Source organism: Streptomyces sp. NPDC026538, assembly GCF_055567535.1.
Genome location: NZ_JBVHQG010000002.1, coordinates 908,333 through 966,003, shown reverse-complemented (window position 1 = coordinate 966,003; position 57,671 = coordinate 908,333). Strand labels below are relative to the sequence as shown.

At 70.8% G+C, this 57,671-nt stretch carries 41 protein-coding genes and 1 pseudogene (2 of these 42 running past the window's edge); 24 read left to right on the top strand and 18 right to left on the bottom strand.

All coding sequences use genetic code 11. The annotated features are described in order from the left end of the window. A protein-coding gene (locus ACZ4N4_RS11280; RefSeq protein ID WP_467586952.1) for a GH92 family glycosyl hydrolase crosses the window boundary here: on the top strand, nt 1-1,619 show its final stretch. The gene continues 1,669 nt to the left of window position 1, outside the view; 1,619 of the gene's 3,288 nt are visible here — the last part of the coding sequence; its start codon lies beyond the left edge, outside the window; its stop codon occupies nt 1,617-1,619. Between the two features lie 74 nt (nt 1,620-1,693). On the opposite strand, the gene ACZ4N4_RS11275 is transcribed toward ACZ4N4_RS11280, so the two are convergent. Continuing rightward, nucleotides 1,694-5,437 (bottom strand): GH92 family glycosyl hydrolase, encoded by a 3,744-nt coding sequence (locus ACZ4N4_RS11275; RefSeq protein WP_467587693.1) that lies wholly within the window; start codon nt 5,435-5,437, stop codon nt 1,694-1,696. Between the two features lie 424 nt (nt 5,438-5,861). Here ACZ4N4_RS11275 and ngcE point away from each other — a divergent pair, with 424 nt between their 5' ends. The 10 genes from ngcE (at nt 5,862) to ACZ4N4_RS11225 (ending at nt 19,826) form a co-directional block, all read left to right on the top strand. Next, entirely contained in the window at nt 5,862-7,313 is a 1,452-nt protein-coding gene (ngcE, locus tag ACZ4N4_RS11270; protein ID WP_453566176.1) for an N-acetylglucosamine/diacetylchitobiose ABC transporter substrate-binding protein, read from the top strand. A 28-nt stretch (nt 7,314-7,341) separates the two neighbouring features. Next, a complete protein-coding gene (locus ACZ4N4_RS11265; RefSeq protein WP_467586949.1) occupies nt 7,342-8,268 on the top strand; it encodes a carbohydrate ABC transporter permease in 927 nt (308 codons plus the stop codon). 4 nt (nt 8,269-8,272) lie between these two features. Then, entirely contained in the window at nt 8,273-9,196 is a 924-nt protein-coding gene (locus ACZ4N4_RS11260) for a carbohydrate ABC transporter permease (protein WP_453566182.1), read from the top strand. A 294-nt stretch (nt 9,197-9,490) separates the two neighbouring features. Then, nucleotides 9,491-10,690: an ROK family transcriptional regulator gene (locus ACZ4N4_RS11255; RefSeq protein WP_450764885.1), complete on the top strand. Its 1,200-nt coding sequence runs from the start codon at nt 9,491-9,493 to the stop codon at nt 10,688-10,690. A gap of 122 nt (nt 10,691-10,812) precedes the next feature. Continuing rightward, complete coding sequence (locus ACZ4N4_RS11250) at nt 10,813-11,916, top strand: sugar ABC transporter substrate-binding protein (RefSeq protein ID WP_467586945.1); 1,104 nt, start codon at nt 10,813-10,815, stop codon at nt 11,914-11,916. A gap of 326 nt (nt 11,917-12,242) precedes the next feature. After that, a complete protein-coding gene (locus ACZ4N4_RS11245; RefSeq protein WP_450764888.1) occupies nt 12,243-13,034 on the top strand; it encodes an ATP-binding cassette domain-containing protein in 792 nt (263 codons plus the stop codon). Next, the gene (locus ACZ4N4_RS11240) at nt 13,031-14,380 is read left to right on the top strand and encodes a sugar ABC transporter permease (protein WP_467586941.1); all 1,350 of its coding nucleotides are present in this window, start codon (nt 13,031-13,033) and stop codon (nt 14,378-14,380) included. The genes ACZ4N4_RS11245 and ACZ4N4_RS11240 overlap by 4 nt, the downstream gene beginning before the upstream one ends. A 286-nt stretch (nt 14,381-14,666) precedes the next feature. Then, nucleotides 14,667-16,583 carry a 1-deoxy-D-xylulose-5-phosphate synthase gene (gene dxs / locus ACZ4N4_RS11235; RefSeq protein WP_453566187.1) on the top strand — a complete coding sequence of 639 codons (1,917 nt, stop codon included), beginning with the start codon at nt 14,667-14,669 and terminating at the stop codon, nt 16,581-16,583. 225 nt (nt 16,584-16,808) lie between these two features. After that, entirely contained in the window at nt 16,809-18,305 is a 1,497-nt protein-coding gene (locus ACZ4N4_RS11230) for an amino acid permease (protein ID WP_453566190.1), read from the top strand. Between the two features lie 72 nt (nt 18,306-18,377). After that, nucleotides 18,378-19,826: an ArnT family glycosyltransferase gene (locus ACZ4N4_RS11225; RefSeq protein ID WP_467586937.1), complete on the top strand. Its 1,449-nt coding sequence runs from the start codon at nt 18,378-18,380 to the stop codon at nt 19,824-19,826. A gap of 166 nt (nt 19,827-19,992) precedes the next feature. On the opposite strand, the gene ACZ4N4_RS11220 is transcribed toward ACZ4N4_RS11225, so the two are convergent. Further along, nucleotides 19,993-20,364: a PIN domain-containing protein gene (locus ACZ4N4_RS11220; RefSeq protein WP_453566196.1), complete on the bottom strand. Its 372-nt coding sequence runs from the start codon at nt 20,362-20,364 to the stop codon at nt 19,993-19,995. Nucleotides 20,365-20,428: 64 nt separating this feature from the next. On the opposite strand from ACZ4N4_RS11220, the gene ACZ4N4_RS11215 reads away from it, so the two are divergent. After that, nucleotides 20,429-21,445 (top strand): DUF8189 domain-containing protein, encoded by a 1,017-nt coding sequence (locus ACZ4N4_RS11215; RefSeq protein ID WP_467586934.1) that lies wholly within the window; start codon nt 20,429-20,431, stop codon nt 21,443-21,445. Between the two features lie 7 nt (nt 21,446-21,452). On the opposite strand, the gene ACZ4N4_RS11210 is transcribed toward ACZ4N4_RS11215, so the two are convergent. After that, on the bottom strand, nt 21,453-22,550 hold the full coding sequence (locus ACZ4N4_RS11210) for an LCP family protein (RefSeq protein ID WP_467586931.1): 1,098 nt from the start codon (nt 22,548-22,550) through the stop codon (nt 21,453-21,455). Between the two features lie 184 nt (nt 22,551-22,734). On the opposite strand from ACZ4N4_RS11210, the gene galE reads away from it, so the two are divergent. The 5 genes from galE (at nt 22,735) to ACZ4N4_RS11185 (ending at nt 32,493) form a co-directional block, all read left to right on the top strand. Then, complete coding sequence (galE, locus tag ACZ4N4_RS11205) at nt 22,735-23,721, top strand: UDP-glucose 4-epimerase GalE (RefSeq protein ID WP_467586928.1); 987 nt, start codon at nt 22,735-22,737, stop codon at nt 23,719-23,721. Further along, nucleotides 23,721-24,821 (top strand): hypothetical protein, encoded by a 1,101-nt coding sequence (locus ACZ4N4_RS11200; RefSeq protein ID WP_467586926.1) that lies wholly within the window; start codon nt 23,721-23,723, stop codon nt 24,819-24,821. Before galE ends, ACZ4N4_RS11200 begins: the two co-directional genes overlap by 1 nt. Nucleotides 24,822-24,858: 37 nt before the next feature. Then, on the top strand, nt 24,859-26,430 hold the full coding sequence (locus ACZ4N4_RS11195) for a PLL family lectin (RefSeq protein WP_467586923.1): 1,572 nt from the start codon (nt 24,859-24,861) through the stop codon (nt 26,428-26,430). Between the two features lie 334 nt (nt 26,431-26,764). After that, nucleotides 26,765-27,994, top strand: coding sequence for a CDP-alcohol phosphatidyltransferase family protein (locus ACZ4N4_RS11190; RefSeq protein WP_467586921.1), 1,230 nt, complete (start codon nt 26,765-26,767; stop codon nt 27,992-27,994). Further along, entirely contained in the window at nt 27,991-32,493 is a 4,503-nt protein-coding gene (locus ACZ4N4_RS11185; RefSeq protein ID WP_467586919.1) for a bifunctional glycosyltransferase/CDP-glycerol:glycerophosphate glycerophosphotransferase, read from the top strand. Before ACZ4N4_RS11190 ends, ACZ4N4_RS11185 begins: the two co-directional genes overlap by 4 nt. Nucleotides 32,494-32,558: 65 nt before the next feature. On the opposite strand, the gene ACZ4N4_RS11180 is transcribed toward ACZ4N4_RS11185, so the two are convergent. Both ACZ4N4_RS11180 and ACZ4N4_RS11175 read right to left on the bottom strand, forming a co-directional pair. Beyond that, nucleotides 32,559-34,688 (bottom strand): 3-hydroxyacyl-CoA dehydrogenase NAD-binding domain-containing protein, encoded by a 2,130-nt coding sequence (locus ACZ4N4_RS11180; protein WP_467586917.1) that lies wholly within the window; start codon nt 34,686-34,688, stop codon nt 32,559-32,561. Then, entirely contained in the window at nt 34,685-35,902 is a 1,218-nt protein-coding gene (locus ACZ4N4_RS11175) for a thiolase family protein (RefSeq protein ID WP_453566221.1), read from the bottom strand. Before ACZ4N4_RS11175 ends, ACZ4N4_RS11180 begins: the two co-directional genes overlap by 4 nt. Before the next feature lie 120 nt (nt 35,903-36,022). Here ACZ4N4_RS11175 and ACZ4N4_RS11170 point away from each other — a divergent pair. Next, nucleotides 36,023-36,205 (top strand): annotated as a pseudogene (locus ACZ4N4_RS11170) (carbohydrate ABC transporter permease); the annotation flags it as partial. A gap of 223 nt (nt 36,206-36,428) precedes the next feature. On the opposite strand, the gene ACZ4N4_RS11165 reads toward ACZ4N4_RS11170, so the two are convergent. Continuing rightward, nucleotides 36,429-37,664 carry a hypothetical protein gene (locus ACZ4N4_RS11165; protein WP_467586914.1) on the bottom strand — a complete coding sequence of 412 codons (1,236 nt, stop codon included), beginning with the start codon at nt 37,662-37,664 and terminating at the stop codon, nt 36,429-36,431. Between the two features lie 914 nt (nt 37,665-38,578). Between ACZ4N4_RS11165 and ACZ4N4_RS11160 the strand changes: the two genes are divergently transcribed. Beyond that, entirely contained in the window at nt 38,579-39,424 is an 846-nt protein-coding gene (locus ACZ4N4_RS11160; RefSeq protein ID WP_467586912.1) for a TetR family transcriptional regulator, read from the top strand. A 121-nt stretch (nt 39,425-39,545) separates the two neighbouring features. On the opposite strand, the gene ACZ4N4_RS11155 is transcribed toward ACZ4N4_RS11160, so the two are convergent. The 3 genes from ACZ4N4_RS11155 to ACZ4N4_RS11145 form a co-directional block, all read right to left on the bottom strand. Then, on the bottom strand, nt 39,546-40,826 hold the full coding sequence (locus ACZ4N4_RS11155; protein WP_453566227.1) for an HRDC domain-containing protein: 1,281 nt from the start codon (nt 40,824-40,826) through the stop codon (nt 39,546-39,548). 195 nt (nt 40,827-41,021) lie between these two features. Next, nucleotides 41,022-41,684 (bottom strand): response regulator transcription factor, encoded by a 663-nt coding sequence (locus ACZ4N4_RS11150; protein WP_123973178.1) that lies wholly within the window; start codon nt 41,682-41,684, stop codon nt 41,022-41,024. A gap of 298 nt (nt 41,685-41,982) precedes the next feature. Further along, nucleotides 41,983-42,660 (bottom strand): DUF3000 domain-containing protein, encoded by a 678-nt coding sequence (locus ACZ4N4_RS11145; RefSeq protein WP_450764917.1) that lies wholly within the window; start codon nt 42,658-42,660, stop codon nt 41,983-41,985. A gap of 120 nt (nt 42,661-42,780) precedes the next feature. Between ACZ4N4_RS11145 and hemE the strand changes: the two genes are divergently transcribed. Next, nucleotides 42,781-43,848, top strand: a complete 1,068-nt coding sequence (gene hemE, locus ACZ4N4_RS11140) for a uroporphyrinogen decarboxylase (protein ID WP_467586908.1) — start codon at nt 42,781-42,783, stop codon at nt 43,846-43,848. Nucleotides 43,849-43,857: 9 nt separating this feature from the next. Here hemE and ACZ4N4_RS11135 read toward each other — a convergent pair whose 3' ends face one another. Further along, nucleotides 43,858-44,682: a rhomboid family intramembrane serine protease gene (locus ACZ4N4_RS11135; RefSeq protein ID WP_453566231.1), complete on the bottom strand. Its 825-nt coding sequence runs from the start codon at nt 44,680-44,682 to the stop codon at nt 43,858-43,860. A gap of 131 nt (nt 44,683-44,813) precedes the next feature. Here ACZ4N4_RS11135 and ACZ4N4_RS11130 point away from each other — a divergent pair, with 131 nt between their 5' ends. Beyond that, nucleotides 44,814-45,116, top strand: coding sequence for a hypothetical protein (locus ACZ4N4_RS11130; protein ID WP_467586904.1), 303 nt, complete (start codon nt 44,814-44,816; stop codon nt 45,114-45,116). A gap of 91 nt (nt 45,117-45,207) precedes the next feature. On the opposite strand, the gene ACZ4N4_RS11125 is transcribed toward ACZ4N4_RS11130, so the two are convergent. Together ACZ4N4_RS11125 and ACZ4N4_RS11120 are read right to left on the bottom strand one after the other, a co-directional pair. Further along, a complete protein-coding gene (locus tag ACZ4N4_RS11125) occupies nt 45,208-46,596 on the bottom strand; it encodes an FAD-dependent oxidoreductase (RefSeq protein ID WP_467586902.1) in 1,389 nt (462 codons plus the stop codon). A gap of 37 nt (nt 46,597-46,633) precedes the next feature. Then, nucleotides 46,634-47,512: a DUF4349 domain-containing protein gene (locus ACZ4N4_RS11120; RefSeq protein ID WP_467586901.1), complete on the bottom strand. Its 879-nt coding sequence runs from the start codon at nt 47,510-47,512 to the stop codon at nt 46,634-46,636. 153 nt (nt 47,513-47,665) lie between these two features. Here ACZ4N4_RS11120 and hemG point away from each other — a divergent pair, with 153 nt between their 5' ends. Continuing rightward, nucleotides 47,666-49,234 (top strand): protoporphyrinogen oxidase, encoded by a 1,569-nt coding sequence (gene hemG, locus ACZ4N4_RS11115; protein ID WP_467586898.1) that lies wholly within the window; start codon nt 47,666-47,668, stop codon nt 49,232-49,234. A 5-nt stretch (nt 49,235-49,239) separates the two neighbouring features. Next, nucleotides 49,240-49,971, top strand: a complete 732-nt coding sequence (gene hemQ, locus ACZ4N4_RS11110; RefSeq protein WP_450764931.1) for a hydrogen peroxide-dependent heme synthase — start codon at nt 49,240-49,242, stop codon at nt 49,969-49,971. A 6-nt stretch (nt 49,972-49,977) separates the two neighbouring features. Here the strand turns inward: hemQ and ACZ4N4_RS11105 are convergent, their stop codons facing one another. The 6 genes from ACZ4N4_RS11105 to ACZ4N4_RS11080 all read right to left on the bottom strand — a co-directional run bounded on the left by ACZ4N4_RS11105 (nt 49,978) and on the right by ACZ4N4_RS11080 (nt 56,727). Beyond that, entirely contained in the window at nt 49,978-51,615 is a 1,638-nt protein-coding gene (locus tag ACZ4N4_RS11105) for an alpha/beta hydrolase (RefSeq protein ID WP_467586895.1), read from the bottom strand. 153 nt (nt 51,616-51,768) lie between these two features. Then, nucleotides 51,769-52,548: a TIGR04222 domain-containing membrane protein gene (locus ACZ4N4_RS11100; RefSeq protein ID WP_467586891.1), complete on the bottom strand. Its 780-nt coding sequence runs from the start codon at nt 52,546-52,548 to the stop codon at nt 51,769-51,771. A 96-nt stretch (nt 52,549-52,644) separates the two neighbouring features. Next, nucleotides 52,645-53,439 carry a DUF4142 domain-containing protein gene (locus ACZ4N4_RS11095; protein WP_467586888.1) on the bottom strand — a complete coding sequence of 265 codons (795 nt, stop codon included), beginning with the start codon at nt 53,437-53,439 and terminating at the stop codon, nt 52,645-52,647. A gap of 291 nt (nt 53,440-53,730) precedes the next feature. Then, nucleotides 53,731-55,008 carry an MbnB/TglH/ChrH family RiPP precursor modification enzyme gene (locus ACZ4N4_RS11090; protein ID WP_467587690.1) on the bottom strand — a complete coding sequence of 426 codons (1,278 nt, stop codon included), beginning with the start codon at nt 55,006-55,008 and terminating at the stop codon, nt 53,731-53,733. A gap of 128 nt (nt 55,009-55,136) precedes the next feature. Beyond that, entirely contained in the window at nt 55,137-55,904 is a 768-nt protein-coding gene (locus ACZ4N4_RS11085; protein WP_467586886.1) for a DUF4142 domain-containing protein, read from the bottom strand. Between the two features lie 130 nt (nt 55,905-56,034). After that, nucleotides 56,035-56,727, bottom strand: a complete 693-nt coding sequence (locus ACZ4N4_RS11080; protein ID WP_467586883.1) for a peptidyl-tRNA hydrolase — start codon at nt 56,725-56,727, stop codon at nt 56,035-56,037. A gap of 105 nt (nt 56,728-56,832) precedes the next feature. On the opposite strand from ACZ4N4_RS11080, the gene ACZ4N4_RS11075 reads away from it, so the two are divergent. Beyond that, nucleotides 56,833-57,671, top strand: the 5' portion of a protein-coding gene (locus tag ACZ4N4_RS11075; protein ID WP_467586881.1) for an ABC transporter ATP-binding protein. It continues 34 nt past the right edge of the window; only the first 839 of its 873 coding nucleotides appear in the window; its start codon is at nt 56,833-56,835; its stop codon lies off the right edge, out of view.

Sequence of the window (57,671 nt, the reverse complement as noted above, 5' to 3'; positions counted from 1 at the left end):
CCCAGTGGTGGCAGAACAACTTCAACATCGCCGCCGACCCCACCGGCGGTTACATCGCCAACCGCAAGGCGGACGGCAGCTGGGTCACCGGCTTCACCCCGGGCACCGGCAACGGCTTCGTCGAGGGCACGGCCGCCCAGTACACGTGGATGGTCCAGCACAACCCGGCGGGCCTCTTCGCGGCGATGGGCGGCACGAACAAGGCACTGGCCCGCCTGGACTCCTTCTTCCACGAGGCGGACGGGAGCTGGGCCTTCACGGGCAGCGGCGGCGACAAGTCGGAGCTCGACAACGAGCCGTCCGTCAACGTCCCCTACCTGTACGACTACGTGGGCGCGCCCTACCAGACGCAGGAGACGGTCAGGGCGGCCATGAAACAGCTCTGGACGACCGATCCCGCCGGCATCCCCGGCAACGACGACCTCGGCGAGATGTCGTCCTGGTACGTCTTCTCCGCGCTCGGCATGTACCCCCAGGTCCCCTCCCGCGCCGAACTCACCCTCGCCTCACCCCTGTTCGAGCGCATCGAGATCAAGCGCCCGCACGGCAACGACATCTCCATCCGCGCGAAGGGCGCGGCGACCGACGCCCCGTACATCCAGTTCCTGAAGGTCAACGGCCGCACCAGCGACCGCCCTTGGCTCTCCTCCTCGATCGTCAGGAACGGCGGCACCCTCGACTACACCCTCGCCACCACCCCGAACCGAACCTGGGGCAGTGACCCCGCCGACGCCCCGCCGTCCTTCCGCGTCGGCGAACAGCCGTACCAGATCGGCGTCGGCCCGACCACGGCGACCCTCGCCCCCGGCGCCACCACCAAGGTCGACATCCGGGCCCTGTCGCTGAGCGGCGGCACCGGACCCGAGGTCCGCTACAGCGTCGAGGCCCCCACCGGAGTCACGGCGACCCCCGCCCAGGGCACGGTCGTCGACGGCTCGCAGGACATCACCCTCACGGCCGCCGACGACGTCACACAGGGCTTCTACGACGTGAAGGTCACCGTCACCTCGGGCGACACGTCGTACGAGCAGCCGGTGTCCCTCACGGTCGCCGCCCCCGGCACCCTGCTCGCCGCCTACGACAACACCGGCGTCTCGGACGACGTCGGTGACCACGACGAGGGCGACTTCGACGGCGGCGGCTGGAGCTACTCCCGCCAGGCCCTCGCGGCGGCCGGCCTCACCGCGGGTGCCCAGGGCACGGTCGACGGCCTGGCCTACACCTGGCCGAGCGCCCCCGCCGGCCGCCCCGACAACGCGACGGCCGCGGGGCAGACCGTCGAACTCGGCACACCCGCGGACAAGTTGTCCTTCCTGGGCAGCGCCACCAACGGCAACCAGTCCGCCCCGGCGACCGTCACGTACACCGACGGCAGCACCGGCACGGTCGACCTCGCCTTCACCGACTGGACGGTCGGCGGCGGAGGCGGCACCGTCCAGTACGGGAACGAGACCGTGGCGAGGACCGCGTACCGCAATGTCGCGGGCGCCGACAAGGACCCCGTGGCCACCTACGTCTTCGCGACCAGGCCTTTCGAGGCGCCGGCGGGTAAGAGCATCAAGAGCGTCCGGCTCCCCAAGAACACCGACCTGCACGTGTTCACCCTCGCCACCGGCTGAGACGGCGCAACCCAAAAAGAAGGGGGGCGGACCCGACGGGCCCGCCCCCCTTCTTCTGGCCTCCGTGCCGTGCCTCAGGCCAGCAACTCCACCTCCGCCAGCGTCGAAGCGCCGTCCAGGACGAGCCGGTAGTGCGCGTACGTCCCGGGCGTGCGGACCGTGAACGCCCGGGTCTGCAGGTTCCAGGCGAAGGTCTCGTCCGACCGCCGGTCCACGGTGCGCCAGTGGGTGCCGTCCGTCGAGGCCTGGAGGGTCCAGCCCGTCGGGGCCCTGGTGTGGTCCGCCGGTGAGGTGAGCGTGTACTGGATCCCCTTGACCGACCGGGTCACCGGCAGGTCCACCGAGGCCACCGTCTGCTCCGTCGCCGAGGTGTCGTCGAACAGGGAGCCGTCACCCTTCAGGACGTCCGCGCGCGGAACCGGGATCTTGTCGTCCTTGGTGATCGAGACCGGGCCGGCGTCCTTGCCGGTACCCCACGTCGACGGCTTCGGGCCCATCGTGAAGTCGATGATCCCGCCCTTGGAGATGAGCGAGTGGGGGAGCGAGGTCGACGTCCAGATACGGCCGTTGACCCGCACGCCCTGCACGTAGACGTTGGTCGCGCTGTTGCGCGGCGCCCGGATCACCAGGTCCCGGCCGTTCTCCAGGTGGACCGTGGCCTTCTTGAACAGGGGCGAGCCGATCGAGTAGTCGCCGCTGCCCATCACCAGCGGGTAGAAGCCGAGGGCCGAGAAGAGGTACCAGGCCGACTGCTCGCCGTTGTCCTCGTCGCCGTGGTAGCCCTGGCCGATCTCGCTGCCCAGGTAGAGCCGGGAGACCGCCTCGCGGACGTAGGCCTGGGCCTTCCAGGGCTCGCCGGCCGCGTCGTACATGTAGATGACGTGGTGGGCGACCTGGTTGGAGTGGCCGTACATGCCCATCCGGACGTCCCGGGCCTCGGTCATCTCGTGGATGACCCCGCCGTAGGAGCCGACGAAGTCGGCGGAGGCCGTCTCGGGCGTCGCGAAGTACTCGTCCAGCTTGTCCGCGAGTCCGGACCGGCCGCCGTACACGTTGGCCAGGCCCCGGCTGTCCTGCGGAGCCGTGAAGGCGTAGCCCCAGCCGTTGGTCTCGGTGTAGTCGTAACCCCACACCCGCGGGTCGTACGACGAGGAGTCCACCCGCCACCTGCCCTGGGCGTCCTTGCCCTGGAAGAAGCCGGCCTTGGAGTCGAAGAGGTCCACGTAGTCCTGGGCGCGGTTGAGGAAGTAGTCCGACTCCTCCTTGTAGCGCTTCTCGCCGGTTTTCCTGTACAGGGCCAGGCCCATCTCGGCGATGCCGTAGTCGTTGACGTACCCCTCCATCGCCCAGGACAGGCCCTCGCGGGTGTCGTCGCTGGTGTAGCCGAGGAAGGGAGAGGTCGACATGCCCTTGCGGCCCACGCCGGAGGAGGGCGGGACGACCGTCGCGTTCTTCACGGCCGCCTCGTAGGCCGCCTTCGCGTCGAAGTTGACACCCTTGACGTAGGCGTCCGCGAACGCCACGTCCGAGGAGGTGCCGGTCATCAGGTCGGCATAGCCGGGGGAGGACCAGCGCGAGGTCCAGCCGCCGTCCTTGTACTGCTGCACGAACCCGTCGACCATCTCACCCGCCTGACCTGGTGTCAGGAGTGAGTAGGCCGGCCAGGTCGTGCGATACGTGTCCCAGAAGCCGTTGTTGACGTACACCTTGCCGTCCACGATCTTCGCGCCGGTGTGCGTCGGGGTGTCCTGGCTGGTCATCGGCGAGAAGGGGGAGGCGTACTGGTCCTTCGAACCGACCTTTTCGAAGCCCGAGTTGGGGTACAGGTACAGCCGGTACATGCTGGAGTAGAGCGTGGTCAGCTGGTCGGCCGTGGCGCCCTCCACCTCGACCTTGCCGAGCAGCTTGTCCCAGGTCTTCCGGGCGTGCGCCTTGACCGTGTCGAAGGTGGCGCCGTCCGGGATCTCCTGGCGCAGGTTGTCCTGGGCCTGGTCGACGCTGATGAGGGAGGTGGCCAGGCGGAGCGTGACGGTGTGGTCGGCGCCCGCGTCGAAGCGCAGATAGCCCTTGACCCCGCTGGAGTCGCCGCCCGTCACCGGCTTGTCGAAGACGCCGTAGACGAACAGGCGGGTGGCGCCGGTCGACAGGCCGGACTTGACGTCCGAGTAGCCGGTGACGATCCCGTGCTCCTTGTCCAGGGTCAGGCCCGCCTGCTCGGTCACGTTGTCGAAGATCACGCTCGCGTCGTCGCCCGGATAGGTGAAGCGCAGCGCGGCCGCGTGGTCGGTGGGCGCTATCTCGGCCTTGAGTCCGTTCTCGAACCGCACCCCGTAGTAGTACGGCCGCGCGGTCTCGTTCTCGTGCCGGAAGGCCAGCTCCCGTGCCTCCCGGCCGGTGTCCGGGTTGCCGGCGGCGACGGACGGCATCAGCTGGAAGGTCTGCCGGTCGCCCATCCAGGGGCTGGGCTCATGGCTGGCGCTGAACGCCTGGATCGTCGGCAGGTTGTCGTCGTTGTTCGCCCGTGCGTACTCGTACAGCCAGCTCTCCGAGGACGCGTTGGTCACCGGCGTCCAGAAGTTGAAGCCGTGCGGCAGGGCCGTCGCCGGGAAGTTGTTGCCGCGCGAGAAGCTGCCGCTGGAGTTGGTGCCGCGGGTGGTCAGCGCGTAGTCGGACAGATGCGCCTTGGGTTTCTCGGGGGCGACGCGCTCGATGTTCACGTCGTCGATCCAGCCCCGGAACTTGGCCGGGCCCGCGGGCGAGTCGTAGCCCACCAGGATCCGGTCGACGGTCTTGCCGGCCGCGACCGAGCCGATCACCGAGGAGACGTCGTTCCACTGGTTGACGTACAGCCCCTTCGACGCGCCCTGGCCGCGCGGCGACAGCGCGAACCCGTGCTGGTCCACCGCCCCGAGGCCGCTCAGGTAGGTGCCGTCGGTGAAGGCCAGGTCCACGGAGACGTTGGTGGCGTCGTAGTCGAGGTCGCCGTCGGCCATCGAGGGGAAGATCCGGTACGAGAGCCGGGTGTCCCGCCGGACCTTCACGTTCACGTCGAAGACCCTGTTGTACGAGTACGCCCGTCCGCTCGCGGTGTGCCGGCCCGCGTAGCGCAGCGCATGGGTCCCGGTGAAGCCGGCCCGGGCCTTCGCGGTCGGTGAGCCGCTCGGGCCCTTGTCGACCAGCGAGAGCATGTCCTGGGGCACCGGACCGCCGCTGCCGCCCGTGGAGAACTGGACGTCGGCGATCTGCAGGATGTCCGGGGCGCCGTTGTTCTTCGTGACGTCGAGCCGGAAGTGCTGGTACTCGGCGGGTGCCGAGAGGTCGTACGTCCTGGTCTGGAACCGCTCGGTGAAGCCTTCGCCCGTGCGGGTGTCGACGGTCTTCCAGTCCTTGCCGTCCGTCGAGCCCTGGAGGGTCCAGTCGGCGGGGTCGCGCTCGGCGTAGTCGTTCGCCGAGGTGACGGCGTACGTCACCAGTTTGATGGGCTTGTCGAAGTCGAACTCCGCCCAGCCGGTCGGCTCGAAGGTGAGCCACTTGGTGCCCGGTTCGCCGTCGACGAGGTTCTCCTTGACCTCCCCCGCGCCGGTGTTCTCGCCGCTGGCCCGCATGTCGGTCACGTGGTCGGTGACATTGCCGGGGATGCCGGTGCTGTAGCCGCCGTCGACCCCCGAGGCGCGCGGTGCGCCGGTGGGGTCCGTGTCGACCGTGTCGGTCCAGTCCGGTGACGGATCGCCAGACTCGAACGAGGATGCGAACTCTGTCGCGGCGGCCGGTGCCTTGGCCGGCAGGGCGACCGCGGCCCCCTGGGAGCCCAGGGTCATGACTACGGCGGCCGCGATCACGACCGCCGTACCAGATCTGTGTCCTGTTCTTCGCTGCGTTCTCCGCTGCATCACAACGGGTACCCTCCCTGCCACATGAGACAACGTTGTCAGATGCGTGGCGCAGGAACCAGTAGGTGGTCAAGTGGTCCGTGATGTCAAGGGTGTTGGCTGCGGCATTCAGGGGTCTATGTCGGCTCTTTTTCCGGCAAGCCGTACACAGCTCGCTCAGATTTCCGACAGGTCTCAACTAGGAAAAGACCCTTGGCCAACCTTGCATTCGATCTTGCCCCGCTGGCGGGAAGTGGACTATACCTGTCGGCGTTTCCTGAGTGACTTCCTGCACGGCCCAGCACGACCCGACCGCGGTGCCGGGGAGGATCCGGTTCACCGCCTGAGTCCTGGAGAGGGCGAGGACTTGAGCATGGGATCCACATCCGCAGCCAGTCATGGTTCCGAAGGCGTCGGCCGCCGCGATCTGATCAAGCGGTCAGCCGCGCTCGGCCTGATTTCGGTCCCCACCGTCGGATTCCTCTCCGCCTGCGCGAGCAGCGGCGGAGGCGGCCAGTCCAAGGACAAGGCCGGCAAGAAGACGGCCAAGAACCCGCTCGGCGTCAACGACACCGCCAAGATGGAATTCGTCCTCTTCGACGGCGGTTTCGGCAAGGAGTACGCCGAGGACGCGGTGAAGATCTACCAGAAGGACTTCCCGAAGGCCAAGGTCAAGTTCTCGGCCACCCAGAAGATCCAGTCCACCCTGCAGCCCCGCTTCAACCAGGGCACCCCGCCGGACCTCATCGACAACTCCGGCGCCGAGCAGATGGACATGGGCGTGCTGGTCGGCAAGAAGCAGCTGGCCGATCTCACCCCGCTCCTCGACGCGCCGTCGTACGACGACCCCAACAAGAAGGTCCGCGACACGCTGCGCCCCGGCATCGTCGAGATGGGCCAGTTCGACGGCGACCCGGTCTGGATCATGTACTACGCCTACACGGTGTACGGCGTCTGGTACTCGCAGAAGGCGCTGGACTCGCTCGACGCGGAGTACCCGCAGACCTGGGACCAGATGCTCGCCGTCTGCGAGAAGGCCAAGAAGAAGGGCATGGCCGGCTGGACGTACGCGGGCAAGTACCCGTACTACATCCCCTTCTCGCTGTACCCGATGATCGGCAAGGTCGGCGGCGTCGAGGTGCTGAACGCGATCGACAACCTGGAGCCGAACGCCTGGAAGCACCCGGCCGTCAAGGCGTGTTTCGAGGCCTACTACGAGCTCTACAAGAAGGGCTACGTCCTCAAGGGCACCCCCGGCCTGGACCACATCCAGTCACAGACCGCCTGGGCCCAGGGCAAGGCGCTGTTCATCCCGAACGGCTCCTGGGTGGAGAACGAGTCGGCGAACGTCATCCCCTCCGACTTCAACCTCGCCGTCTCCGCGCCCACCGGCATCGACAAGAGCGACAAGATGCCGTTCGGCACCATCTGGGCCTCCGGCGGCGAGCCGTTCATCGTCCCGGCCAAGGCGGCGAACGCCGAGGGCGGCATGGAGCAGTTGCGCATCATGCTCAGCGAGGCGTCCTCCAAGAACTTCACGTCGAAGGTGAAGTCGCTGACCGCGTACAACGGCGGCACCGACGGCATCACCCTCACCCCGGGCCTCACCTCCGGCGTCGCCGCCCTGAAGCTGGCCGGGTCGAACGTGGTCAACCCGCGGCTCCAGGACTGGTATGTGCAGCTTCAGAAGGAGAAGATCGGCGTGGCCGGCCTCGGCGAGATGATGGCCGGCCGACTGACCCCGGCGGAGGCCATCAAGAAGATCCAGGGCTATGCCGACGAGGCGGCCAAGGACACCTCGATCAAGCACTACAAGCACCAGTAATACCCCCCCTCACGGCACCGGAGTGGCGATGCAGCACGGCAAGTACCGGTTCATTGTGGGGTTTCTGGCGTTGCCCCTCGGACTGTACGCGCTCTTCGTGGTCTGGCCGTTCATCCAGTCCATCTACTACTCGTTCACGGACTGGACCGGCCTGAGCCCCGATTTCAAGATGGTCGGCCTGGACAATTACAAGAGGATGTTCCATGACGACATCTTCTGGAAGTCCTTGCAGCACAGCTTGATGTTCGCGGTCGTGCTGCCGCTGGTGACGATCAGCCTGGCGCTGTTCTTCGCCTTCATGATCAATGTGGGTGGTCGCAGAAGGAAGGGCGGCCCGGTCGTCACCGGTGTCCGGGGCTCTTCCTTCTACAAGATCGTCTATTTCTTCCCGCAGGTGCTCTCGATCGCGATCGTCTCGCTGCTGTTCGCCTTCGCGTACAACCCGGACAGCGGCGCGATCAATTCACTGCTCCGCGGAATTGGTCTGGACAATATCCAGCCGCTGTGGCTCGGCGACCCGAGCCTGGCGCTGTGGTGCGTGATGGCCGTACTGGTCTGGTCCACGGTCGGTTTCTTCGTGGTCCTCTTCTCGGCGGGCATGGCGTCCATCCCCACGGATCTCTACGAGGCCGCGCTGCTCGACGGCGCCGGCCGCGCGACGACCTTCTTCCGCCTCACCCTGCCGCTGCTGTGGGACACCGTGCAGTCCGGCTGGGTCTACATGGGCATCCTCGCGCTCGGCGCCGAGTCGTTCGCAGTCGTACAGATCATGACGACCGGACCGGGCGGTCCCGACTACTCGACGACCGTGATGGTCCTGTACGTGTACCAGAAGGCGTTCCGGGACGGTCAGGCCGCCTACGCCACCACCATCGGCGTCGCCCTGCTGGTCGTCACGCTCGCCTTCGCGGCGATCGTGATGCGGCTGGGCCGTCGCGAGCGGCTGGAGTACTGAAGCGATGACGACGACCGAGACCGACGCCCCGATGCCGACCGGCCCGGACGTGCCCGTGGCCAAGACCGAGGTCCCCGCGGCCAGGCCGTCCCGGCGCAGGCGCGAGGGCGGGATCCTCAACGTCTTCTCCCACGGCGTCCTGATCCTCTGGGCGATCATGGTGGTCATGCCGCTGGTCTGGGCGGTGATGACCTCCTTCAAGGACGACAGGTCCATCTTCAGCTCGCCGTGGGCGCTGCCGGACAAGCTGCACTTCGACAACTGGTCGCGGGCCTGGACCCAGGCCAACATGAGCGACTACTTCCTGAACACCATCCTGGTGGTGGGCGGTTCGCTGATCGGCACGCTGGTGCTCGGCTCGATGGCGGCCTACGTCCTGGCCCGCTTCGACTTCCCGGGCAACCGCTTCATCTACTTCCTGTTCATCGGCGGCATGAGCTTCCCGATCATGCTCGCGCTGGTCCCGCTGTTCTACGTCGTGAACAACATGGGCCTGCTGAACACCATCCACGGCCTGATCCTGGTCTACATCGCGTACTCGCTGCCGTTCACGGTCTTCTTCCTCACGGCGTTCTTCCGCACCCTGCCCACCTCGGTGGCCGAAGCCGCCTTCGTCGACGGCGCCTCGCACACCCGCACGTTCTTCCAGATCATGCTGCCGATGGCCAAGCCCGGCCTGATCAGCGTGGGGATCTTCAACTTCCTGGGGCAGTGGAACCAGTACATGCTCCCGACGGTCCTCAACACGGACCCCGACAAGCACGTCCTCACCCAGGGTCTGGTCCAGCTGGCGGTCAGCCAGGGTTACAAGGGCGACTGGTCGGGCCTGTTCGCCGGCCTGGTGATGGCGATGCTCCCGGTCCTGGCGGCGTACATCATCTTCCAGCGCCAGGTGGTGGCGGGCCTGACGGCGGGAGCTTTGAAGTAACGGAACGTTTGCGCCCCGAAAGGGGCGCGGGGAACTCCGCGACCAGCCACGACGGCCCCGCACCCACACTCCGCGCGCGCCCTCCAACCTGCTGACCAGTGGCCTAGACATGTCCACCGCATGTCCCTCAGGCGACCCCCGAACCGCCAACGATTTCTGTCAAGGACTTGACGGCGGTAACCCGTTCAGCAGAGCTTGGAGTTCATAACTTGTAAGTGGCCCGGTCTCAGTGAGGTGACCTGGGTCACGTTGGCGGCACCGTGGCCGCCTCCGATGGCGGGAGTGGATGGGTCGATGGAGACTCCGGGGTCGCAGTCGTCGCTGCACCGAGCCAACCTGGAACGTGTCGTACGGGCCGTACGACTGGCCGGATCGCTCACGCAGGCGGAGATCGCGCGCACGACCGGCCTGTCGGCGGCGACGGTCTCCAACATCGTGCGCGAGCTCAAGGACGGCGGAACCGTCGAGGTCACGCCCACGTCGGCGGGTGGCCGCAGGGCCCGCAGCGTGAGTCTGAGCGGTGACGCAGGCATCGTCATCGGGGTCGACTTCGGCCATACCCACCTGCGCGTCGCGATCGGGAACCTGGCCCACCAGGTGCTGGCCGAGGAGTCCGAACCGCTCGACGTGGACTCGTCGTCCAGCCAGGGCTTCGACCGGGCGGAAGAGCTGGTCAACCGCCTGATCGCGGCGACCGGCGTGGACCGTTCGAAGATCGCCGGCGTGGGCGTCGGCGTCCCCGGACCGATCGACGTCGAGTCCGGCACCCTCGGCTCCAGCGCCATCCTGCCCGGCTGGATCGGCGCGAGACCCGCCGAGGAGCTCAGACTCCGTCTCGGCGTCCCCGTGCACGTGGACAACGACGCCAACCTCGGAGCCCTGGGCGAGCTGGTCTGGGGCAGCGGCAAGGGCGTGCGTGATCTCGCTTACATCAAGGTCGCGAGCGGTGTCGGCGCCGGTCTGGTGATCAACGGGAAGATCTACCGGGGCCCTGGCGGCACGGCAGGCGAAATCGGACATATTACACTCGATGAATCCGGCCCGGTCTGCCGCTGCGGCAATCGTGGCTGCCTGGAGACCTTCGCGGCGGCCCGCTATGTGCTGCCACTGCTCCAGCCCGGTCACGGCACCGACCTGACCATGGAAGGCGTCGTACGGCTGGCCCGGGACGGTGACCCCGGTTGCCGTCGGGTGATCGCCGACGTCGGCCGGCACATCGGCAGCGGTGTGGCCAATCTCTGCAACCTGCTGAACCCGAGCAGAGTGGTCCTCGGCGGCGACCTCGCCGAGGCCGGAGAACTGGTCCTGGCGCCGATCAGGGAGTCCGTGGGGCGCTATGCGATCCCCAGCGCCGCCCGGCAGCTCTCGGTGCTTCCAGGGGCCCTTGGCGGCCGTGCGGAGGTGCTCGGCGCGCTCGCTCTCGCTCTCAGCGAGATGGGCGATTCGACCCTTTTGGACGGCTCGTTGCCTGCCGTTGCACCTGCCTTCACTTAGAGAACGAATGGCGCCGTTGCCATCTCGTTAAGTATTTACTTCTTGACGTCGAAGTCACGGCCGAGTTGACTTCCAGCCACCTCGGCCGCAGCGTTGCGGCCCTGTCAGGGAGGCACCCCCAAATGAACGCAACGATGCGTAGAGTCGTGATCGGCACCGCCGCGGTTTCCATGGCGCTGTCCGTCGCCGCCTGTGGCAAGGCCGGCGACGACAAGAAGAGCGACTCGTCCAGCAGCAGCTCCTCCGGTGGCAAGACCATCGGTCTGCTGCTCCCCGACAGCGTGACCGCGCGCTACGAGAAGTTCGACCACCCGTACTTCGAGGCGCAGGTCAAGTCGCTGTGTGCCGACTGCACCGTCGACTACGCGAACGCTGCGGGTGACGCGGCCAAGCAGGCCCAGCAGGTCAGCACCATGGTCACCAAGGGCGTCAAGGTCATCGTGATCTCCGCTCAGGACTCCGCGGCCATCAAGTCCTCCATCGACGCCGCCGTGGCCAAGGGCGTCAAGGTCGTCGCGTACGACCGCCTCGCCCAGGGCAAGGTCTCGGCCTACGTCTCCTTCGACAACGTCAAGGTCGGCGAGCTGCAGGGCCAGGCCCTCCTCGACGCCCTCGGCTCCAAGGCGACCACCAAGTCCAAGGTCGTCATGATCAACGGTGACGACGCCGACCCGAACGCCGCCCAGTTCAAGGCGGGTGCCCACAAGGCCCTGGACGGCAAGGTCAACATCGCCTACGAGCAGTCCGGCCTGTGGAAGGACACCGTCGCCGCGCAGAAGGTCAAGGCGGCCATCACGCAGCTCGGCGCCAAGAACATCGCGGGCGTCTACTCCGCCAACGACGGCATGGCCGGTGGTATCGCCACCACCCTCAAGGGCGCCGGCATCAGCGGCATCCCGCTGACCGGTCAGGACGCGGAGCTCGCGGGCATCCAGCGCATCGTCGCCGGCACCCAGTCCTCCACCGTCTACAAGGCGTTCAAGCCGGAGGCCGACGCCGCCGCCACGATCGCCGTGGACCTGCTGCAGGGCAAGAGCATCTCCTCGCTCGCCACCACCACGCAGACCAGCGGCTCCGGCGACAAGGTGCCCTCCCAGCTGCTGACCCCCGTGTCGGTCACCAAGGCCAACATCACGGACACCGTGATCAAGGACAAGCTGTACACCGTCGCGGACATCTGCACCGCCGAGTTCGCCAAGGCCTGCAAGGCCGCCGGCCTGCAGTAGTCCGGCCCTGGAGCCGTCCGGCTCCGGCCGTCAGCGCCCGGGTGATCGCAGTACGACACCCGGGCCCCGGCCGCCCGACGCACCACCCGGTCCTTCCGCAAGGGCCCCGTCCGTCCGGCGGTCTCGCGAACCCCTCCGACGCCCGCTCCGGCCTTCATACCCCGCTGCCGGAGCGGGCGTCGGACGGACCCGTTGCCAAGCGCAGCGGATTCGCGCATGTTCATCTTGTAAACCACGTGCGTACACCGACCAACCTGAGGTACCGCACGGCCCTCCGCGCCTGGTCACACAAGCGCGGCATCCCCGCCGGTCAGGCGGCGAAGGAGATGGTTCACGTGTCCGCTACGCCCGTGCTGGCGTTGCGCGGAGTCTCCAAGCGATTCGGTGCGGTCCAGGCCCTCACCGAAGTCGAGTTGGAGGTCCACGCCGGAGAAGTGGTCGCCCTGGTGGGCGACAACGGCGCAGGAAAGTCGACCCTGGTCAAGACGATCGCGGGTGTGCACCCCATCGATGAGGGCGTCATCGAGTGGGAGGGCGGCCCGGTCAGCATCAACAAGCCGCACGACGCCCAGGGACTCGGCGTCGCGACGGTCTACCAGGACCTCGCCCTCTGCGACAACCTCGACGTGGTCGGCAACCTCTTCCTCGGCCGTGAGCTGCTGCACCGCGGCGTCATCGACGAGGTCACGATGGAGAAGCAGGCCCGCGAGCTGCTGAGCACGCTCTCCATCCGCATCCCGAGCGTGCGCATCCCGATCGCCAGCCTCTCCGGCGGTCAGCGTCAGGTCGTGGCCATCGCCCGCGCCCTGATCGGCGACCCCAAGGTCGTCATCCTCGACGAGCCCACCGCGGCCCTCGGTGTCGAGCAGACCGCGCAGGTCCTCGACCTGGTCGAGCGGCTCCGCGAGCGCAACCTCGCCGTCATCCTCATCAGCCACAACATGGCCGACGTGAAGGCGGTCGCGGACACCGTGGCGGTGCTGCGACTCGGCAAGAACAATGGTTTCTTCCCCGTGAAGAGCACCAGCCAGGAAGAGATCATCGCGGCGATCACGGGTGCCACGGACAACGCCGTGACCCGTCGTTCGGAGCGTCGCACCCCGGAGGCGGCAAAGTGAGTGAGACGTCGAACAAGACCGTAGAGGGCGGCGAGTCGCCCAAGATCGAGAAGGCCGAGGCCGCCGAGGCCCCGACCACGGTGGCGCCCGCCGACGACCCCACGGCCGCGCCGGTCACGGTCGTCGACCCGCGCCTGCTGGTCCGTGAGGAGGGCTTCAAGGGCTACCTCACCGAGTTCAAGCGCCGGGTGAAGGGCGGCGAGCTGGGCTCGCTGCCGGTGGTCGTCGGCCTGATCATCATCTGGACCATCTTCCAGCTGAAGAACAGCCTGTTCCTCAGCGCGGACAACCTCTCCAACATCAGCTACTTCCTCGCGGCCACCGGCATGCTCGCCATCGGCCTGGTGTTCGTGCTGCTGCTCGGTGAGATCGACCTGTCCGTCGGCTCGGTGAGCGGACTCGCCTCCACGGTGTTCGCCGTCTTCGTGGTCAACCACGGAATGAACCAGTGGCTGGCGCTCGTCCTCACGATCATCACCGGCATCGGCATCGGCGCGCTGCACGGCTGGTTCTTCGCGAAGATCGGCGTCCCCGCGTTCGTGGTCACCCTGGCCGGCTTCCTCGGCTGGAACGGTCTGATGCTGTGGCTGCTGGGCTCCAGCGGCACGATCAACATCCCGGCCGACAGCGGTCCGGTGCACGTCCTCGGCCAGAGCTCCTTCTTCATGGACCAGGCCATCATCGGCGCCTACCTGCTGGCCGGCCTCGGTGTCGTGCTCTCGGCCCTGGGCCAGTTCAACGAGCAGCGCCGGCGCCGCGCGGCGGGTGTGCCGTTCCGGCCCACCAGCGAGATCGTGGTCCGGGTCGCGCTGCTCGCGATCGCGTCCTTCGTCGCGGCGGCGGTGCTGAACAACGCGTCCGGTGTCTCCAACGCGCTGGTGATCTTCCTCGCGTCGCTGGTGATCGTCGACTTCGTGCTCCGTCGTACGACCTACGGCCGCAAGGTCTTCGCGGTCGGCGGTGGCATCGAGGCGGCCCGCCGTGCCGGTATCAGCGTGCCGATGGTCCGGATCACCGTGTTCGCGATCTCCGGTGGCTTCGCGGCCATCGGCGGTATGTTCTTCGCCGGTCAGACGGCGAGCGCGACGCTCAACGCCGGTGGCGGCAACACCCTGATGCTCGCCATCGCGGCGGCCGTCATCGGTGGTACGTCGCTGTTCGGTGGCCGCGGTACCGTCTGGTCCGCCCTCCTGGGCATGCTGGTCATCCAGTCCATCCAGACCGGCCTCGACCTGCTGAACATGAACACGTCGATCCAGTACATGATCACCGGCGGTGTTCTGCTGGGTGCGGTCGTCATCGACTCCGTCTCCCGTAAGAGCCAGAAGGCGGCGGGGCGCGGATAGCGCCGATCGCCGTCGGGGTGCGGTGCGTGGGCGGCTTCACCGCCGTCGTGGTCGATCGCGCCCACGCGGCGGTGGCCGCAAATGAATACAGCCCCGCGCCCTGAGGTTTCCGACTGTGCCCGGCACTGGACAGTGCCGGGCACAGTCGTGTCATAGGGGAGGCTCATGATGGGTACAGCCGACGCGTGACCTATGACCCATGGGCCGGAGTCCGGCCGCCCGGGCGGAACATTAGACTCGATGAGCCCGGCAACAGCTCGATCAGCTCTACTGCAAGGAGGCACGGGTGCCGCTGCTGACCCGTATCAGGGGACCGCGCGATCTGGACCGGCTCAGCCCCGAGGAGCTGGTCCAGCTGGCAGAGGAGATCCGGAGCTTCCTCGTGGAAGCGGTCTCCAAGACCGGCGGACACCTCGGTCCCAACCTGGGCGTGGTCGAGCTCACCATCGCCCTGCACCGCGTCTTCGACTCGCCGAAGGACAAGGTGCTGTGGGACACCGGCCACCAGTCCTACGTGCACAAGCTGCTCACCGGCCGGCAGGACTTCTCGAAGCTGAAGCAGAAGGGCGGCCTGTCCGGCTACCCCTCGCAGGCCGAGTCCGAGCATGACGTCATCGAGAACAGCCACGCCTCCACCGTCCTCGGCTGGGCCGACGGCATCGCCAAGGGCAACCAGTTGCTCGAACGCGACAGCCACGTCGTCGCCGTGATCGGTGACGGCGCCCTCACCGGCGGCATGGCCTGGGAGGCGCTCAACAACATCGCCGACGCCAAGGACCGCCCGCTGGTCATCGTCGTCAACGACAACGAGCGGTCGTACGCCCCGACCATCGGCGGCCTCGCCAACCATCTGGCGACCCTGCGCACGACGGACGGGTACGAGCGGTTCCTGGCCCGGGGCAAGGACCTGCTGGAGCGCACGCCGGTCGTCGGCAGGCCGCTCTACGACACCCTGCACGGCGCCAAGAAGGGGCTGAAGGACTTCATCGCCCCGCAGGGCATGTTCGAGGATCTGGGCCTCAAGTACGTCGGCCCGATCGACGGCCACGACATGGAGGCCCTGGAGTCGGCCCTCGCCCGGGCCAAACGGTTCGGCGGCCCGGTGATCGTGCACTGCCTCACCGAGAAGGGCCGCGGCTACCAGCCCGCCCTCCAGGACGAGGCGGACCGCTTCCACGGCATCGGCCCCATCCACCCCGACACCGGCCTGCCGGTCAAGGCCTCCGGTGCGGACTGGACCTCCGTCTTCGGCGACGAGATGGTCGAGCTCGGCAAGGAGCGCGAGGACATCGTCGCCATCACGGCGGCCATGCTCCAGCCGGTCGGCCTCAAGAAGTTCGCCGACACCTTCCCGGAGCGGATCTACGACGTCGGCATCGCCGAGCAGCACGGTGCCACCTCCGCGGCGGGCCTGGCCACGACCGGACTGCACCCGGTCTTCGCCTTGTACGCCACCTTCCTCAACCGCGCCTTCGACCAGGTGCTGATGGACGTGGCCCTGCACAGGTGCGGGGTGACCTTCGTCCTGGACCGGGCCGGCGTCACCGGTACCGACGGTGCCTCCCACAACGGCATGTGGGACATGTCGATCCTCCAGGTCGTCCCCGGTCTGCGGCTCGCCGCCCCGCGCGACGCCGACCAGGTCCGCGCCCAGCTCCGCGAGGCCGTCGAGGTCGACGACGCACCGACGGTCGTCCGCTTCTCGAAGGGCGCGGTCGGCCCCGCCGTGGCCGCCGTCGGCAAGGTCGGCGGCATGGACGTGCTGCGCGAGCCCGGCACCGACACCCCGGACGTGCTGCTGGTCTCCGTGGGCGCCCTCGCCCCGATGTGCCTGGAGATCGCCGCCCTCCTCGACAAGCAGGGCATCTCCACCACCGTCGTGGACCCGCGCTGGGTGAAGCCGGTGGACGAGGCGATGGCCCCGCTGGCCGAGCGGCACCGGGTGGTCGTCACGGTCGAGGACAACATCCGCGTCGGCGGCGTGGGCGCGACGATCGCCCAGGCCCTGCGCGACGCGGGCGTGGACGTCCCGCTCCGCGACTTCGGCATCCCGCCCCGCTTCCTCGACCACGCGTCGAGGGCCGAGGTCATGACGGAGATCGGCCTGACGGCCCCGGACATCGCCCGCCAGGTCACCGGTTTGGTCGCGAAGCTGGACGGTCAGCCGACGGATGTCAGCTCGGTGGAACCGGCAAGGGATTGATGTGAAGCGTCCCTAGCCGGGGCGCGCCCCGAAGGGGCGCGGGGAACTGCGCGCTCGGCCCCCACCGTCCCGCCCCCCGACGCACCCCAAACCGCCCCAATGGGTCGGTCTCCCCACTCCTCCAAGTGGCGAGACCGACCCATCTGCGTGAACCTGCCTTTGCCGGGGCATACGCACCCCGGCCCTCTCGATCATGTCGAGGACGACAAACGTGGGAGGTAGGCAGTGGCCAGTACGCTCTTCAGGACCAAGAACGTCGAACAGTCCATCAAGGACACCGAGGAACCGGAGCACGCGCTCAAGAAGTCGCTGTCGGCGCTGGACCTCACGGTCTTCGGCGTGGGTGTCATCATCGGCACCGGCATCTTCGTCCTGACCGGCACGGCCGCCAAGAACAACGCGGGACCCGCCGTAGCCCTGTCCTTCGTCGCGGCCGGCGTCGTCTGCGGCCTCGCCGCACTGTGCTACGCGGAGTTCGCCTCCACCGTCCCGGTCGCCGGTTCGGCGTACACCTTCTCGTACGCCTCCCTCGGCGAGTTCCCCGCCTGGATCATCGGCTGGGACCTGGTGCTGGAGCTGGCGCTGGGCACGGCGGTGGTCGCCGTCGGCTGGTCGGGGTACATCCACTCGCTGCTCGACAACGCCGGCTGGCATCTGCCCGAGTACCTCAGCGGCCGCGACGGCGCCCACGGCTTCGGCTTCGACATCCTCGCCGCCGCCCTGGTCCTCGTCCTCACCGCGATCCTGGTCGTCGGCATGAAGCTCTCCGCGCGGGTCACCTCGGTCGTCGTCGCCATCAAGGTGGCGGTCGTCCTGGTCGTCATCATCGCCGGCGCCTTCTTCATCCACAGCGGCAACTACAGCCCCTTCGTCCCGCCGAAGGAGGCGGTGCCGGCGGGCGGCAACCTCAAGGCCCCGCTGATCCAGCTGATGTTCGGCTGGGCGCCCTCCAACTTCGGCGTGATGGGCATCTTCACCGCCGCCTCCGTCGTCTTCTTCGCCTTCATCGGCTTCGACGTCGTCGCCACCGCCGCCGAGGAGACCCGCAACCCCCAGCGGGACGTGCCGCGCGGCATCATCGGCTCCCTCATCATCTGCACCTTGCTGTACGTGGCCGTGGCCATCGTGGTGACCGGCATGCAGAAGTACACCGAGCTGTCCGTGGACGCCCCGCTCGCCGACGCGTTCAAGGCCACCGGGCACCCCTGGTTCGCGGGTCTGATCAGCTTCGGCGCGGCCGTCGGCCTGACCACCGTGTGCATGATCCTGCTGCTCGGCCAGTCCCGGGTGTTCTTCGCGATGAGCCGGGACGGGCTGCTGCCCCGGTTCTTCTCGCACACCCACCCGAGGTTCCGCACCCCGTACCGGCCGACCATCCTGCTGGGCGTCGTCATCGCGATCGTCGCCGGCTTCACCAGTCTCAGCGAACTCGCCGAACTCGTGAACATCGGCACCCTCTTCGCCTTCATCGTCGTCGCGATCAGCGTCATCATCCTGCGTAACACCCGGCCCGACCTGGATCGGTCCTTCCGCACCCCGTGGGTACCGGCGCTGCCGATCGTCTCCGTGCTGGCCTCGCTCTGGCTGATGCTCAACCTGCCGGCCGAGACCTGGCTGCGGTTCGCCATCTGGATGGTCATCGGCTTCGTCGTCTACTTCCTCTACGGCCGCTCGCACAGCCGCCTCGCCGGACAGCAGCGGACGCCGGCCGACGCTCCGTAATCGTCAGGCTCGCCACTCCGGCCCCGTATGTCCCGTCAAGGTGGGACTGCGGGGCCGGATAGCGTGCTCCCCATGCTTGTCGCCCCTCTCGTCCCGTCACGATCCGTAGTCGTCCGGAAGGGGTACTGGGCGCGGCTGCTGCCGCTGCTCGCCGTGCTGGCCTGCGTCACCCGGATGCCGTCCTTCCGCCGGCCGCTGTGGAACCCGGACGAGGGCTTCCTCGCCGTACAGGCGCGCATGCTGGCGCGCGGCGGCCAGCTGTACGAGACGGTCGTGGACCGCAAACCGCCGCTGCTGCCCTGGCTCTACGAGGGGGCGTTCGCGGTCTTCGGATCCGGGTCGCTCACCCCGCTCCGGGTGCTCGCCGTACTCGCCCAGCTGGCCACCGCCGTACTGCTCGCGTCGATCGCCCGGCGCCGGTGGGGCGACCGGGCGGGATGTACCGCCGGGGCGCTGTATCTGCTGGTCTCGGTGGGGCTCAACCCCGAGGACGCGCAGGCGGCGACCTTCGAGGTGTTCATACTGCCGGCCACGGCCGCCGCGATGTGGTGCGCCGACCGCCGCCGCTGGGGCGCCGCCGGAGCGGCCGTCGCCTGCGCCCTGCTCACCAAGCAGACCGGCGGCGCGGTCCTGCTGCCGGTGGTCTACCTGCTCAACCGGTACGGCGGCCCGCGCGCGGGCCTGCTCCGGCTGGCCGCCGGCCTCACCCTGCCCGTACTGGGCGCGGCCCTGCTCACCGACCCGGCCGGCTTCGCCTTCTGGACGGTCACCGGCTCCGGCGCCTACGCCTCTTTCACCGGCTCCGAACTCCACGTCCTGGCACGGGCGTTGACCAACACCGCGATCCTCGCCGCGGCCTGCGCCGGGCTGCTCCCGCCGGTCGCCCGCGCCCTGCGCATCGCCCGTACCGGCGCCCCCGACCTGTGGCTGTGGCTGGGCGCGTCGGCGGTCGCCGTCACCCTCGGCTTCCACTTCTTCGGCCACTACTTCCTGCAACTCACCCCGCCGCTCGCGCTGCTGGCCACGGCCGCGCTGCAGGTCCTGCCGAGGGAGCGGGCCGCGGCCGCCGTCCGCACCTCGGCCTGCGTCTGCGCCCTCTTCCTGACCTGGGGTCTCCTGGCCCCCCGCCCCGAACTCGCGCACGCCCAGCGGCTCGCGCTCGCCCTCGCCCATCGCACCCAGCCCGGCGACCGGGTGCTGGTCTGGGGCATGCACCCGGAGACGTACTGGCTCGCCGACCGCACCCCCGCCACCCGCTATCTCACCGCCGGCCTGCTCACCAACTTCAGCGGCGGCAGGGACGGTCCGCAGGTCGGCGAGAAGTACGCCGTCGAGGGCACCTGGCCGGTCTTCCGCGCCGAGCTGGCCGACCGGGCGCCGGCCCTGGTGGTCGACGACTCCCGGGGCAAGCCGTACGGCCCGGACCGCGTCCCCAGCCTGCGCCGCCTGCTCACGGCCGACTACGAACAGGTGGCCGAGGTGGACGGAGCGGTGCTGTACGCCCGCGTGCCGGCCGAGTGAGCCCGAGCAACGACCGGCACGGGCGGGCCCGGTTCGGTGGAGCAGGGATACGGGTGGGTTCCCGCGCCCTCCAGGGGGTGGGCGGCGTCCCCCGCTTCCATGGCGGGGGGCGATGGCCCGACCCGGCTCCGTGGAGTGGGGGGTGCGGGCGGGGTGCGGCGCCGGTTCAGTGGAGCAGGGCGTTCGGGCCGATCACCTCGGCACCCAACTCGGTTACTCGGCGCCGGAGTTCGCGGTCGGCGGTGATGACGAGGCGGGGGCGGCCAGGGGCCTTGGCGGTCAGCTCGACGATGCGGTCGTCGCCGCTGCCGGCCGCCGACTCCACCCGTACCCCGGGCACCGACTCCACCCCGCGGGCCGCGCCCTCGACGACGAGCACCAGGTCCACCGGGGTCGGATGGCCGGGCAGGCCCCGCTCGGCCAGCCGGTCGCGCAGCCGCTCGGCGGCCCCCTTGCGGTCCCGCCACCAGCCGTCCGGCCGTGACCCGACGACGTTCGCACCGTCGACGATCACCAGCAGGGGCGCTTCGTCATCCATGCCCCCAGCCTCCCACGCCAGGGGCCGGGCCACTGCTCCGAACGGCCCCGCTTAGAGTGAAGCGGTGAACGGCGACTGGCTCCTCCGCGGCCGTGACGGCCGGCTCAGTGTCTATCTGCCGTCGGGCGACGCCGTGCTGTGCCAGGCGGAACGCGGCCCCGGCAGTCCCTGGGGCTCCCCCCGGAAGATGGGGGGCGACCAGCGGCTGCACCCCGGTTTCTCGGTGGGCCGGGGTGCCGACGGATACGCCCACCTGGTCGCCTGGCGGCCCACGGTGAAGGGCGAGTCGGGCCTGGTCCACTCCACCCACTACCGTCCGCGTCTGGCCGCCCTGGACTGGCGGCCGATCGGCCACCCGAACAAGAAGGGCGAGATCACCGGCGCCCCGGCCGTCGCGGTGGACGCCCAGGGCCGCGCCCATGTCTTCGTCCGCAACCGGGGGCGCGGGGTGAGCATGGTCGCCCAGAAGGAGAAGGGCGGCTGGGAGCCGTGGCGCGATCTGAAGGGCCGGCTGGTCGAGGACGGACTCGCGGCGGTCACCGGTGAGTCGGGGCGGGTGGAGGTGTACGCGGCCGTACCGGGCGGGATCGTGTACTGGCGGCAGGAGGCGGCGGGGAAGCCGCCGGTTCTGCTGGAGGCTCTGGAGGCCCCGGTCCGGCCGGGCACCCTCGCCGCCCTGGCCACCTCCGCCGAGAGCACGACCCTCTACTACAGCGACGAGGCCGGCGACCTGTGCGCCTGGCGTCCCGGCGGCAAGCCGTACACCCTGCTGCCCTCCGCCGGGCCGGGGCCGGTCGCCGCGGTCCGCTGCGAACTCGACGGCCACGACTGCACCCTGCTCGCGCAGCGCTCGGCGAGCGGCCGGGTGGCGTTCGCCGCGTACCCGACGGAGGACGAACGGGCCGGCGCCTGGTGGACCGAGTCGGGGCCGCAGCTCCCGGCCGACGCGACGGTCGCCCTGACCACGGACGGGGACGACCGGGTCACCGCGGCGACCCTCTCCCCGTCCACCGGGCAACTCCGGCTCACCCGGCGCAAGGACGAACCGGGGCTGGCCCTGGAGGCCTGGCGCGAGATCTGACGTACCGTCAGTTTCCGCCGGTGGCGGGGGACTTCTTCGCCGAGTCGGGGATCGTGGCGTCGGCGCGGATCGCCTTCCACAGGGTCGAGGCCTGCGGCTCGGCGGCCACCACGCGGTTCGGGTCGGCCTTGTCGTACGCCACCGGGAGCATGATCGTCTCCATGGTGGACGGGTTGACGCCGTTCAGGCTGCGGCCGAACTCCGCGAGTTCGGTGAGCGAGGCGAGTTCGGAGTCGGTGGTGAGCGCGGCGGTCAGCTTGTCGGCGATCTTGTACGCCTTGACCGGGCTGCCCAGCAGGTCCTGCTTCTGGATCTCCGCGAGCAGGGCGATCATGAACTGCTGCTGGAGACCGATCCGGCCGAGGTCGCTGCCGTCGCCGATGCCGTGCCGGGTGCGGACGAACTCCAGGGACTGGGTGCCGTCCAGCTCGTGGGTGCCCTTGGTGAGGTCGAGGCCGCTGGAGGTGTCGTGGATGTCCTGGTCGACGGTGACGGTCACCCCGCCTATCGCGTCCACCAGGTCCTTGAAGCCGGCGAAGTCGACCTCGACGTAGTGGTCCATGCGGACCCCGGACATCTGCTCCACCGTCTTGACCACGCAGGCCGGACCGACCTGGGAGTAGATGGAGTTGAACATCACACGTTTCGCGGAGGGGGCCTGGGAGCCGCTCGCCGTGGTGCACTCCGGGCGGGTCACCAGGGTGTCGCGCGGGATGCTGACCGCGACGGCCTGCTTGCGGCCCTCGGGTATGTGCATCACCAGCGCGGTGTCCGAACGGGCCCCGGCGACCTTGCCGGTGTTCAGCTTCGCGTTGGCGCCGGCCCGTGAGTCCGAGCCGAGGATCAGTATGTTCTGTCCCGAAGTGGGCAGTTTTTCCGGGCGGTCGTCCCCGATCGCCCGGTCGATGTCGACGCCCTGGATGTTGCCGTCGATGCCGCTGTAGAGCCAGTACGCGGTGCCCGCTCCGGCCGCGACCAGAACGGCCAGTGAGATCAGGATCCAGCGGCCCCTCCGGCGTCCGCCGGTGCGCTTGCGGCCGCGCCCGCCGCCCTGTGCGGGGGGCGCATCGGAGTCGCTGAGCTGGGGCGTCGGGACATGACTCATCCTGCTTCGAATCCTCAAAGATCGTGCCCCGGCGGGGCGGTGCTGTGGCGTGAGGACTCGGGTGGGGGAGGCCGGTCCAGGTGGTGCTGCCCGGTCGAAACCGCACAAGGGGCGAACGACCGCACGATCATGCACAACCCGTGATGTATTTGTAAACAGCAGCCAAAGAAATAGTATGCGCGCCATGACGTGGCTGATAACAGGCGGTGCCGGCTTCATCGGTGCCCATGTCGTGCGCGCGATGCTCACCGCCGGTGAGCGGGTCGCGGTGTACGACGACCTCTCGACGGGCGACCCCGCCCGCGTCCCCGACGGTGTGACCTACGTCAAGGGCTCGGTGCTCGACGGCACCCTCCTGCGGCGCACCCTGTCCGACCTCGGGATCGACGGCGTGGTCCACCTCGCGGCCAAGAAGCAGGTCGGGGAGTCGGTCGAACGGCCGCTGCACTACTACCGCGAGAACGTGCACGGGCTTCAGACCCTGCTGGAGGCGGCCGCCGACACCGGCGTGCGGCACTTCCTGTTCTCGTCCTCCGCCGCCGTGTACGGCATGCCCGACGTGGACCTGGTGACCGAGAACACCCCCTGCGCCCCGCTCAACCCCTACGGCGAGACGAAGCTGGCGGGGGAGTGGCTGGTGCGCGCCGCGGGCCGGGCGCACGGGATGACCACCGCCTGCCTGCGGTACTTCAACGTCGCCGGGGCGGCCGACGCGCGTCTCGCGGACACGGGCGTCTCCAACCTCGTCCCGATGGTCTTCGAGAAGCTCACCGAGGGCAGCGCCCCCGTGATCTTCGGCGACGACTACGACACCCCGGACGGCACCTGCGTACGGGACTTCATCCACGTCGAGGACATCGCCGCCGCCCATCTCGCCGCCGCCCGTGCGCTGCCCGGCCGGGAGCCCGGCAGCGACCTGACGGTCAACATCGGGCGCGGCGAGGGGGTTTCCGTGCGCGAGATGATCACGCTGATCGGCGAGGTCACCGGCTACGGCCCGGCGGCCGCCCCGGTCCACGCGCCGCGTCGCGCCGGAGACCCGGCACGGGTCGTCGCCTCGGCCGACCGCATCCGCGCCGAACTGGGCTGGACGGCCCGCCACGACGCCCGCACCATGGTCGCCTCGGCCTGGGCCGGCTGGTGCCGGCGCCATCCGGAGGCCCGGCGCTGATGGCCGCTCCCGGGCGCGACCGCGCCGACCGGGTGCGGCCGGCCGGTCAAGCCCCGGCCGGCCGCACGGTGCGGTCCGGACCCTGGCTCCTCACCGGGCACGACGGCAGGCTCATCGCCTACGCGCAGGCCGACGGCGCCGTGCTGCGCTGGACGGAGACCCGTCCGGGCGGCCCCGACTGGACCGGCCCGGACGTGCTGCAGGTCAAGAACATGACCGAACTCACCGTCGCCCAGGGCCGCAACCGCTACGTCCACCTCGTCGGCCGCCGGGCCCGTGGCACCGGGGACGCGCCGTCGGCGGTGGACCTGGTCTACGCGATCCAGTACCAGGCGGGACGCCCGCTGAGCGAGTGGCGCTCCGCCGGCAACCCGCACGCCCAGCGGGAACGCACCGCACGGATGGGCACCCCCACGGCGGTCGTCGACGCCTCGGGCGCCCTGCACATCCTGGTGGCCACGGCGGAGGGACGACTGGCCCTGCGGCGCGAGGACGCCCGGGGCCGCTGGGAGCCCTGGCTGGACCTCGAGGTGGCGGCCGTCCTCGACACCCCGGCCGCGGTGGCCACCACCACCGGGCAGGTGCATGTCGTCGCCCCGACCCGCACCGGTGCCCTGACCTGGTGTCAGCCCGGTCCGGGCGCCGCACCGGAGCGGGGCCCCGACCTCGGCGTCGTACCGCTGCCCGGGTCGGCGTGCGGTCTGGAGACCTCGCCGGGCCGGATCACCTACTACCTGACCGACGCGGTGGGCGGCGGTGCCGTCGCCGTACGTCCCGGCTCCTGGCCGGTGCCGCTCGGCGGGAACCCGGGCGACGGACGGCACGCCGCGCTCGCCACCACCCTCGACGGCCACCCCTGCACGGTGCTGGCCCACCGCGACACCGAGGGCCGGCTCGTGCTGGGCGCGTGCGGTGCCGAGGAGGAGCACCACGGCGTCTGGTGGGCCGACACCGGCACCGTCTGCCAGGGCGATCCGGTGCTGGCGCGCGACGGCCTCGGGCGGGTCGTGCTGCTGGCCCTGACCGAGGGCGGCGGGCTCGCGCTGGCCCGCCAAGGCGACGGCCCGGGGCTGAGCCTGGGCGACTGGAGCCTGCTGTGAGCGCGCGAGGCGACGGACACGAGAAGGACGTGTGGGCATGACGCGCAGGTCCGGCCGCACCGGGCCGGGGCCCGCGGGCCGCACCCCGGACGGCCGCGGGCACCTCGTCGCCGTCGTCGTACCCGAACCCCGGGACGCGGTGGCCGTGGTCGAACGGGAGGCGCCCGGCAGCGAGATCGCCGTGGTCTGCCTGCGGGCCGGTGCCAAGGACGGCCGGGCGGCCCTCGACCGGGCGCTGGCCGCCGCCGAGAGCCGGGGCTGCCGGGTACGCGGCGGCCTCCGGGTGCTGGACACCGACCCCCACGACGCGCTGCCCGCCCTGCGGGAGGAACTGAGCGCGCTCGATCCGGAACGGCTGCACACCCTCGACCCGGACCCCGTGCACACCGGCCTGGACGAGGCGAGCGGGGTGCCCTCCTACGGGGTGCCGGACGCGCACGCCGAGACCGCCGCCGTGGCGCTCGCCGCGGCCCGGGCCCATCAGGCCGCGACGGGACGGCCGTTGTACGTCGACTGCCTGCGTGCCGAGCGGGTCCCGGGCGGCGCCGGAGCCCCGCGCCACCCGGCGCCGGTGAACTGGCTCTCGGCCGGCTTCGACGGCCGGCTCACCGCGTTCTGGCCGACCGCCGCCGGTGTGGTGCGCTGGTACGAGGAGCTGCCCGGCGGCCGTTGGCGTGGCCCGGAGCTGCTGGAGGGCCCCGGGCTGCTGCCCGGTCTGCTGGTGGTCCGCGATCCGCACGGGCTGCCCCATCTGCTCGGCCTGCGCAGGAGTGCGCGCGGCGACGGCGGGGTGGACGTCGAGGTGGTGCACGCCGCCCAGTACCGCACCGGACGCCCGCTCACCCCCTGGCACTCGCTCGGCGGCCCGAACGCCGCGGCCTGGCGCAAGGGGCGCGAAGTCGGCTTTCCCGCGGCCGCGTTCGACGCCGCCGGGGATCTTCTGGTCTTCGTCCGCAACTTCGGGCACAGCGTCAGTCACCGCCGCCGGTCGGCCGACGGCGAGTGGACGCCGTGGCGGCACCTGAGCGGGCTGCGGGTCGCCGACGACCTGGTCGCGGTGACCGCCGAGCACGGCGGGGTCGAGCTGTTCGCCCGGGCCAGGGACACCTCGGCGGTGCTCCGTTGGTGCCCGGGGCCGGACGGCACCTGGAGCGAGGACCGTACCCTGCCGTTCGCCGCCCGCCCGGGCACCCTGACCCCGGCGGCCGAGCCGGGCGCGGTCCTCTTCCGCGACGCCGGCACCGGCCGGACCTGCTTCTGGCGGCCGGGTGCCCCCGGCCCCTATCCGCTCGACGACCCGGACAGCGGATCCGGCGCGCCGTCCGTGGCCCGGGGTGCCGAACTCGCGGGCTGGGGCTACTCCGTGCTGGTCGGCCGGGGCGCCGAGGGGACCTGCTCGCTCGGCGCGCATCCCGCGGGGCGGCCCGACACCGGGGTGTGGTGGCAGGACGCCGGCGCGCCCTCGTACGGCGCTCCGGCCGCGGCCGTCAGCCGGGCCGGGCGGCTCGCCGTGGCGACCCGGCTGCCCGGCGGGCGGCTGCTGGTGGCCCGGCGGGACGAGAGCCGGGACGGGCTGGTGCTCGACGGCTGGCGCCAGGTGGGGGACTGAGCCCGGCCTGGCGGCCTGCCGAGCGGATGGCTGGATTCCCGCCCTGTCCCCATGCGGGCGGGTGGCTTGATGCCGCCCAGGAAGCTCTTGCCCGCGCGGCGATCCATGCCGTTTCGCAAGGCCGGAGCCAAGTCCGCCCCAAGAGCGCCCCACGCTTCCCCGTGTGAAGTACGCAAATGGTTGTACAGGCCATCTGTGATCAACGTCGCGGTCAATCGCAGGTCAATGCGCGTCGACACTTAGGTGAAGGATTGTTAAAGTTCGGGTCGCTTATGTGATTGGTCTGTGAAAACAACAGGCCGATGTGTCCTGTTTGAGGGGTGACTGGGGGGTTATGGCCAGGCTTTCGCTGCGGGCTGTCCAAAAACTGACCTGCAAGAAACGAGACGCCTGGTGGACGGTCTTTCTCGTCGACCCTGTCGCCACCCGCCTGCTGCTCGTCGTCGCCCGCTTCCGCTTCATCACCCCGAACCGGGTCACCTGGGCGGCGCTGTTCATCGGCCTGGCCGCGGGCGGCTTCTTCCTGGAGGGTGACCGGCGGTCCCTGACCATCGGGGCGCTGCTCTACCACCTGAGCTTCATCCTCGACTGCATCGACGGCAAGCTGGCCCGCCTCAAGGGCAACGGCACCGTCTTCGGCGGCTGGCTCGACTACGTCTTCGACCGCATCCGGGTGCTGTTCTGCGCCCTCGCCCTGATGGGCGGCCAGTTCCTGCCGCACGACGACGAGCGCTACCTGGTGGCCGCCCTCGTCGTGGTCTTCCTCGACATGCTCCGCTACGTCGACGCGCTCCAGATCTACAAGATGCGCATGTCGATGCGGACCAAGATCGAGAAGGTCACCCGGACCCGCGCCGAGGCCGCGGCCGCGGCAGAGGCCGAGGCCGTCGCGGCGGCCGAGGCTGTGCAGGAACGTTACTTCAGGGGGCGGGAGACTTCCGACGGTTCGCCTGTCGTCTTCATGGAGGACCTGCTCCGCGACAACCCCCACACCCCCGCCGAGACCCTCCGCGCCGAAGCCGGCACCGGCAACGTCGTCGACCTGCACGAGCAGTTCCGCGGCCAGTTCCCCTGGTACACCCGGATCCGCCGGGCCATGCTGCGCACCCGGGTGCGCCCGCACCTCATCAGCGGCATCGAGTTCCAGATGTTCGTCTTCATCATCGGCCCGCTGATCGGCCAGATCCTGTGGACCACCGCCGTCTCGGCCGGTCTTCTGCTGCTCTTCGAACTGGTCATCATGTACAAGTTCTGGCTCTCCACCCGTGACTTCACCAGGGTCATGGAGGAGCTGAGCCCCGCCTCCGGCACCGCCGGCACCATCGCCCCGCAGCTGCACCGGGGCCGGCACCGCCGCGCGGAGGCGGACGCCCTGCTCGCCGACGAGCGCTACCGGGCCCCGGCACCCGAGGACGACCCCTTCTTCCAGCCCTACCCGAAGCCCAACACCGTGCTCGGCGGGCTCCCGCACATCCCCGCACCGCACGGCGACACCATGCCCCTCACCCAGATCGCGAGGGGCGCGGCCCGCAGCATCCCGGCGGGCCGGAAGGACCACCGATGAGACCCGGAGCAGAGACCGCCCACGCCGAGTACGACGGAGGCAACTCCTGGGTCACCGTGGTCATCCCCGCCCACAACGCGGCCACCACGATCGGCAAGGCGCTCCAGTCGGCCCTGAACCAGACCTACGAGCTGGTCGAGGTGATCGTCGTCGACGACGCCTCCACCGACGGCACCATCGAGGTCGTCGCCGGCTTCGCGGGCACCGACCCCCGGGTCCGGGTGCTGCGCCGCAAGGAGAACAGCGGCGGGGTCGGCGCCCCGCGCAACTGGGGCATCGCCCAGGCCGAGGGCCGCTGGGTGACGTTCCTGGACGCGGACGACGAACTCCCGCCCCGCGCCTGCGAACGGCTGGTCGCCGGCGCCCTGGAGACCGGCAGCGACATCACCGCCGGCAAGGCCGTCCGGGTCAACCGGGCCACCGGCGACACCGAGCCCTGGGCGCCCGAGGTCTACGCCATGGGCCGTACCGTCTCCGGTCTTGAGGAGTTCCCGCTCCTGCTCTCCGACCCGATCGCCGCCGCCAAGCTCTACAGCGTGGAGTTCCTGCGCACGTGCGGCGTCCGGTTCCCCGAGGGCGTGTTCTACGAGGACACCTACTTCTCCACCGTGGCCGGCTGCCTCGCCCGGGGCATCACGGTGATCACCGAGCCCGTCTACCGCTGGATGTGGGAGCCGGACGGCACCTCCATCACCGGGCGCACCGGCGAACTGCGCAGCATCACCGACCGGATCGCGGTGCACCGGGCCACCGACCGGTTCCTGCTGGAACGCGGGCTGTGGCAGCTGAAGCTGCGCAAGGACGCCAAGTTCCTCACCCACGACCTGCGCCTGTACATGCGTGCCCTCGCCGAGGGCGACGCCGCCTTCCAGCAGCGGTTCGCCGACATCGTCAGCTCCTACCTGTTCTCGCTGAGCGGGGAGGCCTTCGAGCTGTGCGGCCCGGTCGACCGGGTGCGCGGCTACTTCCTGATGTACGAGGAGATCGAGGCCGCCCTCACCACCCTGGACTACACCCAGCGCAAGAGCGTCTTCTCCTCCCACCTGGTCGAGGAGGACGGCCGGGTCTACTGGTCCGCCGACCACCTGCACCTGCCCGAAGCCCGCCGCATGCTGGACGTCACCGAACTGGGCCTGGCCGCCGCCCCGGTCACCCAGCTCCCGCTGTTCGGCCGGCTCACCAGCTGGCGGGTGGCGCGCACCGAGCTGTCGTACACCGGCGAACTGGTCAACCGCTTCGGCCGGATCGCCCCCGGCGACCCGGTCTCCCTCTCCCTGGCGGTCCGCAACCGACACACCAAGAAGGACGTGGTCGTCCCGGTCCGCGAGGTCTCGGTCGACGAGCGGCTGCTGACCTTCGAGGGCAGCGCCGACCTGGCGAAGCTGCTCGGCGACGACCTCGCCGACAGCACCGTGTGGAACGTCTCGGTGATCGTGGAGTGGAAGCGCAGCCGCTCCCGCTCCGCGCTCAACGTCCGCGACATCACCCTGGAGGGTCTCGGCTTCGACCGGGACGGCGAGGGGTACGAGGGCTACCGCACCGTCAGCGGGAACCTCGCCCTGCGCTCCGCCACCGCGGGCCGGCGCACCTTCGAGTCCGAGCAGAGCGACCCCGACGCCCCCTGGATGTGGTGGCGCGACCGCGTCCATCCGCCGATCCGGCAGCTCACCGGTGCCTTCGAGCTCGCCGTCGTCGTCCCCTGCTACAACGTGGCCAAGTACCTGGACGACTGCCTCGGCTCCCTCGCCGCCCAGCGCGGCTTCGCCGAGACCCAGGTGATCCTGGTCGACGACGGCGCCACCGACGAGACGCCCCACATGCTGGAGCGGTTCGCCGCCCACTACGCCAACGTCACCGTCGTCCACCAGCGCAACGGCGGCCTCGGCAACGCCCGCAACACCGGTCTGGACCGGGTCGTCGCGCCGTACGTCACCTTCCTGGACTCCGACGACATCCTCGGCGAGGACGCCCTCGCCGCGATGCTCGAAGCCGCCCACCGCGACGGCTCCGAGGTCGTCATCGGTGACCTCGTCAACTTCCCCGACCGGCCCTACGGCCCGTGGAAGGAGTACTTCGGGCAGGGCGACCGGCTGGTCACCGACTTCGCCGAGATTCCCGACATGATCTTCAGCGGCTCGGCCTGCAACAAGCTCTTCGGGACGGCCCTGCTGCGCCGGCTCGGCCTGCGCTTCGGCGAGGGCGTGCACTTCGAGGACGCGTGGCTGACCCTGCCCGCCATGCTGCGGGCCGGCTCGCTGAGCATCGTGGACCGGCCCGTCTACTGGTACCGGGGCCGCCCCGACGGCTCGTCCATCATGGACTCGCTGTGGAGCAAGCCCGCCAACTACCGCGACCACCTGCGGCTCAACCACTTCCTGCTGCACCACAGCGCCGAGGAACCCCCGGAGATCCGCCGGATGTTCCAGCGCTACGCCACCCGCACCTACAAGGGCTTCCTGTGCAACGCCCGGAACGTGATGGGCCGTACGCAGCTCGCCGAGATGTTCCCGGACATCCACCGGCACTACGCGCAGATCCCCGACGACGTCATCACCGAGTTCGTCACCAGCCCCGCCCAGCAACTCGACCACTACGCGGCCAGAACCGGGAATTTCGAGCTGTTCGCCGACCCGGAACCGGCCCTCGCCGCGGCCCCGCCGGTCGTGGAGATCGACGACGACGGCTTCCACCGCACCTTCCCCGGCGGCCGGCTGCACAGCGGCGCGGCCCGGGTCAAGGATCCCAACGTGGTGGTGGAGAGCGTCCGCACCCGGGACGACGTGCTGGTCCTGGAGGGCTGCATGGCCTTCCCCGGCATGGACCTCGACGGCCCGATGGGCAACCGCCTCGAACTCGTCTACCAGGTCCGCGGCACCAAGGTCACCGTCCCGCTGACCCAGGTCTACCGCCGCGACCTGAGCAACGCGCGAGGCGGCCGGGACCTGTACGCCGGCTGGTACGCCGAGATCCCCGCCGCCCGGCTCGCCGAGACCGGCTTCGGCGTCGGCGACTTCCGGCTGCGGGTGCACCGTCCGGACGGCACCCGGCACCGCAACGTCGTCATGAAGGCCCGCCTCGCCCTGCACCGGCTCAAGGGCCCCGGCAAGGTCGGCCGGTACCCCTACATGCTGACCATCGGCGCCCAGGACGCGCTGCATCTGCGGCTGGTCGCCCCCGGCCGCACCGCCCGCCTCCGGCACGCGATGTGGCGGACCGGCCGCGAACTGCGCATCCTGCGCACCCGCAACCCCGGCTGGCGGATGCGCGTCGCCTACTGGCTGACCTATCCCTTCCTCAACGGCAAGGAGATCTGGCTGGTCGGTGAGCGTTCCGACACCGCGCAGGACAACTCGTACCACTTCTTCAAATGGGCCCGGATCCACCGCAAGCGCCGCAACGTGTACTACGTCATCGACGCGGCCTCGCCCGACCACGCCAAGGTCGCCCCGTACGGGAACGTCCTGAGGCTGGGCTCCTTCAGGCACCGCGTGTACCTGCTCCACGCGACCAAGCTCATCGGCTCCTACGACTCCGAGTCCTACCTCGTCCCCGAGGGCTACAAGAAGGCGCTCTTCCTGCACCGCTTCGGCGAACTGGTCAAGTACCAGCGGGTGTTCCTCCAGCACGGCGTCACCTACAACGACGTGACCTCCGGCGCCGACCAGCGCATCGCGAGCTACGACCTGCTGGTCACCGCCGGCCGTCAGGAACGCGACTTCATGGCCCGGGAGGCCGGCTACGGCGACCGCGCCCAGCCGGTCGGCTTCCCGCGCTTCGACGCCCTCCAGCGCGAACGCCGCGACAAGCCGCGCATCCTGCTGATGCCCACCTGGCGGCAGTGGATCGTCACCGCGTCCTACAAGAAGTCCGCCGGACCGGCGCGGACCAGCTTCACCCAGTCCGAGTACTACCGCTTCTACAAGACGCTGCTCTCCGACCCCCGCCTCGGCCGCGCCCTGGACCACTTCGGCGTGGACCTCGAATTCTTCCCGCACTACGAGATCCGCCCCTACCTGCACACCTTCCAGTTCTCCTCGCCGTCCATCCAGGTCGCCGACCCGCGCACCCGCAATGTGCAGCAGGCGATGAAGGAGTGCTCGCTGATGGTCACCGACTACTCGTCGGTGTTCTTCGACGTGGCCTACATGGGCATCCCGCTGGTCTACGTCCCCTTCGACGAGGAGGACTTCTACGGCCGGCACTACAAGCGCGGCTACTTCGACCTGGCCGAGGACGGCTTCGGCCCGGTCTGCCGGACCGTCGACCAGGCCGTCGACGAGATCATCGCCGCCATCGCCCGCGACTTCACGGTCCAGCCCGAACACCGGGCCCGGGTCGAGGAGTTCTTCGTGCACCGCGGCGGCGGCAACTGCGAGCGCGTCTTCGACGCCATCGACGCCCTGGGCACCGCCTCCGCGGCCGCACTGGCCCCCCGACGCCCGATCGGCGCCCTCCCGGCCCCGCTGCCCGCCCTCACCGAGTGGATCGACGCGGCCTGACCCCTTCCACCCCATGCGAAAGGGGGCCTCCGCGGATCGCGGAGGCCCCCTTCAGCCGTCGGCGGTTACGCCGGGACCGACGCCACGCCCGGCGCCAGGAACTTCTTGCCGTTCACGCGCTCGGAGACACCCTCGCGGTCCAGGTACGGCGTGATGCCGCCCAGGTGGAAGGGCCAGCCGGCACCCGTGATCAGGCAGAGGTCGATGTCCTGCGCCTCGGCGACGACACCCTCGTCGAGCATCAGCCCGATCTCCTGGGCGACGGCGTCCAGGACGCGGTCGCGGACCTGCTCCTCGCTGAGGACGACGTCACCCTGCTTCAGCAGCGCGGCGACCTCGGGGTCCAGCTCCGGCTTGCCGCTGTCGTACACGTAGAAGCCGCGCTTGCCCGCCTTGACGACGGCCGCGAGGTTCGGGGAGACCGTGAAGCGGTCCGGGAAGGCCCGGTTGAGGGTCTCCGAGACGTGCAGGCCGATCGCCGGACCGACCAGCTCCAGGAGCACCAGCGGGGACATCGGCAGGCCCAGCGGCTCGACCGCCTTCTCCGCGACCTCGACCGGGGTGCCCTCGTCGATGACGTTCTGGATCTCGCCCATGAAGCGGGTGAGGATGCGGTTGACGACGAACGCCGGGGCGTCCTTCACCAGCACCGCGGTCTTCTTCAGCTTCTTGGCGACGGCGAAGGCCGTGGCCAGCGACGCGTCGTCGGTCTGCTCGCCGCGCACGATCTCCAGGAGCGGGAGGATGGCGACCGGGTTGAAGAAGTGGAAGCCCACGACCCGCTCGGGGTTCTTGAGCTTCGACGCCATCTCCGTCACCGACAGCGAGGAGGTGTTGGTGGCGAGGATCGCGTGCGCCGGGGCGACCGCCTCGACCTCCGCGAACACCTGCTGCTTGACGCCGATCTCCTCGAACACCGCCTCGATGATGAAGTCGGCGTCCGCGAAGCCCTCGGCCTTGTCCAGCACACCGGTGACCAGGGCCTTGAGGCGGTTGGCCTTGTCCTGGTTGATACGGCCCTTGCCGAGCAGCTTCTCGATCTCGGCGTGGACATAGCCCACACCCTTGTCGACGCGCTCCTGGTCGATGTCGGTCAGCACGACCGGCACCTCCAGGCGGCGCAGGAAGAGCAGGGCGAGCTGCGAGGCCATGAGGCCCGCGCCCACGACGCCCACCTTGGTGACCGGGCGCGCCAGGTTCTTGTCGGGCGCACCCGCCGGGCGCTTGCCGCGCTTCTGCACCAGGTTGAACGCGTAGATGCCGGCGCGGAGTTCGCCGCCCATGATCAGGTCGGCGAGAGCCAGGTCCTCGGCGTCGTAACCCTGCTGGAGGTCGCCGTTCTTGGCGGCGGCGATGATGTCCAGGGCGCGGTAGGCGGCCGGGGCGGCGCCGTGCACCTTGGAGTCCGCGATGAAGCGGCCCTTGGCGACGGCCTGGTCCCAGGCCTCGCCGCGGTCGATCACCGGGCGCTCGACCTCGATGTCGCCCTTGAGTACCTGGGCGGTCCAGATCAGCGACTGCTCCAGGAAGTCGGCGCCCTCGAAGAGAGCGTCGGCGATGCCCAGGTCGAAGACCTGCTGCCCCTTGAGCTGCTTGTTCTGGTTGAGGCTGTTCTCGATGATCACCGAGACGGCCTTGTCGGCGCCGATCAGGTTCGGCAGCAGCGCGCAGCCGCCCCAGCCCGGGACCAGGCCGAGGAAGACCTCGGGGAGCGAGAACGCCGGGATGGCCTTCGACACCGTGCGGTAGGTGCAGTGCAGACCGACCTCGACGCCACCGCCCATGGCGGCACCGTTGTAGTAGGTGAAGGTCGGCACGGCCAGGCCCGCGAGGCGCTTGAAGACCTCGTGGCCGCCCTTGCCGATGGCGAGCGCGTGCTCGTGCTCCTTGAGGAGCTCGACGCCCTTGAGGTCGGCGCCGACCGCGAAGATGAACGGCTTGCCGGTGATGCCGACACCGACGATCGTGCCCTCGGCCGCCTCCTTCTCGACCTGGTCGATGGCGGTGTTGAGGTTCGCCAGCGAGGCCGGGCCGAAAGTGGTCGGCTTGGTGTGGTCCAGGCCGTTGTCCAGGGTGATCAGCGCGAAGCGGCCGGCCCCGGACGGCAGGTCGAAGTGGCGCACGTGCGCCGACGTCACGACCTCGTCGGGGAACAGGTCCGAGGCCTGCTTCAGAAGCTCGGCGGTGGTGCTCACTTGTCCCCCTCGAAGTGCGGGTTCTCCCAGATGACCGTCGCGCCCATGCCGAAGCCGACGCACATGGTGGTCAGGCCGTAGCGGACGCTGGGCTGCTCCTCGAACTGGCGGGCCAGCTGCGTCATCAGACGCACACCCGAGGAGGCCAGCGGGTGACCGAAGGCGATGGCGCCGCCGTACTGGTTGACGCGCTCGTCGTCGTCCGCGATGCCGTAGTGGTCGAGGAAGGCCAGCACCTGCACGGCGAAGGCCTCGTTGATCTCGAACAGACCGATGTCGGAGATGCTCAGCCCGGCCTGGGCGAGCGCCTTCTCGGTCGCCGGGATCGGGCCGTAGCCCATGACCTCGGGCTCGACACCGGCGAAGGAGTACGACACGAGCCGCATCTTGACCGGCAGGTTGTTCTCGCGGGCGAAGTCCTCGCTGGCGATCAGCGAGGCGGTGGCGCCGTCGTTCAGACCGGCCGCGTTGCCGGCGGTGACCCGGCCGTGCACACGGAACGGCGTCTTCAGACCCGACAGGTTCTCCAGGGTGGTCCCCGGCCGCATCGGCTCGTCGGCGGTGACCAGACCCCAGCCGGTCTCGCCGCCCTCGGGGTTGGTCCGGCGCACCGAGATCGGGACCAGGTCGGCCTGGATCTTGCCGTTGGCGTACGCCTTGGCGGCCTTCTCCTGCGACCGCACCGCGTACTCGTCCGTGCGCAGCTTGGTGATGCCCGGGTAGCGGTCGTGCAGGTTCTCGGCGGTCATGCCCATGAACAGCGCCGACTCGTCGACGAGCTTCTCGCTGACGAACCGCGGGTTCGGGTCGACGCCCTCGCCCATCGGGTGGCGGCCCATGTGCTCGACACCACCGGCGATGGCGATGTCGTACGCGCCGAAGGCGACGGAACCGGCGACCGTGGTGACGGCCGTCAGGGCGCCGGCACACATACGGTCGATGGAGTAGCCGGGCACGGAGGTCGGCAGGCCCGCGAGAATGCCCGCGGTACGGCCGATGGTCAGACCCTGGTCACCGATCTGGGTGGTCGCGGCGATGGCGACTTCGTCGATCTTCTTGGTGTCCAGCCCGGGGTTGCGGCGCAGCAGCTCCCGGATCGCCTTCACGACGAGGTCGTCGGCACGGGTCTCATGGTAGATGCCCTTCGGGCCCGCCTTGCCGAACGGGGTACGGACGCCGTCGACGAAGACGACATCCCTGACGGTACGAGGCACGATTGGCTCTCCTCCAGGGTGCGGGATGGCACTGCTGCATGCGCTGAGCGCGCGCTCAGGCCCATGCTACTTATGAGTAACGTGACTGCCCACCCCTGACGGCGGGAGCGGCGAAGGTCACATGTGCCGTCCCGGAATCTTGGCGTGATCTCGACGTCCCCGCTCCGCTGCCGCGGCCCCTACGGAGCGCACTGCGAGGTCGTCTCGGCGGGAGCGGTCCTGGTCGTCCTGCCGACGCGGGTCGTCTTCCTGTGCCCGCAGCGCTTCGTCCACAACGGCTTCATGCGGGGAGCGACCCGCTGAGCGCCGTGCGACGCCGGGCGTCGACCAGCGCGCGCGGCGGTGTGCCGTACGCCCAGTTCCAGGATGCGAGCGTTCCGTGTCATCAGGAGTGGACCGGGCGGGCGGGACTCGCGGGAGGGGCGGGCGGCGGCCCGGGACCGGGGTGACGTGAGCACGAGGGCTCCTCTCGGGTGGTGGTGTGCGCACAGGCGCGGCCGCGTGGTCGCGGACCGCCCGGTGAACGTCATCCGTGGTGTTCCAGCGCACGGATCACGCTGTAGTCCCGTTCGATGGCGCGCGGCTCGCTGCTGCTGAGCACGGCCTCGGCGCAGACGGGGGCACCGGGCGTGCGGATCTCGCTCGCCGCGACCACGGTGGGCAGCGAGCGCAGGACGGCTCCCAGCCACGGGGCGATCCCGGCGGTCGCGCGCATGTGCACCCGCACGATGTGCTGTCCGCCCGGCGCGGGCGTGGACCGGGCGGCGGCCGGAGGGATCCACGTGCCCAGCGCGTCGGCGGCGCGGTTACGGCCGGTCGCCGTCCGCAGCGCTTCGTCGGCCGGCGTCACGACGGGCGCCGCCAGCGCGCCCACCAGCAGGGGCTCGCCACCGGCACCGTACGCCAGCCGGGTGGTGACCGGACCGCACACCACGCCCAGCGCGTCGAGCACCCGCGTGGCGCCGAGCGCCAGGGTCCGCGCCGGCGGGCTGCCCGGAGCGAGCAGATCGGTGCGGTCCAGCCGGCCGTCCCCGGTGTGGACGTCCGCCCACAGGTCGGTGACGACGTGCTCGGGGCGGCCGTCCGGGCCCGGACGAGTGGCTGTGTTGACCGTGTACTGGCGCCCGGAGGGCCGCTCGCTCAGCACCAGGTGCGCGCTGCCGGAGTGCTGGACGGCCGCCTTCCGCAGGGCCGGCCAGGCAGCGCCGATCTGGAGTTCGTCCAGGCACTCCACCGGGGCGACCGGGGTTCCGTTGGCCGCCGGGGTGAGCAGATAGCCGGGCATGGGGTGGCTCCGCGCCCAGGCCACGGCCTCGGCCGGACTCGCCGTACGGATGCCCCGCAGCGCGGGAATGCCCACCCGCGCCAGGCGGTCCGCCTGCGCCCCCCGGTCGTACCTCAGCGGTGAGGTCGCCGGATCGGCGCCGGGAAGACCGAGCTGCCAGGCGATCCGCTCGGCCGGTTCGATGCCCCCGGTGCTGCCCGCGACGACGGCCGAGACCCCCAGCGCCCGCAGCGCCTTGACGGTCTGCCGGACCCCGCGGTGCACGACAGTGCCGGTGTACCCGGCCGGCACCGGCGAGTTCCGGTACGCCGGCGGCCGCAGGCGGCGCTCCGGGACGACGGCCACCGTCCGCCAGCCGTGCCGGGCGAATGCCCGCGGATACGGGATCCCGCCGTCGTACGGGGCGATCACGGCCGCGGTGTCGACGGCGGGGTCGGTCCGTAAAGCGGCCGCGGCGGGGGCGGAGGGGATGGTCATCGGTGCGAGCTCCCAAGCAGACGGGTGTGAGGCCGAAGCGGGTCAGCTGGTGCGAGCGGTCGTCCGGCCGCCCGGGTCGCTCACGCGCACCCGACGAACGAGGTGATCGCTTCGGGTCCTTGCACCTTCACTCCGCGGCTGCCGCCCATGGGAGCCGGAACGGAATGCGGATCGCGTACATGGCCGGCCGTGCACCGGCGCCGACGGCTCGGCATGCCTCGTCCGAACGTGATCGGAACGCATATGACCCCCCGTGCGGATGGGAGTGATCCGGCGGGGTGCCCGCCCGGACCGCTCGACCCGTCATACGACGCCACCCGGTCTTGTTGGGACCCATCGGTCCCTTCTGCTGCGACTTCTCCATCCCCCAGAAACGGCTTGCATGCGTCCTCGAAGTACGGGACGGCGGCGTTCATCACCCCTGAAGAGATGACATGTCCGAGTTGCCGGAATGCGCGGTCGGTTTCAGAAGGGACTGATCGGTCTGTTCTGTCGGCGTCAAGTCTGGAACTCGGGCGCTGTGACGTCAAGCAACCATGGGTCACACTGCTTTCAGGTGCCCGGCTGCCACTGGGATGCGGCGTGCTTAAAGAGGGAGGTCACGGCCGAAAGCCGCGTTGGGCCCTTACGTGCGGCTGGCGCCGTGCGGCAGTCGTCCGCGAGGTGCGCACACCCCTTCCGGCGCCGGGCATCCGCCTGAACGGGCGGGGTAGTATCGGGAGGCTGATTAACGTGTGCGCGGTATTTTCCGGCTTATTGTGACGCCCTGAAATTCCTTTTCCTGAGAATACGGTTCGGCCTTTCAGGGCTCCGAGAACGCTTGCGGGGGCGGGTGTTCTGGAACGCGTACGCAGTTTTCCCGGACAAAGTCCGTTCAGTCTCAACCGGCGAATGGGACTCGAAGGCGAGATCGAATGAGCAACCTGCGCAGGCCGCGACGGCGGCAACAGCGCGCCATCGACACGAGACAGCGGATCCTCGACGCCGCTGGCGCGCTCTTCGTGGCGGACAGCTATGAAGGGGCTTCGGTAAGTGACCTGATCACGGCCGCACGGACGAGCAAAGGGGCTTTCTATCGGCACTTCCCCGGGGGAAAGCTCGAAGTGGCGTCGGCCATCATGGAGGACACGCTGAGCATGGACGGGCTGCAGAAGCAGCGAATCATGCTCCAGGAAATGGTCGACATAGGCATGATCCTGGCCCATCGAATCTCCAGGGAGAGTGCTGTCCAGGCCGCCTTGATGCTGTCGTTCCGCGGCAATGCACCAGAAACCTACGGAACTCCCTGGCCGGACTGGATCGTCTTCAACACGGGACAGTTGACCGAAGCGCGGCGGAGGGGAGAGCTGAAACCCTTCGTCGACGTGGAGGAGCAGGCCTACCAGGTCGCGGGGAACTGGGCCGGAGTGGTCCTGATCTCGAACACCCTCGACCGGCACATGGGGAATGTCGAAGCGCGGATCGCGCGCATGTACCGCAATGTGGTGACCGCGATCGCCGTGCCGGAGGTCCTGCCGGAGATCGACATCTCGGTGCACCGGGGCAAGAACCTGTACAACGCGTTCCTCGAAGGTGCGGCCGATCCGGAGCTGCCGCGGGACGAGTCCGCGGAGGGATCCCCGGGCCAGGCTGAAGAACTCGACGGGCTCGAAGGGCTGGAAGGGCTCGACGGGCATGCAGGGCTGGAAGGGCTCGAAGAACTCACGGAGCACGCCGAAGAAGCGGCTCCGGGTCACGCCGGAGTGCTCCCGGGGCGGTGAGCGGGACCACTGCGGAACTCGGCTCTTCAGCGGCGCCCTGAGGCACCCTGGAGGGCCGAGTCCCGCGTCCGCGCGCCGACACCCGGTGAGCCGGGACAAGGAAGCTGCCCGGCGGACCGGCCTAGGTGGTCAGCGCGGTCACCAGCGCCGGCGTCACCTGCTCCACCTGCCAGGGTCGCGCGCCGTACCCCACCAGAGCGGTTCCCACCGTCTCGGCGTCCACGGCCTTCGGCGGCTCCCAGCAGAGCCTGCGCACCGTGTCCGGCGTGATCAGGTTCTCCTGGGGCATGTTGAGCTGCTCGGCCAGGGCCGACACCGCGGCCCGTGCCGCGGACAGCCGGGCGGCCGCCGCGGGATCCTTGTCGGCCCACGCCCGTGGCGGCGGCGGCCCCGTCAGCGGCTGCCCCGGCAGCGGCAGCCCGGCGTCCGGCAGCGCCTTGGCCCGGTCCACCGCCGCCTGCCACTGCTCCAGCTGCCGCCGTCCCATCCGGTGCCCGAAGCCGTTCAGTCCCGCGAGGGCGTGCACGTTCGCCGGCAGCGCGAGCGCGGCCTCCACGATCGCCGCGTCACTGAGCACCTTGCCGGGCGACACATCCCGCTTCTGCGCGATCCGGTCCCGTGTCTGCCACAGCTCCCGCACCACACCCAGCTGCCGGCGCCGCCGCACCTTGTGCATCCCCGACGTCCGGCGCCAGGGGTCCTTTCGCGGCTCGGCCGGCGGCGCGGACGCGATCGCGTCGAACTCCTGCCGTGCCCACTCCAGCTTCCCCTGCCGGTCCAGCTCCTTCTCGAGGGCGTCCCGAAGATCGATGAGCAGTTCGACGTCGAGCGCCGCGTACCGCAGCCAGGGCTCGGGCAGCGGCCGGGTCGACCAGTCGACGGCGGAGTGGCCCTTTTCCAGGACGAAGCCGAGGACGCTCTCCACCATCGCGCCGAGCCCGACCCGCGGGAACCCGGCGAGTCGCCCGGCCAGCTCGGTGTCGAACAGGCTGCTGGGCATCATGCCTATCTCGCGCAGACAGGGCAGATCCTGGGTGGCCGCGTGCAGCACCCACTCGACACCGGACAGCGCCTCGCCGAGGCCGGACAGGTCGGGGCAGGCGACGGGGTCGATCAGCGCGGTCCCGGCGCCCTCCCGGCGCAGCTGGACGAGGTAGGCGCGCTGCCCGTAGCGGTAGCCGGACGCGCGCTCGGCGTCGACGGCGACGGGCCCGGAGCCGGCGGCGAACGCGGCGATCACGCGGGCGAGCGCATCCTCGTCCGTGACCACGGGCGGAATGCCCTCACGCGGCTCCAGCAAGGGAATCGGCGCCCCCGTCACAGAAGATCCGGCGTCGTCCGGGGGAGTGCCCCCGGTGGTGCGCAGTGAACTGTCTGCTGCGGTGTCTTGGGCGTCGGTCACATGTCAAGGGTATCCGTGTGTGGACGGCGCCCGTCGACGGAACGTTCCGTCGACGGGCGCCGGGGGGTCGTAAACCAGTCAGGCCGGTGAAAGATCAGGTCCACGAACGGGGGACGTCGCCGTAGGACGTGCCAGCGGATCAGCGGCCGATCCGGTTCACGTCGCTGAACGGTGGAGTGCGGGATGAACGTTCGGTCAGTGGATGATGCCGGTGCGCAGGGCGACGGCGACCATCCCGGCGCGGTCGCCCGTGCCGAGCTTGCGGGCGATTCGGGCCAGGTGGCTCTTGACGGTGAGGGCGGACAGGCCCATCGAGACGCCGATCGCCTTGTTCGACTGGCCCTCCGCGACCAGCCGGAGCACCTCGACCTCACGGCCGGAGAGCTCGCGGTAGCCGCCCGGGTGGCTCGGGGCACCCGGGGGGCGGCGGTGCATACGGGCGGCGGCGGAACCGATGGGGGCGGCGCCCGGTCGGGTGGGGAGCCCGATGTTGGTGCGGGTGCCGGTGACTACGTAGCCCTTGACCCCGCCGGCCAGGGCGTTGCGCACGGCGCCGATGTCGTCGGCGGCGGACAGGGCCAGGCCGTTGGGCCAGCCGGCGGCGCGGGTCTCGGAGAGGAGGGTCAGGCCGGAGCCGTCGGGGAGGTGGACGTCGGCGACGCAGATGTCGCGGGGGTTGCCGATGCGGGGACGAGCCTCCGCGATGGACGAGGCTTCGATGACATCGCGCACGCCGAGCGCCCACAGGTGACGGGTGACGGTGGAGCGCACGCGCGGGTCGGCCACGACCACCATGGCGGTGGGCTTGTTCGGGCGGTAGGCGACCAGGCTTGCGGGCTGCTCGAGGAGAACGGACACCAGGCCTCCTGGGGTGGGGGACGGGGGCCGGCTTGTGGGGAAGAAGCCGGGACGAACCGTGCTTTCAAGGTCACAGTCGTCTTCGGCATCAAACCCGTCCGCCTTTAGAGAATGATCACGATCTGGTGAGTAACAATACGTGCAATTCGGACACGCGATCGATCATCCGAAGATCGAATCGGTTCGGGCTGTTGTCGTACGGGACAGAAAGTGGCCGTATCGACAAAGAGATGGTCAATGAAGGGTGAGTCGACGGGACCCGGGTGGACGGGTCCTCGAACACTGACGGAACGAGCGGCTAGCGCGCCTGCGGGTCGCGGCGCTGCGGCAACGTGACCACCGAGGCGTCGCCCGGAGCGGCCGGCGGCAGTCCCGCCACCTGCGCCAGCAGATCGCACCAGGAGGCGAGATGCGCCGCCGTGTCCGGGACCCCGGTGCGGCCCTCCCGGGGCGTCCAGGAGGCCCGGATCTCGATCTGCGAGGCGGCGGGGCGCTCGGACAGCCCGCCGAAGTAGTGCGAACTCGCCCGCGTGACGGTCCCGCTCGGCTCCCCGTACGACAGTCCGCGCGCCTGGAGGGCACCGGTGAGCCACGACCAGCAGACGTCCGGCAGCAGCGGATCGGCCGCCATCTCCGGCTCCAGCTCCGCGCGCACCAGCGTGACCAGCCGGAACGTGCCACGCCAGGCGTCGTGCCCGGCCGGGTCGTGCAGCAGCACCAGACGGCCGTCGGCGAGGTCCTGGTCGCCGTCGACGACCGCCGCCTCCACGGCGTACGCGAACGGGGCCAGACGCTGCGGTGCGGGCGTCGGCTCCACCTCGACCTGCGGTCGCAGCCGCGCGCCGCGCAGCGCGTCGACCGCGGCTCGGAAGGCCGGTGGCGCCGTACTCCCCGTATGTCCTTCGCCCTCCTCGGTGCCCTTCCCCTCGCCCATCCCGCCAGCGCCGTCCGACAGTCGTCCCTGAGCCGCAGCCATGCGGGGAAGAGTAAGGGGAACGACGCCTTCGCGCAGGGAGAGACACCACCTAAGGCCCCACCCGAGGCGCCGCACGGGCCGCGACGGCACCGGGTTCGGGGGCGTGCGAGACTTGCCGTCGTGAGTGCGAACGGAAGCCCTACGGGCCAGCAGCCGACAGCGACGTACGACAGTGCCTTCCTGAAGGCGTGCAGGCGTGAACCCGTGCCGCACACCCCCGTGTGGTTCATGCGGCAGGCCGGGCGCTCGCTGCCGGAGTACCTCAAGGTGCGCGAGGGCGTCCCCATGCTGGAGTCGTGCACGCGGCCCGAGCTGGTCGCCGAGATCACACTCCAGCCCGTCCGCCGGCACAACGTGGACGCGGCGATCTACTACAGCGACATCGTCGTCCCTCTCAAGGCCATCGGCGTCGACCTCGACATCAAGCCCGGCGTCGGCCCGGTCGTCGCGCACCCGATCCGCACCCGCGCCGACCTCGCCCAGCTCCGTGCCCTCACCCCCGAGGACGTCTCCTACGTCACCGAGGCGATCGGCCTGCTCACCGCCGAGCTCGGCCCGACCCCGCTGATCGGTTTCGCGGGCGCCCCGTTCACCCTCGCGAGCTACCTCGTCGAGGGCGGCCCCTCGCGCACGTACGAGAACGCCAAGGCGATGATGTACGGCGACCCGGAGCTCTGGGCCGACCTGCTCGACCGCCTCGCGGACATCACGGGCGCGTTCCTCAAGGTGCAGATCGAGGCCGGCGCCTCCGCCGTCCAGCTCTTCGACTCCTGGGCCGGGGCGCTGGCCCCCGCCGACTACCGGCGCTCGGTGCTGCCCGCCTCCGCGAAGGTCTTCGACGCCGTCGCCGGATACGGCGTCCCGCGCATCCACTTCGGCGTCGGCACCGGCGAACTGCTGAGGCTCATGGGCGAGGCCGGCGCGGACGTCGTCGGCGTCGACTACCGGGTCCCGCTCGACGAGGCCGCCCGCCGCGTCGGCCCCGGCAAGGCGCTCCAGGGCAACCTCGACCCTACCGTCCTGTTCGCCGGCAAGGACGCGGTGGAGACCAAGGCGCGCGAGGTGCTCGACGCGGCCGCCGGTCTCGAAGGCCATGTCTTCAACCTCGGCCACGGCGTGATGCCGTCCACCGACCCGGACGCGCTGACCCGGCTGGCCGACTTCGTCCACACCGAAACGGCCCGCTGACCCCGTCCGCTACCAGCCGTGCCGGGGCCGGGCCCGCCTGCCGAACAGCAGGCCGCGCGGTTCCGGCGGCGGGGGCGTGCCCGGCTTGAGCGGCCAGGCGAGCAGCATGCCCACGAGGAAGCCGACGACGTGCGCCGCGTACGCCACCGTGCCGGCGTCGGAGACGCCCTCGCCGGACGAGTACACGGCCTGGAGCACGAACCAGAAGCCCAGCACCAGCCAGGCCGGCAGCCGCAGCGGCAGGAACACCAGGAACGGCACCAGCACCCAGACCCTGGCCCTCGGGTAGAGGACGAGATAGGCGCCCAGGACGCCGGCGATCGCGCCGGACGCGCCGATCAGCGGGTCCGCCGAGGTGTCGTTGAGGAGCGCGAAGCCGTAGCCGGCCGCGTAGCCGCAGACGACGTAGAAGAGGAAGTACCGGACGTGGCCCATCCGGTCCTCGACGTTGTTGCCGAAGATCAGCAGGAACAGCATGTTGCCCAGCAGATGCAGCCAGCTGCCGTGCAGGAACATCGCCGTGAAGACCGACAGCGCCGGCGACTTGTCGTAGGAGGGCGGCCCGACGACACAGCCGGGGCCGTTCCGGCCGATGCCCGCCGCGCCGGTCGGGACCAGCGTCGGCATCTGATGGTGGATCAGCTCCCTGGGGACCGCCGCGTAGTGGTCCGTGAAGGCCTGGAGATGGCACAGCTGAGCCAGATCGCTGCTGCCGGCCACGGAGCCGGCGATGCCGGGTGTGAACAGGAAGACGAGGACGTTCGCGGCGATGAGCGCGTACGTCACGTACGGCGTGCGCCGCACCGGGTTGACGTCATGGACGGGTATGACCACAGGTCACTAGTGCCCAGGGCGGGGGCGCCCGAAGCGCGGAGCGGCCCGGTGAACGTCGGCACGCGCGGGTGCGTATGTCTTTGCGACCGATGAGCTTCAGGTGATGTTCCAGGCGACGTGAGGACCAGGCGATGAACGAGCGGGTTGCTTCTCAGGCGTTCCCTCCCATGCAGGCCATGCCCGACGGTGAGGCGGAGATCTCTCTTGTCGTGCGGCTTCCCTGGGAGGACGTGGCGCGGCTCGGTCAGGAGGCCGGGCGGCTGGCGGCGCAGATGCAGCGGCCGGTGACGCTGGACGAGGCGGTCAGCAATCGGCTGCGGTCGACCCGGCCGGCGGCGGCGCACGCGCGACCGGGCGCCGAGCAGCCGGCTGCCGCGGCTGCGCCGGGCGGTGCCGGGGTCACTTCGTTGCCGAGGATCAGCGGGACCGCTTGATCGCCGTCGCGGGGCGCGGGTGCGCTGTGGCCGGTCGCGCCCCGCGGCGGAGCCGCAAATCGATTACGCCCCGCGCCCCTGACGGGGCGCTTCAGTGGCCCTCGCGCACCTTGGCCGACGCCTTTCTGGCCGCCACCAGTACCGGATCCCACACCGGTGAGAACGGGGGTGCGTAGCCCAGGTCCAGGGCTGTCATCTGGTCCACCGTCATCTTCGCCGTCAGGGCCACAGCCGCGATGTCGACCCGCTTGCCCGCGCCCTCCCGCCCCACGATCTGGACGCCGAGCAGGCGGCCGGTGCGGCGTTCCGCGAGCATCTTGACCGTCATCGGGCTCGCGCCGGGGTAGTACCCGGCGCGGCTCGTGGACTCGATGGTGACCGCCTCGAACCGCAGGCCCACCCGCAGCGCGTCCTTCTCCCGCAGTCCGGTGCGGGCGATCTCCAGGTCGCAGACCTTGCTCACCGCCGTGCCGACGACCCCAGGGAACGTGGCGTAATCGCCGCCCACGTTGCTGCCGATGACCTGGCCGTGCTTGTTGGCGTGGGTGCCCAGCGGGATGTACTGCTCCTGGCCCGAGACCAGGTTCAGGACCTCCACGCAGTCGCCGCCCGCCCAGATGTCCCGGTGGCCGCGGACCCGCATCGCCAGGTCGGTCAGCAGGCCGCCGTGCTCGCCGACGGGCAGGCCCGCGGCCCGGGCGAGGCTCGTCTCCGGGCGGACACCGATGCCCAGGATCACCACGTCCGCCGGGTACTCGCCGTCCTCCGTGGCCACCGCCCGGACCCTGCCGTCCTGGCCGGTGAGCACCTTGGTGACCTCGGCGTCGTTGACCATGGTGATGCCGAGGCCCTCCATCGCCTCGTGCACCAGGCGGCCCATGTCCGGGTCGAGCGTGGACATGGGTTCGCTGCCGCGGTTGACGACCGTCACCTCGTAGCCCCGGTTGATCATCGCCTCGGCCATCTCGACGCCGATGTAGCCGGCGCCGACGACCACCGCACGACGGCCACGCGTGTGTGCCAGCGTGTCGAGCAGGGCCTGGCCGTCGTCCAGCGTCTGCACGCCGTGCACCCCCGGCGCGTCCCCGCCCGGCATGTCGGGGCGGATCGGGCGGGCGCCGGTCCCGATGACGAGTTTGTCGTACGACGTCCAGGACTCGGTGCCGGAATCGACGTCACGCGCGCGTACCCGCTTCCCGGCCACGTCGATCTCCGTGACCTCGGTGCGCATCCGCAGATCGATGTCCCGCGACCGGTGCTCCTCGGGCGCGCGGGCGATCAGACGGTCCCGCTCCGCCACGTCACCGCCGACCCAGTACGGGATGCCGCACGCCGAGTAGGAGCTGAAGTGACCGCGCTCGAAGGCCACGATCTCCAACTCGTCCGGTCCCCGCAACCGGCGTGCCTGGGACGCCGCGGACATGCCCGCGGCGTCCCCGCCGATCACCACCAGCCGTTCCCGTCCACCGCTCATGTCCATGCGAACACGCTACGGGGCGACGGAATTTCGGGCTTGCTCAGGTCTCCCCGCCGGGCGTGCGGCGCCGGCGGACGACCCGCCACCACAGGACCGCGACCAGGGCCGCCAGGGCCGCGAAGGGCAGGGCCGCGCCCAGCGCCAGGGCGATCCAGCGCAGCATGGTGACGAAGACGTGCCAGCCGCCCGCCAGCGCGTCCACGAACCCCGGCGTGTCGTCCTTCGCGGCCTTCGTCACCGGCGTCTGGGTGAGCGACAGGGTGATGGTGGCCAGGCTGGTGCGGTCCTTCAGGGACGCCTGCTGGGCGAGCAGCGCCTCCAGGTCGGCCTCCCGGTTGCTCAACTCCCCTTCCAGGGTGACCACGTCACTGAGCTTGGTGGCCCGGTCCATCAGCTCGCGGACCCGGGCCACGCTGGCCCGCTGCGACTTGACGCGACTGTCCACGTCCACCACCTGGTCGGTGACGTCCTGGGCCTTCGCGGTGCGGTCGAGGAGCTTGCCCGCGCCCTGGAGATCGCTGAGCACCTCGTCGTACTTCTCGGTGGGGACCCGGAGCACCACGCGGGTGCGTTCATGGCCCTGGGCGCCCCGGGTGGTGGTCTCGTTGCCGACATAGCCGCCGGCGTTCTCGGCCGTGGTGCGCGCCTCGTCGAGGGCCTTGGGCACGTCCTTGACCTGCACGGTCAGGGAGGCGGTGCGGATGATGCGGTTCACCGTGAGCGTGGGGGCCTTGTCGGTGCCCCTGCCGCTGCTGTCCTTGGCGCCCGCCAAGCCCGCCGCCTCCTGGGCCGCGCCGCCCACGTCGGCCTTGGAGTCGCCGGCGGACCCGCCGGAGCCGGCACCGGCGCCGCAGCCGGTGAGGACGAGCGCGCAGGCGAGCAGAAAGCCGGCGAGGACGGGTCGTACGGGATGTCGCATGGTTCCCCCCGAGGGTCGTGACTACTGACGCTCCTTCGACGCCGGGGCGGTGCGGGACGTTTGAGCGGGACGGTTCCGATGCGGTCACGGTCCGGACGCGCGCCGGTCACCGGGCCGGGACGGGAGTGTCGTGACGTTTGAGAGAGTGGGGTCATGAGCGCAACGGGCACGGGTCAGGTCGTCGTCGTCGGAGCCGGGATCGCGGGGCTGGCCGCGGCCCACCGGCTGCTGGAGCGCGGCGTGCGCGTGACCGTGCTGGAGGCCTCGGAGAGAGTCGGCGGCAAGCTGCTGCCCGGCGAGATCGCGGGCGTGCGGGTCGACCTGGGCGCCGAGTCGATGCTGGCCCGCCGACCCGAGGCGGTCGCCCTCGCGCGCGAGGTGGGGCTGGACGACCGGCTGCAGTCGCCGGCCACCGCCACGGCCTCGATCTGGACCCGGGGCGCCCTGCGCCCCATGCCCAAAGGCCATGTCATGGGTGTCCCCGGCACCGCAGCCGCGCTGTCCGGCGTGCTGTCCGAGGAGGGCCTCGCGCGTATCGAGCGCGACGCCGACCTGCCCCGCACCGAGGTCGGTGACGACGTCGCGGTGGGGGAGTACGTGGCCGGGCGGCTGGGCCGGGAGGTCGTCGACCGGCTGGTCGAGCCCCTGCTCGGCGGGGTCTACGCGGGCGACGCCTACCGCATCTCGATGCGCTCGGCGGTCCCCCAGCTCTACCAGGCCGCCAGGACGCACGACTCGCTGACCGAGGCCGTCCGCGAGATCCAGGCCAAGGCGGCCGCCAACCAGCAGACGGGCCCGGTGTTCATGGGCATCGAGGGCGGCGTCGGCACCCTGCCGCTCGCCGTGGCCGCCTCGGTACGGGCGCGCGGGGGCGAGATCGTCACCGGCGCACCCGTGACCGAACTGCGCCGGGTGGGACCGGGCGCGGCAGGCGACTCCGACCGTGCCGGCTCGACGGCCGGCGGATCCGGCCTCGCGCGGGCGACCACCGGGGCGGACGGGGACCGCGCGGCGGGCTGGGGCGCCCCCGGCGGCTCGCACACCGGGTGGCGGGTCGTCGCAGGTGACCGGGTGCTGTACGCGGACGCCGTGATCATCGCCGTGCCGGCCCCCGTCGCCGCCGCCCTGCTGCGCGCCGAGGTGCCCGCCGCCGCGGCCGAACTGGCCGCCGTCGAGTACGCCTCGATGGCCCTGATCACCCTCGCCTACCGCCGCGCCGACCTCGCCCTGCCCGAGGGCAGCGGTTTCCTGGTGCCGCCCGTCGACGGCCGCACCATCAAGGCCGCCACCTTCGCCTCCCAGAAGTGGGGCTGGATCGCCGACGAGGACCCGGATGTCGTCGTGCTGCGCACCTCGGTCGGGCGGTACGGCGAGACGGAGGTGCTGGGGCGTGCGGACGCCGACCTCCTCGACGTCTCCCGGCACGACCTGCGCGCGGCCACCGGCCTGGCCGCGGCCCCCGTCGCCACCCGGGTCACCCGCTGGACCGACGGTCTGCCCCAGTACCCGGTCGGCCACCACGCGCGCGTGGCCCGCGTCCGCGAGCACGTCGGCCGGCTCCCGGGCCTGGCGGTCTGCGGCGCGCAGTACGACGGGGTGGGCATCCCCGCCTGCATCGCGAGCGCGTACGCGGCCGTCGACCAGCTGGGCGGTGACCTGGCGGCGGTGCGGGAGCTCACCGCCAACCCGGTGCAGAGCCTGCACGGCGGAGCGGGAGAATAGGGACCATGAGTGACGACGCCCCTATCACCGCCTCCGAGCGGATCCCGAACAAGGGCAAGCTGGCCAAGGACCTCAACGAGGTCATCCGCTACACCCTGTGGTCGGTCTTCAAGCTGAAGGACGTGCTGCCCGAGGACCGCACGGGCTACGCCGACGAGGTCCAGGAGCTGTTCGACCAGCTCGCGGCCAAGGAAGTGACCGTGCGCGGCACCTACGACCTCTCCGGTCTGCGCGCCGACGCCGACCTGATGATCTGGTGGCACGCCGAGGACAGCGACCAGCTCCAGGAGGCGTACAACCTCTTCCGCCGCACGAAGCTGGGCCGCGCCCTCGCGCCGGTCTGGTCGAACATGGCGCTGCACCGCCCCGCCGAGTTCAACCGCTCCCACATCCCGGCCTTCCTCGCCGACGAGACGCCGCGCAACTACGTCAGCGTGTACCCGTTCGTGCGCTCGTACGACTGGTACCTGCTGCCCGACGAGGACCGCCGCCGGATGCTCGCCGACCACGGCAAGATGGCCCGCGGCTACCCGGACGTGCGGGCCAACACGGTCGCCTCGTTCTCGCTCGGCGACTACGAGTGGATCCTGGCCTTCGAGGCCGACGAGCTGTACCGCATCGTCGACCTCATGCGTCATCTGCGTGCCTCCGAGGCCCGGATGCACGTCCGCGAGGAGGTCCCCTTCTACACGGGCCGGCGCAAGGACGTCGCGGAGCTGGTCGCGGGCCTCGCCTGACGACGCTCAGCGCTGGCCGGCCTTGCCCTTCAGGGAGTCCCGCAGCTTCTTCTGCTGGGCACGGCCGGCCGGCTTCGGCTCCGGGTGCCCCGCGCAGGACGCCCGCCGCTCCGGGAGCCGGCCCTCCAGCAGGTAGGCCTCCAGATAGCCGTTGACGCACTTGTTGGGGCCGCCGCCGATGCCGTGGGTGCCCGCGTCCCGCTCGGTCACCAGCACCGAGTCGGCCAGCCGCCGGTTCAGCTCCAGCGCGCCCGCGTACGGTGTGGCCGCGTCCCGCTCCGCCTGCAGGATCAGCGTCGGCCGCAGCTCACCGGGACCGGTCCGCACGTCCAGGGCCTTCTGCCGGGGCACCGGCCAGTAGGCGCAGGGCAGATTCATGAAGGCGTTGTCCCAGGTCTCGAACGGCGCCACCCGCGCCAGCCGGGTGTTGTCCCGGTCCCAGGTCCTGAAGTCCGTCGGCCAGGCCGCGTCGTTGCACTCGACGGCCGTGTAGACCGCGTTGCCGTTCTCCGCCGCGGCGGCCGTCGCCGCCGTCGGCGACGCCAGCCGGACCAACGGCTTCGCGTCTCCCTTCAGGAACTTCGACAGCGCCTCCGCGCGGCTCGGCCAGTAGTCGTCGTAGTACCCGGCCGACAGGAAGGCGCCCTGCAACTGCGCCGGCCCGACCTTCCCGCCGGCCGCCTTCTTGGCCAGCCGCTTGCTCGCGCGGTCGTAACTCGCCTGCACCTTCGTGGGCGTGTCGCCCAGCCCGTACACGTCGTCGTGCTCGGCGATCCACTCGCGGTAGTCCGCCCAGCGGCTCTCGAACGCGGCCGACTGCTCCAGGTTGGCGCGATACCAGATCTGCGCCGGGTCCGGGTTCACCGCCGAGTCCAGCACCATCCGCCGTACGTGCGAGGGGAACAGGGTGGCGTACAGCGCGCCGAAGTAGGTGCCGTAGGAGGCGCCGATGAAGGTCAGCCGGTTCTCGCCGAGCGCGGCGCGCAGCACGTCCAGATCACGGGCGTTGTTGAGCGAGGTGAAGTACCTCAGCCTGCTCCCGGACCGCTTGAGGCAGCCGCGCGCGTACGCCTTCGCCTCGGCGACCCGCGCCTTCTTGTACGCCGCCGACGGGTGCGTCGGCGACGGGGACGGCGCCTTGAAGAAGCGCTTGGGGTCGACGCAGGACAGCGGCGCCGAACGGTCCACCCCGCGCGGGGCGTAGCCCACCAGGTCGTAGGCGGCGGCGAGGCGCTTCCACTCGGGCAGCACGCCGACCATCGGGAAGGCCATGCCGGAGGCACCGGGGCCGCCCGGGTTGTAGACCAGGGCGCCCTGCCGGGGCACCTTGCGCTTGCTGTTGTGCGGGTCCTTGTGGGTGGCCCGCACCCGGCTGACGGTCAGTCTGATCTGCTTGCCGTCCGGATGCGCGTAGTCGAGCGGGACGCTCAGCGTGCCGCACTGGAAGGAACTCGGGTAGTCCAGTCCGGCGGCGCACTTGCCGAAGTCGATGCCCTCCGCGCGCGCCCGCGCGGCGGCCACGGCGGTACCGCGCAGTTCGGTCGTCGCCGCGTCCGGGACGCGGGGGGCGCTCCCGGCCGGGCCGGCGGCCAGGGTGGTCAGGATCAGGGACCCGGCTGCCGAATACAGGGCGGGGGCTCTCATGGCGTATCCCTTTCGGTGCGGTCGCTGCGTGGCGCGGCAGCAACGGCACCGCAGCGCCTGCACGGCAGCAATAAAAGGGATATTTCGACCGGTTGCCGGCGAAGGCAAGCACCATCGGCCGGTGTCGGCGCCAATGCCCCTATACGCCCCCGCTCACTCCCGCGGGAGCTGGTCCCGGTGTGCGAAGGCCGCACGCAGCTCCGGTTCGCCGATCGCGCGGATACCGCGGACGGCGACCGAGGCGAGCAGCGAGTGGTCGTCGGCCGCCCGGTTCGCCCGCCGGTGCAGTACGCCCAGCAGCCGCTGCCCCGCCGGGGACGCCCAGCGCGCGTACGGGTGCACCTCGACGCGGGCGATGGCCAGGCAGCTCAGCGTCAGCGTGAGGGGCAGCGCGAACCACACGGCGACCAGGTCGCGGGGCATCTCGGTCGGGGCGGGCAGCACCAGGGCGGCCACCGCCAGCCCGAACACGGCGAGTGCGGCGGCCCGGACCTGGCGCACGCCCGACGCGACCGTCGTACGCGCCGCCACGTCCGGCACCGCGAGCCCGGCCCGCACCAGCCCCTCGCCCAGACTCCGCACGGCGTCCGCGCCGGCCGCCGCCGAGCGCACCGGCGCTATCCGCGACTGCCCCTCCGGCCCGATGGCACCTATCACCGAGCGCTCCATCTCGTCCCGCGCGAGCGGGTCCACGACGGTCGCCCAGCCGGTGTGGGCGAGCAGCAGTCGCTGTTGGCGGGCCATGGACACCATGGTCAGATCGGCGACCCGCGCGGGCCCGCCGGACAGGAACGCGGCCTCGTACAGCGTCAGATCGTGTCCCCGGCCGGTGTCCGTGTCGGTCGCCGCCGTGCGTACGGCGGCCAGGCACAGCCGAGTGCAGGCGGTGCCGGCGACGGCCCAGGCCAGGAGCAGGAGAAGGACCCAGAACATGACGCGTTTCTATGCCAGGGGCTTGGGAAACGCCATGCCCTGTTCACATTCCGGACCGAGTGTTGTCGGTACGTGACGTTCCGTTTCCCGTGCAGGTCAGGGGCTGTCGGGCGGCGGGGGACTGGAGGCGGCGGGCGGCAGCGGGTATGTCGAGGCCGACGGCGGGGCCGGCACCGGTGACGGTAGGACCGGGATCGCGTCGCTCGGCGCGAAGACCGGCGGCGAGGCGGCGGGCGAGGGGGTGACCGCCAACTGCTGTGCGAGGGCGGCGAAGTCGACGTAGCCGGTGGCCTCCAGGACCTTGATGTGGTCCAGGACGGTGGTGTTGGCGTCGTCGGCGAGATCGCGGACCAGGGTGTTCTGGGTGCCGGCGCGGACCTGGGCGACGACCGAGAAGACCCGGCCGTGGGCCAGCCGCGCGATATTCGCGAACTGCCGGTCGAAGTCCTGCCCCTGCGCCTCGGTCAGCGTGGCGAGCCACTGTCGCTGCTGGTCGTTGGGCTGGTTGGGAATCGGCACGCCGAGCTGGGCGGCGACGCTGCGGACGTGTGCGTCGAGGGCGGCGTGACCGTCGACGAGGTGGTGGCCCGCGGCCCGTACGGCCTGGGTGGTGCCCTTCCGCTCCGCCATCTCCCCGGCCGGCAGCTCCCAGAGCCCGGCGAGCCGCACCTTGACGATGAAGTCCCGGTCGAGGGCGGACAGCGGGCCGTAGCGGGTCGACACGGTCCGGGCGCTCAGCACGTTCACCGTGCCGGTCGGGTCCGAACGGTCGGCGTACGACCAGATCGGGAAGACCAGGGCGGCGAGGGTCGCCCCGAGACAGGTGATGATCAGCCCAGTGCCGGAGAATATGCCTCGGCCTTGGACGGGGGGTCGGGAACGCGCGCGCATGATGCCTCCTGCACCGCACGGCTGGGGCTTCGCCGTGCGGGCTTGGCATATTACCGAGGGCGCGGTGTGGGGGCCGGGACGAGGGGTTGGTGGGGGTCTGGGCCGGATGTCGGGTGCGGCACGAGTGCCCACGGCCATGCGGCTCCGTGGCTATGCAGGACACGGCTGAACAGCGCCCTGTCAGGGGCGCGGGGAACCGCGCGACCAGCCACACACGGCCCCGCACCCGACATCCGACCGATGCGGCACCCTGGCCGACGCCGGCAAGTGGCCCCCCGGCCGCGCCTCCCCCTAGCCTCGCCGCTGCAACGCCCTTCGGGCAGCCGACCGCCGGGGCGTCGCGCCCGCTCGGTCCCGCCACCACTTTTCCAGCCGGCGCTGGGACGTCCTGTCTCCCGCCCCGCCGTCGCCCAGCAGGCGTCCCGCGAAGTCCAGGGCGTCCCGCCGGTAACCCCCGGTCATCGGCCGCTCCAGCGCATACGCCAGGAACGCCGGCCGATACCCCGCCCCCAGGATCTCCGGCAGTTCCGGGGCCACCTTCGCCACCACGTCCGCCCGCTTCGACGCCAGTGCCCGCGCCTGCACCCCCATCCGCAGCCGGTCGAACCCCTCCGGTACGGGTGTCCCCGCGACCAGGGACGACAGCACCGCGGTCTGTGCGAGCCCGACACGTTGCCGGGTGGCGTCGGTCACCTCGGGCGCGGTCGGCCGCGCCGAGGCGTCGAACCGGCGGCCGGTGTCCGCGCCCCCCGCCGCCACCGCCCCGCGGATCGCCGCCAGCTCCCGCTCCAGTTCGGCCGGTTCGGGGAAGTTCTCGTCCCGCTCCAGCAGCACTCCCGGCGGTGTGACCCGGGACGCGAGGTCGGTCAGGACGTCCAGGACCTCCGGGGGTACCGGGTGGGCGTGGCTGTCGTGCCAGACGCCGTCCCGCTCGAAGCCGCCCGCGACATGGACGTAGGCGATGGCCTCGACGGGGAGTTCGGCGAGCGCCTTGGCGGGGTCCTCGCCCCGGTTGACGCGGTTGGTGTGCAGGTTCGCCACATCGATCAGCAGCCGTACCCCGGTGCGGTCGACGAGGTCGTACAGGAACTGTCCCTCGGTCATCTCCTCGCCCGGCCAGCAGATGAGCGCGGCGATGTTCTCGACGGCGAGCGGCACGGGCAGCGAGTCCTGCGCGATGCGGACGTTCTCGCAGAGGACGTCGAGCGCGTCCCGGGTGCGCGGCACGGGAAGCAGGTGGCCAGCCTCCAGAAGCGGCGAGGCCGTCAGCGGGCCGCCCGCGCGGACGAACGCGATGTGCTCGGTGACGAGAGGGGAGCCCAGCGCCTCCGCCCGCTCGGCGAGCGCCGAAAGACGGTGCTCCTCCGGGCGGTCCGCGCCGCCGAGGCCCAGGGAGACACCGTGCGGTACGACCGTCACCCCGCGCTCGCGCAGCCGCCGCAGCGACTCGGGGAGGTGACCCGGGCAGGTGTTCTCGGCCACGACCTCGACCCAGTCGATGCCGGGCATGCACTCCACGGCGTCCGCGATCTCCGGCCGCCAGCCGATGCCCGTTCCCAGCCTCTCCACGGTCATGGCCGCCCCCTCCTCATCCGAATGACGGGGGTATGGCCCCGGAGCGCGTCCGCCAACCTCGTTGCCTGCCGCTTCAGAGCAACATTTGAGGTTCGGGTCCGCGCTCCGGGGAGCCGAACCGGCTATCCGCCGAGCACGCCCAGCGAGTCCACCGGGTCCGGGCGTGCGGTGTTCACCGTGCCCGGCGCGCCGGGCGAGGGCCGGGACGTGCCCCGCACGCCACCGCTGGCCTGCGCGGCCGGAGCGGAGGGCACCACCACTCCCGGCGCCGGCACCGCCGGACCGGTCGGGCTCGCCGTGGTGGAGCCGGCGATCTCGTTGGCGATCGCCTCGAAGTCGACCTTCCCGGTCTTCTCCAGGATCGTGATGTGGTCCAGCACGGTCTGGTTGGCGTCCGAGGCCAGCTGCCGCACCAGGCTGTTGCGGGTGGTGTTCCGTACCGTCCCGATCGCCGGGAAGATCTTGCCGTGCGCGGCGCGCAGCAGGTTCACGAACTTGTACTCGTACTCCGCGCCGGTGGCCGCCGACATCTCCTGGAGCCAGCCCTGCTGCTGCTCGTTGGGCACGTTGGGCAGTTCGACGCCCAGCTGCGCCGCGATGATCCGGACCCGCCGGTCCAGGTCGGTGTGGCCGACGATCAGATGGTCCCCGGCCTCCTTGATCTCCGCACTCGGCGCCCGCTCGACGGCCTGCTGTCCGGCCGGCAGCTCCCAGAGCCCGGCCAGCCGGACCCGCACGATCAGATCGCGGTCCGAGGCGGACAGCGGACCCCACTGGGTGGCCACGGTCCCCGCCGCCAGGTTCGCCTGCCCGGTGCCGGAGCGGTCGGCGTACGACCACACGGGATAGGCGAGCACGCCGAGTGTGGCGGCGAGGGCCGTCAGGATCATGGCCGTACCGTTGAAACGCCGCAAGGGATGCCTCCCCGTGTCGCTGGTTCAGTGACCGGACGTACGGGTGGGACGGCGGCGGTGTTCAAACAAACGGCAAAGTTCGTCAGGGTATTCAAAAAATCCCAGGTCAGCGCAGTACGGGATGGTCCGCGACCACGGTGCAACTGCCCGGCGCGATCTCGGTGAACCCGGCGTCCCGCACCAACGGCAGCCCGCTGTCCGTCAGTTCACGCCACTCGGCCGGATCGGCGGTCCGCACGGCGAGCGGGAACCCGGCCCCGCGCCAGGCCTCCCGCTCCTCCTCCGACAGTGCCCACCAGGCCAGTTGGGCCCCGTGCCCGGCCTGCGCCATCGCCTTCCCCGCCGACATCTCCAGCTCCGGGTTCAGCCACAGCACGGCCTGCGCCCGGTCGGCGTCGGCGGGCGGCTCGGGATCGTCCAATTCCGTCCCGGACACCTGCAACTTCGCGAGCTCCTTGGGCCACCCGTCCAGGGGGACCGGCGGAAACACCCGTACCTCGGCGGACTTCCCCGTGAGAGTGATCCCGGGGAGCTCCCCGGCCCGCCGCCACTCGGCCCCCCGGGCCCGCCGCACGACCTTACGGATCCGAGCGTCCTCCCAGTCCCGCATCGACTGAGCCCATTCCCCGTCCCCAAGGGAGCGCGGATCACCGAGCATGCTCAGCACGGCCCGCGCGGCGGTTTCGAGAGCGTCGGTGCGGGCGGGTGGAGCCGCCTTCTCGATCCGCACGACAAGAGGCAGTACGAACTGGGGTGCTTCGTCCCGACTGTTGGCCGAGACCTGAAAAGGAGCGCTCACCGCACCAACCTTAAGGGGCGCGGGGAACTGCGCGACCAGCCACATACGACCGGCACCCCGCAGCGATGCGCACCGCCTGCCCCCTCCCGGCACGACAATGTCGGCATGCACCGTGATCTTGAACTGGCCCGCGTAGGCCGCCGCTACGGCATACGCGGCCCCTGGGTATTACGAGGCATCGACCTCACCATCACCCCCGGCACCCTCACCCGCGTGGAAGGAGCGAACGGCACCGGCAAGTCCACCCTGCTTCGCATCGTCGCCGGCATAGACATTCCCACCGAGGGCCGTATCACCGGCCGCCCCCGCACCGCGTACGTGCCCGAGCGCTTCCCCTCGGCCCTCCCCTTCACCCCCTCCGGCTACCTCACCCACCTCGGTACCGTCCACGGCCTCTCGCGCAGGTCGGCCGCCGCCCGCGCGGCGGACTGGCTGGAGCGGTTCGGCGCCGCGGCCTACGCGGCGACACCCATGGCCCAGCTCTCCAAGGGCACCAGCCAGAAGGTCGCGGTCGCCCAGGCCCTGCTCGCCGACCCCCGGCTGCTCGTCCTCGACGAGGCCTGGACCGGCCTGGACGCCGAGGCCCGCGCGGAGCTGGAACGGGCCGTCGCCGAGCGGACCGCGGCCGGGGGCGCCGTCGTCTTCGTCGATCACGATCCCCGGCGCCTCGCGGGCGCCCCCGACGCGACCTACCAGGTCGTCGACGGCACCCTCAGACCCCGTGCCGCACAGGTGACCTCACCCGTCGGTCCGCACACCGTCGTCACCGTCCGGGGCCCCGCCGGCGGCCGCCTCCCCGCCGAAGCGACCCGCACGGCTGCTTCCGCCGAGGAACCGGCCCCCGGCACCTACCGTCTTACGGTTCCCGCGTCCCACTCGGACCTGGTGCTGCGTGCCCTTCTCACGGCCCACCCGCCGTGGCACGTGGTCACCGTCAGCCCCTC

Excerpts from the sequence above, each read along its gene's own strand:
- ACZ4N4_RS11275 (WP_467587693.1), bottom strand. The coding sequence starts at position 5,437 with ATGACCCTGGGCTCCCAGGGGGCCGCGGTCGCCCTGCCGGCCAAGGCA.
- ngcE (WP_453566176.1), top strand. The coding sequence starts at position 5,862 with ATGGGATCCACATCCGCAGCCAGTCATGGTTCCGAAGGCGTCGGCCGC.
- ACZ4N4_RS11265 (WP_467586949.1), top strand. The coding sequence starts at position 7,342 with ATGCAGCACGGCAAGTACCGGTTCATTGTGGGGTTTCTGGCGTTGCCC.
- ACZ4N4_RS11260 (WP_453566182.1), top strand. The coding sequence starts at position 8,273 with ATGACGACGACCGAGACCGACGCCCCGATGCCGACCGGCCCGGACGTG.
- ACZ4N4_RS11255 (WP_450764885.1), top strand. The coding sequence starts at position 9,491 with ATGGAGACTCCGGGGTCGCAGTCGTCGCTGCACCGAGCCAACCTGGAA.
- ACZ4N4_RS11250 (WP_467586945.1), top strand. The coding sequence starts at position 10,813 with ATGAACGCAACGATGCGTAGAGTCGTGATCGGCACCGCCGCGGTTTCC.
- ACZ4N4_RS11245 (WP_450764888.1), top strand. The coding sequence starts at position 12,243 with ATGGTTCACGTGTCCGCTACGCCCGTGCTGGCGTTGCGCGGAGTCTCC.
- ACZ4N4_RS11225 (WP_467586937.1), top strand. The coding sequence starts at position 18,378 with ATGCTTGTCGCCCCTCTCGTCCCGTCACGATCCGTAGTCGTCCGGAAG.
- ACZ4N4_RS11220 (WP_453566196.1), bottom strand. The coding sequence starts at position 20,364 with ATGGATGACGAAGCGCCCCTGCTGGTGATCGTCGACGGTGCGAACGTC.
- ACZ4N4_RS11210 (WP_467586931.1), bottom strand. The coding sequence starts at position 22,550 with ATGAGTCATGTCCCGACGCCCCAGCTCAGCGACTCCGATGCGCCCCCC.
- galE (WP_467586928.1), top strand. The coding sequence starts at position 22,735 with ATGACGTGGCTGATAACAGGCGGTGCCGGCTTCATCGGTGCCCATGTC.
- ACZ4N4_RS11200 (WP_467586926.1), top strand. The coding sequence starts at position 23,721 with ATGGCCGCTCCCGGGCGCGACCGCGCCGACCGGGTGCGGCCGGCCGGT.
- ACZ4N4_RS11195 (WP_467586923.1), top strand. The coding sequence starts at position 24,859 with ATGACGCGCAGGTCCGGCCGCACCGGGCCGGGGCCCGCGGGCCGCACC.
- ACZ4N4_RS11190 (WP_467586921.1), top strand. The coding sequence starts at position 26,765 with ATGGCCAGGCTTTCGCTGCGGGCTGTCCAAAAACTGACCTGCAAGAAA.
- ACZ4N4_RS11185 (WP_467586919.1), top strand. The coding sequence starts at position 27,991 with ATGAGACCCGGAGCAGAGACCGCCCACGCCGAGTACGACGGAGGCAAC.
- ACZ4N4_RS11165 (WP_467586914.1), bottom strand. The coding sequence starts at position 37,664 with ATGACCATCCCCTCCGCCCCCGCCGCGGCCGCTTTACGGACCGACCCC.
- ACZ4N4_RS11160 (WP_467586912.1), top strand. The coding sequence starts at position 38,579 with ATGAGCAACCTGCGCAGGCCGCGACGGCGGCAACAGCGCGCCATCGAC.
- ACZ4N4_RS11145 (WP_450764917.1), bottom strand. The coding sequence starts at position 42,660 with ATGGCTGCGGCTCAGGGACGACTGTCGGACGGCGCTGGCGGGATGGGC.
- ACZ4N4_RS11130 (WP_467586904.1), top strand. The coding sequence starts at position 44,814 with ATGAACGAGCGGGTTGCTTCTCAGGCGTTCCCTCCCATGCAGGCCATG.
- ACZ4N4_RS11125 (WP_467586902.1), bottom strand. The coding sequence starts at position 46,596 with ATGGACATGAGCGGTGGACGGGAACGGCTGGTGGTGATCGGCGGGGAC.
- ACZ4N4_RS11120 (WP_467586901.1), bottom strand. The coding sequence starts at position 47,512 with ATGCGACATCCCGTACGACCCGTCCTCGCCGGCTTTCTGCTCGCCTGC.
- hemG (WP_467586898.1), top strand. The coding sequence starts at position 47,666 with ATGAGCGCAACGGGCACGGGTCAGGTCGTCGTCGTCGGAGCCGGGATC.
- hemQ (WP_450764931.1), top strand. The coding sequence starts at position 49,240 with ATGAGTGACGACGCCCCTATCACCGCCTCCGAGCGGATCCCGAACAAG.
- ACZ4N4_RS11105 (WP_467586895.1), bottom strand. The coding sequence starts at position 51,615 with ATGAGAGCCCCCGCCCTGTATTCGGCAGCCGGGTCCCTGATCCTGACC.
- ACZ4N4_RS11100 (WP_467586891.1), bottom strand. The coding sequence starts at position 52,548 with ATGTTCTGGGTCCTTCTCCTGCTCCTGGCCTGGGCCGTCGCCGGCACC.
- ACZ4N4_RS11095 (WP_467586888.1), bottom strand. The coding sequence starts at position 53,439 with ATGCGCGCGCGTTCCCGACCCCCCGTCCAAGGCCGAGGCATATTCTCC.
- ACZ4N4_RS11085 (WP_467586886.1), bottom strand. The coding sequence starts at position 55,904 with ATGATCCTGACGGCCCTCGCCGCCACACTCGGCGTGCTCGCCTATCCC.